Origin of the sequence: Providencia sp. PROV122 (assembly GCF_028482365.1) — a bacterium.
GTDB classification, from domain to species: Bacteria; Pseudomonadota; Gammaproteobacteria; order Enterobacterales; family Enterobacteriaceae; genus Providencia; species Providencia stuartii.
In genome coordinates this window covers 57,672-109,996 of sequence record NZ_JAMPQI010000015.1, presented here as the reverse complement: position 1 = coordinate 109,996, position 52,325 = coordinate 57,672, and the positions used below count along the sequence as shown (strand labels likewise).

83 protein-coding genes (1 of these 83 only partly in view) are annotated in these 52,325 nt (G+C 40.6%); 54 read left to right on the top strand and 29 right to left on the bottom strand.

From position 1 onward, the window contains the following. Window positions 1-338 precede the first annotated feature (338 nt). Window positions 339-1,430, top strand: a complete 1,092-nt coding sequence (mltA, locus tag PSE69_RS13005) for a murein transglycosylase A (protein ID WP_004924922.1) — start codon at window positions 339-341, stop codon at window positions 1,428-1,430. Window positions 1,431-1,451: 21 nt separating this feature from the next. Beyond that, window positions 1,452-2,270 carry a tRNA cyclic N6-threonylcarbamoyladenosine(37) synthase TcdA gene (gene tcdA / locus PSE69_RS13000; protein WP_014657670.1) on the top strand — a complete coding sequence of 273 codons (819 nt, stop codon included), beginning with the start codon at window positions 1,452-1,454 and terminating at the stop codon, window positions 2,268-2,270. 25 nt (window positions 2,271-2,295) lie between these two features. Here the strand turns inward: tcdA and csdE are convergent, their stop codons facing one another. Both csdE and csdA read right to left on the bottom strand, forming a co-directional pair. After that, window positions 2,296-2,757 carry a cysteine desulfurase sulfur acceptor subunit CsdE gene (gene csdE / locus PSE69_RS12995; RefSeq protein ID WP_004924917.1) on the bottom strand — a complete coding sequence of 154 codons (462 nt, stop codon included), beginning with the start codon at window positions 2,755-2,757 and terminating at the stop codon, window positions 2,296-2,298. A 9-nt stretch (window positions 2,758-2,766) separates the two neighbouring features. Further along, complete coding sequence (gene csdA, locus PSE69_RS12990; protein WP_121874939.1) at window positions 2,767-3,975, bottom strand: cysteine desulfurase CsdA; 1,209 nt, start codon at window positions 3,973-3,975, stop codon at window positions 2,767-2,769. A gap of 612 nt (window positions 3,976-4,587) precedes the next feature. On the opposite strand from csdA, the gene PSE69_RS12985 reads away from it, so the two are divergent. The 3 genes from PSE69_RS12985 to rlmM all read left to right on the top strand — a co-directional run bounded on the left by PSE69_RS12985 (window position 4,588) and on the right by rlmM (window position 7,160). Then, the gene (locus PSE69_RS12985) at window positions 4,588-5,529 is read left to right on the top strand and encodes a transcriptional regulator GcvA (protein ID WP_004916582.1); all 942 of its coding nucleotides are present in this window, start codon (window positions 4,588-4,590) and stop codon (window positions 5,527-5,529) included. Between the two features lie 145 nt (window positions 5,530-5,674). Then, window positions 5,675-6,070, top strand: a complete 396-nt coding sequence (locus tag PSE69_RS12980) for a DUF423 domain-containing protein (protein WP_014657673.1) — start codon at window positions 5,675-5,677, stop codon at window positions 6,068-6,070. Beyond that, the gene (gene rlmM, locus PSE69_RS12975) at window positions 6,063-7,160 is read left to right on the top strand and encodes a 23S rRNA (cytidine(2498)-2'-O)-methyltransferase RlmM (protein WP_004916579.1); all 1,098 of its coding nucleotides are present in this window, start codon (window positions 6,063-6,065) and stop codon (window positions 7,158-7,160) included. Before PSE69_RS12980 ends, rlmM begins: the two co-directional genes overlap by 8 nt. An 88-nt stretch (window positions 7,161-7,248) precedes the next feature. Here the strand turns inward: rlmM and xni are convergent, their stop codons facing one another. The 20 genes from xni to PSE69_RS12875 form a co-directional block, all read right to left on the bottom strand. After that, window positions 7,249-8,007: a flap endonuclease Xni gene (xni, locus tag PSE69_RS12970; RefSeq protein ID WP_121874707.1), complete on the bottom strand. Its 759-nt coding sequence runs from the start codon at window positions 8,005-8,007 to the stop codon at window positions 7,249-7,251. 30 nt (window positions 8,008-8,037) lie between these two features. Continuing rightward, on the bottom strand, window positions 8,038-9,405 hold the full coding sequence (gene ppnN / locus PSE69_RS12965; protein WP_014657675.1) for a nucleotide 5'-monophosphate nucleosidase PpnN: 1,368 nt from the start codon (window positions 9,403-9,405) through the stop codon (window positions 8,038-8,040). Between the two features lie 65 nt (window positions 9,406-9,470). After that, window positions 9,471-10,535, bottom strand: a complete 1,065-nt coding sequence (locus tag PSE69_RS12960) for a site-specific integrase (protein ID WP_004916569.1) — start codon at window positions 10,533-10,535, stop codon at window positions 9,471-9,473. Continuing rightward, window positions 10,492-10,749: an excisionase gene (locus PSE69_RS12955; RefSeq protein WP_113532824.1), complete on the bottom strand. Its 258-nt coding sequence runs from the start codon at window positions 10,747-10,749 to the stop codon at window positions 10,492-10,494. The genes PSE69_RS12960 and PSE69_RS12955 overlap by 44 nt, the downstream gene beginning before the upstream one ends. Next, window positions 10,750-10,950, bottom strand: coding sequence for a hypothetical protein (locus PSE69_RS12950; RefSeq protein ID WP_272675274.1), 201 nt, complete (start codon window positions 10,948-10,950; stop codon window positions 10,750-10,752). 70 nt (window positions 10,951-11,020) lie between these two features. Beyond that, window positions 11,021-11,719, bottom strand: coding sequence for an HNH endonuclease signature motif containing protein (locus tag PSE69_RS12945; RefSeq protein WP_231136160.1), 699 nt, complete (start codon window positions 11,717-11,719; stop codon window positions 11,021-11,023). A 196-nt stretch (window positions 11,720-11,915) separates the two neighbouring features. Continuing rightward, window positions 11,916-12,125, bottom strand: a complete 210-nt coding sequence (locus PSE69_RS12940) for a hypothetical protein (protein ID WP_196712878.1) — start codon at window positions 12,123-12,125, stop codon at window positions 11,916-11,918. Window positions 12,126-12,338: 213 nt separating this feature from the next. Next, complete coding sequence (locus PSE69_RS12935) at window positions 12,339-12,617, bottom strand: hypothetical protein (RefSeq protein WP_272675273.1); 279 nt, start codon at window positions 12,615-12,617, stop codon at window positions 12,339-12,341. A 61-nt stretch (window positions 12,618-12,678) separates the two neighbouring features. Then, the gene (locus PSE69_RS12930) at window positions 12,679-13,173 is read right to left on the bottom strand and encodes an ASCH domain-containing protein (protein WP_272675272.1); all 495 of its coding nucleotides are present in this window, start codon (window positions 13,171-13,173) and stop codon (window positions 12,679-12,681) included. Next, window positions 13,173-13,490, bottom strand: coding sequence for a hypothetical protein (locus tag PSE69_RS12925; protein ID WP_272675271.1), 318 nt, complete (start codon window positions 13,488-13,490; stop codon window positions 13,173-13,175). Before PSE69_RS12925 ends, PSE69_RS12930 begins: the two co-directional genes overlap by 1 nt. A gap of 169 nt (window positions 13,491-13,659) precedes the next feature. Next, window positions 13,660-14,355: a Rha family transcriptional regulator gene (locus PSE69_RS12920; protein ID WP_272675270.1), complete on the bottom strand. Its 696-nt coding sequence runs from the start codon at window positions 14,353-14,355 to the stop codon at window positions 13,660-13,662. Window positions 14,356-14,417: 62 nt separating this feature from the next. Then, window positions 14,418-15,002 carry a Rha family transcriptional regulator gene (locus PSE69_RS12915; protein WP_080997997.1) on the bottom strand — a complete coding sequence of 195 codons (585 nt, stop codon included), beginning with the start codon at window positions 15,000-15,002 and terminating at the stop codon, window positions 14,418-14,420. Between the two features lie 324 nt (window positions 15,003-15,326). Then, entirely contained in the window at window positions 15,327-16,133 is an 807-nt protein-coding gene (gene recT, locus PSE69_RS12910) for a recombination protein RecT (RefSeq protein WP_141173708.1), read from the bottom strand. After that, on the bottom strand, window positions 16,126-16,944 hold the full coding sequence (locus PSE69_RS12905) for a PD-(D/E)XK nuclease-like domain-containing protein (RefSeq protein ID WP_272675269.1): 819 nt from the start codon (window positions 16,942-16,944) through the stop codon (window positions 16,126-16,128). The genes recT and PSE69_RS12905 overlap by 8 nt, the downstream gene beginning before the upstream one ends. After that, a complete protein-coding gene (locus tag PSE69_RS12900) occupies window positions 16,941-17,162 on the bottom strand; it encodes a hypothetical protein (protein WP_151207198.1) in 222 nt (73 codons plus the stop codon). The genes PSE69_RS12905 and PSE69_RS12900 overlap by 4 nt, the downstream gene beginning before the upstream one ends. After that, a complete protein-coding gene (locus tag PSE69_RS12895) occupies window positions 17,159-17,431 on the bottom strand; it encodes a hypothetical protein (protein WP_272675268.1) in 273 nt (90 codons plus the stop codon). Before PSE69_RS12895 ends, PSE69_RS12900 begins: the two co-directional genes overlap by 4 nt. Before the next feature lie 229 nt (window positions 17,432-17,660). Next, window positions 17,661-17,852, bottom strand: coding sequence for a DUF551 domain-containing protein (locus tag PSE69_RS12890; RefSeq protein ID WP_196993092.1), 192 nt, complete (start codon window positions 17,850-17,852; stop codon window positions 17,661-17,663). Window positions 17,853-17,916: 64 nt separating this feature from the next. Next, window positions 17,917-18,069, bottom strand: a complete 153-nt coding sequence (locus PSE69_RS12885) for a hypothetical protein (RefSeq protein ID WP_272675267.1) — start codon at window positions 18,067-18,069, stop codon at window positions 17,917-17,919. Between the two features lie 3 nt (window positions 18,070-18,072). Beyond that, complete coding sequence (locus PSE69_RS12880) at window positions 18,073-18,306, bottom strand: hypothetical protein (RefSeq protein WP_272675266.1); 234 nt, start codon at window positions 18,304-18,306, stop codon at window positions 18,073-18,075. A gap of 29 nt (window positions 18,307-18,335) precedes the next feature. Further along, on the bottom strand, window positions 18,336-18,926 hold the full coding sequence (locus PSE69_RS12875; RefSeq protein ID WP_272577662.1) for a DUF5420 family protein: 591 nt from the start codon (window positions 18,924-18,926) through the stop codon (window positions 18,336-18,338). A 166-nt stretch (window positions 18,927-19,092) separates the two neighbouring features. On the opposite strand from PSE69_RS12875, the gene PSE69_RS12870 reads away from it, so the two are divergent. Beyond that, window positions 19,093-19,611, top strand: a complete 519-nt coding sequence (locus PSE69_RS12870) for a super-infection exclusion protein B (RefSeq protein WP_195848172.1) — start codon at window positions 19,093-19,095, stop codon at window positions 19,609-19,611. Window positions 19,612-19,626: 15 nt separating this feature from the next. On the opposite strand, the gene PSE69_RS12865 is transcribed toward PSE69_RS12870, so the two are convergent. From PSE69_RS12865 to PSE69_RS12840, 6 genes are all read right to left on the bottom strand, one after another. After that, window positions 19,627-19,899 carry a hypothetical protein gene (locus tag PSE69_RS12865; RefSeq protein ID WP_061064259.1) on the bottom strand — a complete coding sequence of 91 codons (273 nt, stop codon included), beginning with the start codon at window positions 19,897-19,899 and terminating at the stop codon, window positions 19,627-19,629. Between the two features lie 356 nt (window positions 19,900-20,255). After that, window positions 20,256-20,777, bottom strand: a complete 522-nt coding sequence (locus PSE69_RS12860; protein ID WP_163768527.1) for a DUF4411 family protein — start codon at window positions 20,775-20,777, stop codon at window positions 20,256-20,258. Continuing rightward, a complete protein-coding gene (locus PSE69_RS12855) occupies window positions 20,777-21,931 on the bottom strand; it encodes an XRE family transcriptional regulator (RefSeq protein WP_163768522.1) in 1,155 nt (384 codons plus the stop codon). The genes PSE69_RS12860 and PSE69_RS12855 overlap by 1 nt, the downstream gene beginning before the upstream one ends. A gap of 135 nt (window positions 21,932-22,066) precedes the next feature. Further along, window positions 22,067-22,408: a DUF3024 domain-containing protein gene (locus PSE69_RS12850; RefSeq protein ID WP_004916513.1), complete on the bottom strand. Its 342-nt coding sequence runs from the start codon at window positions 22,406-22,408 to the stop codon at window positions 22,067-22,069. A 21-nt stretch (window positions 22,409-22,429) separates the two neighbouring features. After that, complete coding sequence (locus tag PSE69_RS12845; RefSeq protein ID WP_255531743.1) at window positions 22,430-22,564, bottom strand: hypothetical protein; 135 nt, start codon at window positions 22,562-22,564, stop codon at window positions 22,430-22,432. 120 nt (window positions 22,565-22,684) lie between these two features. Beyond that, window positions 22,685-23,332, bottom strand: coding sequence for a LexA family protein (locus tag PSE69_RS12840; RefSeq protein WP_014657866.1), 648 nt, complete (start codon window positions 23,330-23,332; stop codon window positions 22,685-22,687). An 83-nt stretch (window positions 23,333-23,415) separates the two neighbouring features. Between PSE69_RS12840 and PSE69_RS12835 the strand changes: the two genes are divergently transcribed. The 40 genes from PSE69_RS12835 (at window position 23,416) to PSE69_RS12645 (ending at window position 46,041) form a co-directional block, all read left to right on the top strand. Beyond that, a complete protein-coding gene (locus PSE69_RS12835) occupies window positions 23,416-23,661 on the top strand; it encodes a helix-turn-helix transcriptional regulator (protein WP_404824022.1) in 246 nt (81 codons plus the stop codon). Window positions 23,662-23,773: 112 nt separating this feature from the next. Next, a complete protein-coding gene (locus PSE69_RS12830) occupies window positions 23,774-24,121 on the top strand; it encodes a hypothetical protein (protein WP_196993084.1) in 348 nt (115 codons plus the stop codon). A gap of 96 nt (window positions 24,122-24,217) precedes the next feature. Beyond that, window positions 24,218-24,397 carry a hypothetical protein gene (locus tag PSE69_RS12825; RefSeq protein WP_072502857.1) on the top strand — a complete coding sequence of 60 codons (180 nt, stop codon included), beginning with the start codon at window positions 24,218-24,220 and terminating at the stop codon, window positions 24,395-24,397. Next, on the top strand, window positions 24,390-25,472 hold the full coding sequence (locus PSE69_RS12820; protein ID WP_272675265.1) for a replication protein: 1,083 nt from the start codon (window positions 24,390-24,392) through the stop codon (window positions 25,470-25,472). The genes PSE69_RS12825 and PSE69_RS12820 overlap by 8 nt, the downstream gene beginning before the upstream one ends. A gap of 1 nt (window position 25,473) precedes the next feature. Continuing rightward, a complete protein-coding gene (locus tag PSE69_RS12815) occupies window positions 25,474-26,850 on the top strand; it encodes a replicative DNA helicase (RefSeq protein ID WP_196993082.1) in 1,377 nt (458 codons plus the stop codon). A gap of 18 nt (window positions 26,851-26,868) precedes the next feature. After that, a complete protein-coding gene (locus PSE69_RS12810; protein WP_196993081.1) occupies window positions 26,869-27,060 on the top strand; it encodes a hypothetical protein in 192 nt (63 codons plus the stop codon). A gap of 65 nt (window positions 27,061-27,125) precedes the next feature. Continuing rightward, entirely contained in the window at window positions 27,126-27,653 is a 528-nt protein-coding gene (locus PSE69_RS12805; RefSeq protein ID WP_272675264.1) for a DUF551 domain-containing protein, read from the top strand. Between the two features lie 93 nt (window positions 27,654-27,746). Beyond that, entirely contained in the window at window positions 27,747-28,070 is a 324-nt protein-coding gene (locus PSE69_RS12800) for a hypothetical protein (RefSeq protein ID WP_060556912.1), read from the top strand. After that, window positions 28,070-28,327: a Lar family restriction alleviation protein gene (locus tag PSE69_RS12795; protein ID WP_053110589.1), complete on the top strand. Its 258-nt coding sequence runs from the start codon at window positions 28,070-28,072 to the stop codon at window positions 28,325-28,327. The genes PSE69_RS12800 and PSE69_RS12795 overlap by 1 nt, the downstream gene beginning before the upstream one ends. Next, window positions 28,320-28,604 (top strand): hypothetical protein, encoded by a 285-nt coding sequence (locus PSE69_RS12790; protein ID WP_060556911.1) that lies wholly within the window; start codon window positions 28,320-28,322, stop codon window positions 28,602-28,604. The genes PSE69_RS12795 and PSE69_RS12790 overlap by 8 nt, the downstream gene beginning before the upstream one ends. A gap of 1 nt (window position 28,605) precedes the next feature. Continuing rightward, window positions 28,606-29,052: a recombination protein NinB gene (locus PSE69_RS12785; RefSeq protein WP_004916478.1), complete on the top strand. Its 447-nt coding sequence runs from the start codon at window positions 28,606-28,608 to the stop codon at window positions 29,050-29,052. Window positions 29,053-29,072: 20 nt separating this feature from the next. Continuing rightward, window positions 29,073-29,243 (top strand): hypothetical protein, encoded by a 171-nt coding sequence (locus tag PSE69_RS12780; RefSeq protein WP_272675263.1) that lies wholly within the window; start codon window positions 29,073-29,075, stop codon window positions 29,241-29,243. After that, window positions 29,243-29,386, top strand: a complete 144-nt coding sequence (locus tag PSE69_RS12775; RefSeq protein ID WP_164529017.1) for a hypothetical protein — start codon at window positions 29,243-29,245, stop codon at window positions 29,384-29,386. The genes PSE69_RS12780 and PSE69_RS12775 overlap by 1 nt, the downstream gene beginning before the upstream one ends. A 190-nt stretch (window positions 29,387-29,576) precedes the next feature. Further along, on the top strand, window positions 29,577-29,789 hold the full coding sequence (locus PSE69_RS12770) for a DUF7740 domain-containing protein (protein ID WP_053110585.1): 213 nt from the start codon (window positions 29,577-29,579) through the stop codon (window positions 29,787-29,789). Then, window positions 29,786-30,070, top strand: coding sequence for a hypothetical protein (locus PSE69_RS12765; protein ID WP_053110584.1), 285 nt, complete (start codon window positions 29,786-29,788; stop codon window positions 30,068-30,070). The genes PSE69_RS12770 and PSE69_RS12765 overlap by 4 nt, the downstream gene beginning before the upstream one ends. Further along, window positions 30,067-30,432: a RusA family crossover junction endodeoxyribonuclease gene (locus tag PSE69_RS12760; RefSeq protein ID WP_060561200.1), complete on the top strand. Its 366-nt coding sequence runs from the start codon at window positions 30,067-30,069 to the stop codon at window positions 30,430-30,432. The genes PSE69_RS12765 and PSE69_RS12760 overlap by 4 nt, the downstream gene beginning before the upstream one ends. Continuing rightward, on the top strand, window positions 30,422-30,649 hold the full coding sequence (locus tag PSE69_RS12755) for a protein ninH (RefSeq protein WP_272675262.1): 228 nt from the start codon (window positions 30,422-30,424) through the stop codon (window positions 30,647-30,649). Before PSE69_RS12760 ends, PSE69_RS12755 begins: the two co-directional genes overlap by 11 nt. Continuing rightward, window positions 30,646-31,233, top strand: coding sequence for a hypothetical protein (locus PSE69_RS12750; RefSeq protein WP_272675261.1), 588 nt, complete (start codon window positions 30,646-30,648; stop codon window positions 31,231-31,233). The genes PSE69_RS12755 and PSE69_RS12750 overlap by 4 nt, the downstream gene beginning before the upstream one ends. A gap of 564 nt (window positions 31,234-31,797) precedes the next feature. After that, a complete protein-coding gene (locus PSE69_RS12745; RefSeq protein ID WP_072502864.1) occupies window positions 31,798-32,040 on the top strand; it encodes a hypothetical protein in 243 nt (80 codons plus the stop codon). A gap of 151 nt (window positions 32,041-32,191) precedes the next feature. Further along, window positions 32,192-32,509 carry a phage holin, lambda family gene (locus tag PSE69_RS12740; protein ID WP_004916437.1) on the top strand — a complete coding sequence of 106 codons (318 nt, stop codon included), beginning with the start codon at window positions 32,192-32,194 and terminating at the stop codon, window positions 32,507-32,509. Then, window positions 32,502-32,918, top strand: a complete 417-nt coding sequence (locus tag PSE69_RS12735) for a structural protein (protein WP_060560976.1) — start codon at window positions 32,502-32,504, stop codon at window positions 32,916-32,918. Before PSE69_RS12740 ends, PSE69_RS12735 begins: the two co-directional genes overlap by 8 nt. A 222-nt stretch (window positions 32,919-33,140) precedes the next feature. Next, window positions 33,141-33,452, top strand: a complete 312-nt coding sequence (gene lysC / locus PSE69_RS12730) for an Rz1-like lysis system protein LysC (protein ID WP_191864205.1) — start codon at window positions 33,141-33,143, stop codon at window positions 33,450-33,452. Between the two features lie 993 nt (window positions 33,453-34,445). After that, on the top strand, window positions 34,446-35,132 hold the full coding sequence (locus PSE69_RS12725; protein WP_272657022.1) for a Rha family transcriptional regulator: 687 nt from the start codon (window positions 34,446-34,448) through the stop codon (window positions 35,130-35,132). A 96-nt stretch (window positions 35,133-35,228) separates the two neighbouring features. After that, window positions 35,229-35,831: a hypothetical protein gene (locus tag PSE69_RS12720; protein WP_004247495.1), complete on the top strand. Its 603-nt coding sequence runs from the start codon at window positions 35,229-35,231 to the stop codon at window positions 35,829-35,831. Window positions 35,832-35,833: 2 nt separating this feature from the next. Beyond that, on the top strand, window positions 35,834-37,321 hold the full coding sequence (locus PSE69_RS12715) for a terminase (protein ID WP_272675260.1): 1,488 nt from the start codon (window positions 35,834-35,836) through the stop codon (window positions 37,319-37,321). Further along, complete coding sequence (locus PSE69_RS12710; RefSeq protein ID WP_272675259.1) at window positions 37,321-38,691, top strand: DUF4055 domain-containing protein; 1,371 nt, start codon at window positions 37,321-37,323, stop codon at window positions 38,689-38,691. Before PSE69_RS12715 ends, PSE69_RS12710 begins: the two co-directional genes overlap by 1 nt. Further along, a complete protein-coding gene (locus PSE69_RS12705) occupies window positions 38,688-39,809 on the top strand; it encodes a phage minor head protein (protein ID WP_272675258.1) in 1,122 nt (373 codons plus the stop codon). Before PSE69_RS12710 ends, PSE69_RS12705 begins: the two co-directional genes overlap by 4 nt. 111 nt (window positions 39,810-39,920) lie before the next feature. Then, window positions 39,921-40,682 (top strand): hypothetical protein, encoded by a 762-nt coding sequence (locus tag PSE69_RS12700; RefSeq protein WP_105874191.1) that lies wholly within the window; start codon window positions 39,921-39,923, stop codon window positions 40,680-40,682. A 13-nt stretch (window positions 40,683-40,695) separates the two neighbouring features. Next, entirely contained in the window at window positions 40,696-41,649 is a 954-nt protein-coding gene (locus tag PSE69_RS12695) for a major capsid protein (RefSeq protein WP_060561423.1), read from the top strand. Between the two features lie 2 nt (window positions 41,650-41,651). Next, window positions 41,652-41,936: an Ig-like domain-containing protein gene (locus tag PSE69_RS19905; RefSeq protein WP_368919665.1), complete on the top strand. Its 285-nt coding sequence runs from the start codon at window positions 41,652-41,654 to the stop codon at window positions 41,934-41,936. A 39-nt stretch (window positions 41,937-41,975) separates the two neighbouring features. Further along, window positions 41,976-42,455: a DnaT-like ssDNA-binding protein gene (locus tag PSE69_RS12685; RefSeq protein WP_272675256.1), complete on the top strand. Its 480-nt coding sequence runs from the start codon at window positions 41,976-41,978 to the stop codon at window positions 42,453-42,455. A 2-nt stretch (window positions 42,456-42,457) separates the two neighbouring features. Then, window positions 42,458-42,808, top strand: coding sequence for a hypothetical protein (locus PSE69_RS12680; RefSeq protein WP_272675255.1), 351 nt, complete (start codon window positions 42,458-42,460; stop codon window positions 42,806-42,808). Between the two features lies 1 nt (window position 42,809). Beyond that, complete coding sequence (locus PSE69_RS12675) at window positions 42,810-43,391, top strand: hypothetical protein (RefSeq protein WP_060561426.1); 582 nt, start codon at window positions 42,810-42,812, stop codon at window positions 43,389-43,391. After that, on the top strand, window positions 43,388-43,789 hold the full coding sequence (locus tag PSE69_RS12670) for a phage tail terminator-like protein (protein WP_072502335.1): 402 nt from the start codon (window positions 43,388-43,390) through the stop codon (window positions 43,787-43,789). The genes PSE69_RS12675 and PSE69_RS12670 overlap by 4 nt, the downstream gene beginning before the upstream one ends. Window positions 43,790-43,940: 151 nt before the next feature. Then, window positions 43,941-44,489, top strand: a complete 549-nt coding sequence (locus PSE69_RS12665; protein WP_272675254.1) for a phage tail protein — start codon at window positions 43,941-43,943, stop codon at window positions 44,487-44,489. A gap of 41 nt (window positions 44,490-44,530) precedes the next feature. Next, a complete protein-coding gene (locus tag PSE69_RS12660) occupies window positions 44,531-44,836 on the top strand; it encodes a phage tail assembly chaperone (protein ID WP_060561429.1) in 306 nt (101 codons plus the stop codon). 26 nt (window positions 44,837-44,862) lie between these two features. Beyond that, entirely contained in the window at window positions 44,863-45,135 is a 273-nt protein-coding gene (locus tag PSE69_RS12655) for a DUF1799 domain-containing protein (protein ID WP_163748649.1), read from the top strand. Between the two features lie 24 nt (window positions 45,136-45,159). Next, window positions 45,160-45,252 (top strand): SEC-C metal-binding domain-containing protein, encoded by a 93-nt coding sequence (locus PSE69_RS19900; RefSeq protein ID WP_071599634.1) that lies wholly within the window; start codon window positions 45,160-45,162, stop codon window positions 45,250-45,252. 7 nt (window positions 45,253-45,259) lie between these two features. After that, window positions 45,260-45,541, top strand: coding sequence for a hypothetical protein (locus tag PSE69_RS12650; protein WP_004916404.1), 282 nt, complete (start codon window positions 45,260-45,262; stop codon window positions 45,539-45,541). Between the two features lie 128 nt (window positions 45,542-45,669). Then, window positions 45,670-46,041, top strand: coding sequence for a hypothetical protein (locus PSE69_RS12645; RefSeq protein WP_171831144.1), 372 nt, complete (start codon window positions 45,670-45,672; stop codon window positions 46,039-46,041). 13 nt (window positions 46,042-46,054) lie between these two features. On the opposite strand, the gene PSE69_RS12640 is transcribed toward PSE69_RS12645, so the two are convergent. After that, window positions 46,055-46,237 carry a hypothetical protein gene (locus PSE69_RS12640; RefSeq protein ID WP_004247510.1) on the bottom strand — a complete coding sequence of 61 codons (183 nt, stop codon included), beginning with the start codon at window positions 46,235-46,237 and terminating at the stop codon, window positions 46,055-46,057. Window positions 46,238-46,514: 277 nt separating this feature from the next. Here PSE69_RS12640 and PSE69_RS12635 point away from each other — a divergent pair, with 277 nt between their 5' ends. The 8 genes from PSE69_RS12635 to PSE69_RS12600 all read left to right on the top strand — a co-directional run. Continuing rightward, complete coding sequence (locus tag PSE69_RS12635; RefSeq protein WP_072502331.1) at window positions 46,515-47,363, top strand: hypothetical protein; 849 nt, start codon at window positions 46,515-46,517, stop codon at window positions 47,361-47,363. A gap of 37 nt (window positions 47,364-47,400) precedes the next feature. Further along, on the top strand, window positions 47,401-47,904 hold the full coding sequence (locus PSE69_RS12630; protein ID WP_072502330.1) for a hypothetical protein: 504 nt from the start codon (window positions 47,401-47,403) through the stop codon (window positions 47,902-47,904). Between the two features lie 125 nt (window positions 47,905-48,029). Beyond that, window positions 48,030-48,626: a hypothetical protein gene (locus PSE69_RS12625; RefSeq protein WP_272675253.1), complete on the top strand. Its 597-nt coding sequence runs from the start codon at window positions 48,030-48,032 to the stop codon at window positions 48,624-48,626. Next, on the top strand, window positions 48,617-49,027 hold the full coding sequence (locus tag PSE69_RS12620; protein ID WP_272675252.1) for a type II toxin-antitoxin system YafO family toxin: 411 nt from the start codon (window positions 48,617-48,619) through the stop codon (window positions 49,025-49,027). Before PSE69_RS12625 ends, PSE69_RS12620 begins: the two co-directional genes overlap by 10 nt. Window positions 49,028-49,152: 125 nt before the next feature. After that, entirely contained in the window at window positions 49,153-49,464 is a 312-nt protein-coding gene (locus PSE69_RS12615) for a hypothetical protein (protein ID WP_105874198.1), read from the top strand. A gap of 11 nt (window positions 49,465-49,475) precedes the next feature. Next, window positions 49,476-50,123 (top strand): hypothetical protein, encoded by a 648-nt coding sequence (locus PSE69_RS12610; protein WP_272675251.1) that lies wholly within the window; start codon window positions 49,476-49,478, stop codon window positions 50,121-50,123. A 115-nt stretch (window positions 50,124-50,238) separates the two neighbouring features. Next, on the top strand, window positions 50,239-50,817 hold the full coding sequence (locus tag PSE69_RS12605; protein WP_105874200.1) for a zinc ribbon domain-containing protein: 579 nt from the start codon (window positions 50,239-50,241) through the stop codon (window positions 50,815-50,817). A 62-nt stretch (window positions 50,818-50,879) separates the two neighbouring features. Further along, on the top strand, window positions 50,880-52,325 hold the 5' portion of the coding sequence (locus PSE69_RS12600; protein ID WP_272675250.1) for a phage tail tape measure protein. Its footprint extends 1,389 nt past the window's final position; only the first 1,446 of its 2,835 coding nucleotides appear in the window; the start codon lies at window positions 50,880-50,882; its stop codon lies beyond the right edge, outside the window.

Here is a 52,325-nt window from a genome sequence, read left to right as displayed (position 1 = left end):
TCCGATAGCGGGCACTATACTCGGGATGAGATCTGATGCAAGTTTTTTTGTGTATTTTTTTCAAATTTCCGCATAGATAGAACAAAATATACACTTAGTGGTCAAATATTAATCATTTTAATGGGGCGGTGAGATTGATTAACAGGCAATAGGCTAAATCTTTTTTTAGAGTCGATGATAAAAAATAAATGTGAATTATCCATTGCGGGGAAAAATAATAACCAGTAATAAGTCCACAATTTGTACGGCGATAGGAGAGTAAGTATTTTTAGCCGTTTCATTCTTTATGTGGGTTTGCTATTGTGCGCTTCATATTGGATTGGAGTGGGCGATATAACATGAAATTATGGCAAAAATGGTGTGTAGCAGGTGCGTTTGTATCTTTACTTGTTGGCTGTCAATCTCACCCGACAGATCAAGGGCAGCAGTATAAAGATGGACGTTTAAAGCAAGATCTTCAGCAAGTAAGCCAAGTAAATGTTCAAGGGCGCCCAATCAATTCACAAGATTTTTATCGGCAAGTTAATGAAATCAAGAATGCGTCACCGCGTTTGTTTCAAGGTAACAATGATACCTATCATGCGATTGAAAACTGGCTAGTTGCAGGGGGAGATCCTAAAAAACTGGCGAGTTTCAACTTAACCGCCTTTCAAATGGAAGGGGTGGATAATTATGGTAACGTACAATTTACTGGGTATTACACGCCGGTTATCCAAGCTCGCCGTACCAAACAGGGGGAATTTCAGCACCCACTTTATGCAATGCCACCTAAAGGGAAAAAACGCCTCCCCAGCCGAGCCGCGATATACAATGGTGCTTTAAGCGATAAACTCATTCTAGCCTACAGTAACTCCGCCATGGATAACTTTATGATGGAAGTTCAAGGTAGCGGCTATGTGGATTTTGGTGATGGTAGCCCGCTGAATTTCTTTGGTTATGCGGGGAAAAATGGGCATGCTTATAAGAGCATAGGTAAAGTGCTTGTCGATCGTGGTGAAGTGCCGTTAGAGAAAATGTCACTGCAAGCGATCCACGATTGGGCGAATAGCCATAGCGAACAAGAAGTGCGCGAATTACTCGAACAAAATGCTTCCTTTGTTTTCTTCAAACCACAATCATTTGTTCCTGTCAGAGGCGCTAGTGCAGTACCGTTAATTGCTAAAGCATCAGTCGCATCGGATAAAACACTTATTCCGCCAGGCACAGCGCTATTAGCAGAAATACCTGTACTTGATAATGCAGGGAAATTTACGGGACGCTATGAAATGCGTATGATGATTGCCCTAGATGTTGGTGGTGCAATTAAAGGACATCATTTCGATATCTATCATGGAACAGGTCATGAAGCAGGTAGAATGGCCGGTTTTTATAATCATTACGGAAGAGTGTGGGTGTTGAAAAAGAGCCAGCCACTTTTCGGTCATATGTAGTTATTAAGGTTACTATTTACTATGCAAACTAAGCTTTCAGATGCTTGGATGCAGCGTTTTGCTGGGATCGGACGTCTTTATGGACAGCAAGCGCTATCACTTTTTGCTCGTTCTCATATTTGTGTTATTGGGATTGGGGGTGTCGGCGTTTGGGCTGCGGAAGCACTCGCACGGACGGGAATAGGGCAGATTACCCTGATTGATATGGATGATATCTGTATCACTAATACCAATCGTCAGTTACATGCACTTAAATCCACAGTGGGTCAGCCAAAAGTTGAAGTCATGAAAGCACGGATTTTAGAAATAAATCCTGAATGCGTTGTGAATATCGTGGATGATTTTGTGAGCGTAGATAATGTGGCTGAGTTGCTCTCTACGGGGTTTGATTATGTTATTGATGCCATCGATAGTGTCAGGCCGAAGGCGGCTCTGTTGGCCTACTGTCGGCGTTATAAAATCCCCGTTGTAACGACAGGGGGCGCAGGAGGGCAAATCGACCCAACTCAGATCCAAGTAACAGACTTAGCGAAAACGATCCAAGATCCCCTTGCCGCAAAATTACGTGAGCGCCTGAAATCCGATTTTAATGTTGTTAAAAATAGCAAAGGTAAATTAGGCATAGACTGCGTATTTTCAACAGAGCAATTAGTTTATCCGCAAAGTGATGGCTCCGTCTGTGCGGCTAAAAGTACCGCTGACGGCTCTAAAAGAATGGATTGCGCTTCAGGCTTTGGGGCGGCAACGATGGTGACAGCAAGTTTTGGTTTTATTGCAGTATCACATGCTCTGAAGAAGATGGTCGCAAAATTAGAGCGGGAAAATTCGCTCAAAAGCTGAGGCTATTTTCATAGCCTCTAGTACATTATTCGGCAGGTGTCATTTCGCTGGCAAAGTTGCGAATAGTCGTTATTAATGCGGCTATTCCATTTTGTCGTGATTCACTGAGTTGGCCAGATAACCCAGTTCTATTCAAAATATCCTCAAAATCGACAGCGAGGATCGCTTGGCTATTTTTTTGTTCCACTGCGGCTAATAAAATCGCAAATAGCCCTTTAACAACGCGTCCTTCACTATCGCCATAAAAATGAAATGTTTGGTCATCGTTGAGTCTTGCACCAATCCACACTCTGTTTTCGCAACCTTTCACTTCCTGAGTCTGTTGCTTTTGTTCATCAGTCAGAGTCGGTAGTTGACGAGCGAGTTGGATAAGCAAGCGATATTTATCTTCCCACGCTTTTTGTGCTGAAAATTGTTCAATAATCTCTTCAATTTTCAGCGTCGTACCGAAAGGGTGTGGAACAAATGTCGATATTATTGAAGTCATTCGGCTTCCTTATTCATCATTCAGTATTGAGAGTGCAAATTTTACTGCGTTAATAAATTTATCAATATCTTGCTGATCATTGTAAGGCATGACAGAGATGCGTAAGCAGCCTGTAATAGCAATTGCATCCATTAATGGTTGCGTACAATGTTGCCCATAGCGTAATGCAATTTTTTGTTCAGTCAACAATAGGCCCAAATCGCTATGATGTATGCCAGCGAAATTAAAGGAAAGTAGCGGAGTATTAGGCTGGCTATAGCAGATAAACCCCTCTAATTTGCTGAGTTCTTCGTATGCGTAGTGGATGAGTGAACAACAATAGGCCTCAGATTGGTGTAAATCGATGTGAGATAACCAGTCAAGAGTGGCCGAAAAGGCAATGACGCCAGCAATATTTGGTGTGCCAGCTTCAAAACAATAAGGAACAGGAGCGGGAGTAAAGCCCTCAAAATTAACTTCTGATAACATTTTACCGCCACCATGCCATGGTGACATCGCAGCCAACAATCGTGGTTTGCCATAGCAAACGCCAAGCCCAGTTGGGCCATATAATTTATGGGCGGAGAAAGCATAAAAATCGATATTCAAAGCGGTGACATCAATTGGGGCATGTACCACACCTTGTGCGCCATCAACGACAACGAGCGCCCCAGCCGCATGAGCTAGTGACGTTACTGCTGCTAAATTTGGTTGATAGCCTGTTACGTTTGACATCTGGGTGATAGCGATCACTTTGCTACGTGGATTAAGTAGCGGCTTAAGGCTTTCAATATCGAGGGTGTAGTGTTGAGTGACAGGCCATTTGACAATTTTTGCACCAGTTTGCTGTGCAAGAATCAGCCAAGGTAATAAATTAGAGTGGTGTTCTAATTCGCTAACAATAATTTCATCATTTGCTGTTAAATGATTTCTAAAATAACTTTGGGCAATAAGGTTAATGGACTCGGTGGTTCCTCGGGTCCAAATAATGGTATTTTCACTCTCTGCATTAATCAATTTCGCGACATGTTTCCTGCCTTGTTCATAATTTTCAGTAATTCGTAACGACTCTGGAGATTGACCTCGATAAACTGAACTGCCAGAGTGACGGTAATAGTTATCTGCGGCTTCAATCATTGAGTTTGGTTTTAAGGCTGTTGCTGCACTATCAAGATGAATCGTTTGAGAATTGATAGCTGGAAATTGTTTTCGAAATTGTGTTGCAGAAAAATGGTACATTATATGTGTTCTTTATCTAAATATTTGGTGTTTGGTTTGTAATCATAATTATTGATGATATTCTCGATTTATTCATCGAAATCTTTTGTTACATTTAATTTTACCGCTGGTTTTTATTAGAGCTTTAGAAAAAATTAGGGAAATGATTATGCCTTTTACTGCATATTGCAATCATTTTTCTTTTGTCTTTTCGGTGATCTCATCTTTGGATGGGGAAAATTCAAGAATTATCTTAAATATTTAACTGATAATATTTTTTGTAAACTGGTTAAAACCTGTCTTGAAAATGTTATTTGCAATTGTTAGGCAAAAAAAAGCACCGCAATTAAAGCGGTGCATCATAAAATCACTATGGACAGACAGGGTAAATGTACAGGAAGTGAAAAAAAACAGTAGCTAAAGCTACAAAGTCTGGCATTCCCAGACAACTTGCAAACACAACATCACAACCACAAAGCCAAAAGTTTCAAAGTAACTAAACTCTGTAACTTTTCGTTCCGGCTTAGGAAGTGTGCATACTATAGGTATTTACTGGCGTATCCTCAATGGACAATTTATAATGCTTCGGATGAGAAAAACTAATGCGTATAACCCTATCAAGTAGAAGTGATTATGTCTAAAAGATTACCGCCACTTAATGCGTTAAGAGTGTTTGATGCCGCCGCTCGTCATTTAAGTTTTACTAAAGCGGCGGAAGAGTTGTTTGTGACCCAAGCCGCTGTGAGTCACCAAATGAAAAGTTTGGAAGATTTCCTCGGGTTAAAGTTATTTCGCCGGCGCAATCGTTCTTTGCTGTTAACAGAAGAAGGTCAAAGTTATTATCTTGATATTAAAGAGATATTTTCTTCTATTAATGAGGCGACAAGGAAATTACAGGCGCGAAGTGCTAAGGGAGCATTAACGGTTAGTTTATCCCCTAGTTTTGCAATACAGTGGCTTGTCCCGCGTCTTTCTAGCTTTAACCAAGCTTATCCGGGGATTGATGTTCGTATTCAGGCCGTTGATAGGGAAGAAGATAAATTAGCGGATGATGTTGATGTGGCTATTTTCTATGGGCGAGGAAATTGGTCTGGTCTAAGGACGGATAGGCTGTATGCTGAATATTTAATGCCAGTTTGTTCTCCGTTATTATTAACGGGGGCGCATCAATTAAAGCAGCCTGAAGACTTAGTCAATCATACGTTATTACATGATTCTTCTCGTCGGGATTGGCAAGCTTATATTCGCCAATTAGAATTGCACAATATTATCAATGTACAACAAGGCCCTATTTTTAGTCATAGTGCTATGGTCATTCAAGCCGCAGTACATGGTCAGGGTGTCGCTTTAACAAATAATGTTATGGCAAAAAATGAAATTGATGCAGGTCGTTTGGTTTGCCCATTCAACGAGGTATTGGTGAGTAAAAACGCGTTTTACCTTGTTTGTCAGGAAAACCAAGCTGATTTGGGAAAAATAGCTGCATTTCGTCAATGGATCTTGACTCAAGCAGCAAGCGAGCAAGAAAAACTGGGGTTTATTACGGGTGACCAAGATATGGCGCTTATTCAGTAATCATATATACCCGTTATTTTTCAAGTTGCAGTTGGTTGCATAGATAGGTAAAACGGCACTCAGTTTATCGTGTTTATCGGGATTTTAAATTAACCCCTTGATGCAACTGGGATTATTTAGGGTATGGTTAATAAAAGGTGTTACTGTGAATAGTCGTTTGATGTTAATTTTTGCTGGGATTAGTGGCTTTTTTACTGTGGCTTTTGGTGCCATTGGCTCTCATGCGCTTTCGTCGATTATGAGTGCTCATCAGATGGAATGGATTGAAATCGGTTTGCGGTATCAGATGCTACATACAGTAGCTTTAATGGTGCTAGGGGCGATTTTATTGCGTAAAGTGGTTCTATGGTTTTACTGGTGTGGCGTTTTTTTCGCCGTAGGCATACTTCTTTTCAGTGGTAGCCTTTATTGTATGGCCTTGTTACAGGTAAAATACTTTTCCTATTTTACGCCAATAGGGGGAGTTTGTTTTCTTATTGGCTGGCTGTTGGTCGTTATCGGCGCTATGCGTCTAAGGAAACCGGCGTTACGCCATGAGTAATAAAATTGCATTATATTGCCGTCCAGGCTTTGAAAAAGAGTGTGCGGCCGAAATTACAGATAAAGCTGGGCAAAAAGAGGTTTATGGTTTTGCGCGCGTCAAAGAAAATAGCGGTTATGTTATTTTTGAATGCTATCAAGCTGAAGATGCAGATAAACTTGCCCGCGAGCTACCTTTTCGTGAGCTGATTTTTGCTCGTCAAATGTTTGTGGTTGGGGAACTGCTTAAAGATTTACCTCCAGAAGATCGTGTTACCCCCATTGTGAATGCGCTGAGCCAGCAGGTTGAACGAGCAGGCGATCTTCGCGTTGAAGTTGCTGATACTAATGAAAGCAAAGAGTTGATGAAATTTTGCCGTAAATTTACGGTGCCTTTGCGTAATGCTTTACGACAAGAAAAAGTTTTACTGGCTAAAGAGAATTTCAAACGTCCGGTTATCCATGTTTTCTTTATTGCTTCAGGCTGTTGTTATACCGGATATTCTTACAGTTCGAATAGCTCGCCATTTTATATGGGGATCCCTCGGCTTAAGTTTCCATCGGATGCACCTAGTCGCTCAACATTGAAATTAGAAGAGGCATTTCACATATTTATCCCTTACGATGAATGGGATGAGCGGCTAGCAAGCGGTATGAATGCGGTGGATCTTGGTGCATGTCCGGGGGGATGGACCTACCAATTAGTTAAGCGCAGTATGATGGTTCATGCCGTGGATAATGGTCCGATGGCGCAAAGCTTGATGGACACGGGGCAAGTTAGGCACCATCAAGTCGATGGTTTTAAATTCGAGCCAAATACGAAAAATATTACTTGGTTAGTGTGTGATATGGTTGAAAAACCGGCGAAAGTCGCTGCGTTAATCACGGAGTGGCTATTGCATGGGTGGTGCCGTGAAACCATTTTCAACTTAAAGCTACCGATGAAAAAGCGCTATGAGGAAGTGTCTCATATCCTTGAAAAGATGCGTACACAATTGGCAGAAAATGGCATCAATGTGCGGATCCAAGCGAAACAGCTGTACCATGACCGCGAAGAAATTACCGTTCATGTACAACGTATTTGGTCTGCTTATGCACCAATACGCGACTAAATCTGATATTTAGTAAGAACATATCATATAGCAAAAACTGCTTCCTAAACGCTGGTTAACAGTGAATGAAGAGGCAGTTTTTTATTGCTTATGGTTTGGGGTGATAGCGCAATTGGTTCAGGTTCCCTTGCAACTGAATATCTGTTCTTAAGGTTGCAATATCGCGGCAAACTTTTGCTATATCAAACTGACCAATAAGCTTTTTTCTCCATTTTTCATCAACGCTATCTAAATGAGCAAATAAGTTCTCAATGGAGTGGTATTGTTGTAGCAGTTGTGTGGCACTTTTAGCACCAATTCCCGCGACACCAGGCACTTTACTGCTGCTGATCCCCGCTAACCCCCAGTAATCAGGTAATTGGCAAGGTTTTACGCCAAATTCTTTTTCGATAAAAGGCACATCTAACCAGCGTTTTTGAAAATAGTCGCGAATACGAATTGAAGGCGACAGTAGTTGGCAATAGCCTTTATCAGTAGAAACGATAGTGACAGTTTGCCCTGCATCGGCGATTTTCTTGGCTAAAGTTGCCGCTAAATCATCCGCTTCGTCACCACTTGATTGCCAGCAGTGGACGCCTTTTGCTTCGAATTGTTTGACTAATGAAGGTAGCTCAGCATATAAATTTTCAGGCATGGGCTGACGGCCTGCTTTATAGTCAGGCAGTTTTTCATGCCGCCAGCTATTGTGCCTACCTTCCTCATCGAATACTGCAACAATATGGGGCGGTGAGGTGTGAGAGATAAGCTGTGCTACCGCAGATAAGCAGGCATCGCCGCAAGGACTGCCTTGTACGGCATGTATGCGGCGAATTAAATTAAGTGCATCAATTATCAGTAAGTGGATCATAAAATTTACGCCATCCTTGGCCTCATTATATTATTTCACTATTTCGTAGCAAGGCTCATAGGCTGTTCCACCCGGCAGTTTCATTCGATGTTGGTCGACAAAACCGCGCAGTAGAATATCCATGCGTTGCATAATTTCTTTATCACCATGAATTTTAAACGGGCCATACTGTTCAATAGCCTTCATACCGACTTCTTTCACGTTACCCGCAACGATACCAGAGAAGGCTCTTCTAAGATCAGAGGCCAGTTTTTCTGGTGATTGACCTGGATACAGATTCAGTGACGCCATATTTTCATGAGTCGGCTCGAAAGGATGCTGTAATTCAGGGTTGATCTTAATTGACCAGTTAAAGCTATAAGCATCGCCTGTGCTACGACGGTTGTCTTTCACCAATGGCATGTGTTTTTTCATTACACGAGCGACTTCTTGGGGATCATCAATGATGATTTGATAGTGTTTGCTGGCTTCTTCACCAAGTGTATGACGAATAAAATCATCTAACACAGAGAAGTACTCGGCACTTTCTTTTGGCCCCGTTAAAACCAATGGCAATACTTGTTCGCTATTTTCAGGATCCATCAAAATGCCTAGCAAATAGAGAAGCTCTTCTGCTGTACCGACGCCCCCAGGGAAAATAATGATCCCATGCGCTAAGCGAACGAACGCTTCAAGGCGCTTTTCGATATCAGGCATGATGATAAGCTCATTGACTAAAGGGTTAGGTGGCTCAGCAGCAATGATAGATGGCTCTGTTAGGCCGATAAAACGGCTATTTTTATAGCGTTGTTGAGCATGGCCAACAGCCGCCCCTTTCATTGGGGCTTCCATGGCTCCGGGGCCACAACCTGTGCAGATATTTAGCTCTCTTAAACCAAGCTCATTACCGACTTTACGGCCATATAGGTACTCGGTTTCGTTGATAGAGTGACCACCCCAGCAAACAATCATGCTTGGATCTTCATCAAGATGCAGTGTACGCGCGTTACGTAATATAGAGAAAATGACGTTAGTTAGGTGAGTGCCATTTCCCAGATCTAAATGCATTTTTTGCTCTGCATTGATGATTTGAGCATGAACAAAGAGGATATCACGCAGTACCGCAAACAGGTTTGCTTGTATAGAACGGATGATTTTACCATCGACAAAAGCATCTTGAGGTGGGTTAATTAGCTCAAGTTTGACACCGCGCTCACGTCGTAATACGTTGATATCGAAGTCAGTATGCTTATCCAATAAATCTTTACTGTTGTCTGTTAAGCTCCCTGAATTTAAAACCGCTAATGAGCAGTTTCTGAACAAGCGATACAAATGACTGCTTGCGGTACGCTTTAACATATCAACTTCAAGTTGAGATAAGAGATCCATGGATCCTAATGGACTGATATGAGTAATCATTTTTTTCCCTTTTAAATCATTTTATTACGGATTGCTCTCCGAAATAATTCGAAATAAATCCAATATCAAATTTCGATTTTTTTCCAACTAAGACCCCTATCATCCTGATACATTCTGGTCATATCCATTGATTTGTGTCCTAAAAGCTGGTTAGCGAACTCATTTGATTTTTCATTCCCATACACTCTGGATGCTAGGCTTCGGATTTCGTGGAACGTCGGCGGAGAACCCTCCCATGACAAACCACTTTTGCTTCTGGCTAGTGAAAAAGCCTTACCAATTGTTTTATCTGCTAGCATATCACCCTTCTGTGAAACCAGCACGAATTCCTTTCCGTTCAATTCATGCTTGCATCTATCTAGCACTGATTGCAAAGTTTTATTAGCTATATTATTTGAAATGGTAAGCGGTATTGCTATTTTAGTTCCTGTTTTCTCTTGCTCTATCCACAAGAAACCATCATGAACATCATCCCATTTTAATTTCCTTATATCACCAGAACGCTGTCCTGTTAATATAGCCAAATCCATGCTCATACTAACCCAAGGCTGACAGTGCTCTACTGCTGTGTTGTATATTTGAATGTAATCACTTTCTGACATCCTAGTTCTAGCTATTTTATTCCTTGGAACTCTGGTTGCTATTACGGGATTAAAATCAACAACACCATCCGACATCGCTTCGTTAAACATATCTTTGAGAATACTACGCATCAATCTTGCGGTAGTTATATTCCCATCCGAAACAATATTATTTATATAATCAGCAATATCTTTAGTTTTTATTTCACTTAAAGGAACATTGTTGAAGCTATTTTTTATCCTTTTTAACCGTCCTTGGTAGTCATCTAGGGTCTTTTTCTTTAAATCACGGAGGAGTATAATCTCACCAAATCTGTCTATCCAATCATGAAATTTTATTGCATCGTTACTTGCCATTCTGTTTATTAATGATTCTTTTTTTCCATAAATAAACAAGTTAGCCGAGATGGCTTCATTTACCGCCTCGGCTTTATTTCTTCCTATGCCGTATTCAATGCCGGTTTCGGGGTTTCTGTAACTATAATAACCTTTCCGGCAATATAAGTTAGGTGGTAGGTGTGCGTTTTTGGGGCTTCTGTTTCTTGCCATCTGTCTCAATCCTTTTTAACAGTTTGCAGTTTTTATTTAATAGAATGCTTGGGTTAAGATTTTCGTAGTTTGTTATTTTTTGTGCGGATGGGTGTATTAAATATTGATACCCATCAAATGTTGGTGCTGGATATATTTTCCCAGCGCTTATCCACCGCCTTATCGTTTCATCACTTCTTCTGTGCTTTTTTGCGAATTCTCTGACTGTTTGCATTTATGCACCTCCATTCTTCCTTCTATATTTCTCATAATCATCCCCGCAATCTTTACTGCAATATGCGCTATTTGGTGCTGCTGGCATTTCTTCGCACCAGATGCACATTCCGTTTATTGATTTAGTTACTGGCTGGCGATTTGATAATGCTGCTTGAATGTGTAATTCATTGAGTTCGTTTGCTGAGTCGATAATATCCATAATTCACCTATGCTATTTTCGATATATTATTAAATTGTAGGTCATACTTTTTCATTCTCCGCATCCTTCATTAGTAGAAATAATCACTATCAGTGCAATTTTTTTCATAATTTCTTCTCGCAGTAATCGCCATTTCTTTATTTTTAAACGAACCTAAATATTTAATTTTTCCATTATCTCGTATTGATGCAACCCACGTTCTTTTGTCTTTTTTATAATAAACACCTGAGCATCCACTGGTGTTATTTTTGTTTAATCCTTTATTTTTGGAATTTTGTGACTGCGTTACATCTCTTAGGTTGTGTATTCTGTTATCTCCTTTGCTTCTATTTATGTGGTCTATTTGACCTTTAGGCCACCTTTCATGCATATATAGCCACGCCAGCCTATGAGCCATGTAGCTGACATTATCTATGCTTATTTTTATGTACCCATGTGATGAAACAGTTCCAGCAATATCACCAACTGACACATTCGGCGACAAAGGAGTCAACCATGTGAACACTCCTGTTTTATCATTGTATGATAATACCTCCTTTAATCTGCCAACTGACATTTCAGGTAGAGGTACCTTTCTCCTTCTTCCCTCTATCCTTACGCACCCACAAGATGTACTGTTTCCATTTAATAAATGACCACTTGAAACTGTTCTTATATTTCCGCATTCACATAAGCAATCCCAAGCAGCGCATTTACTTTTAATTCCATTTCTTTTTAATACAGTCCACAATCCAAACTTTCTATTTGTTAAATCAATTAATTTCCCCATTACGTAAATCCTTATTAATCTCGAAGTCAGATAGTTTGGTGTATTTATTCATTGATTAACTCCAAATTATAAACACTAGATACAATCACTAATCCATCATCAAATATTATGCAAAGTCTTTTATGTTCATGGTTAGAGTCTGAAACGCGACCACTGCCAAAATATACATGAGATACCCTATCGCCGACTTTAAATTTCATTCTATTTTCTCCATCTTATCCCAACCTAATAAATCAGCGGCGGCATTAAAGTTATCAACGTAATCGTTGTAATCTCTATTCCAACGTGTGCCCACTGTGTCGTAATAGCCTTTATACCCCTGCATGTATTCTAATATTTTAGATTGATATTCGGATGCTAACTCCTCTAGCAAATCTTTTGGAACTTGAATTAGTTCACTTTCCACGAATCACCTCGCCACAAACTATCTCAACATCCCGCACCTGCATTATTTGCATTGCACGGCTCTCGCATTCTTGCTGTGTGTACAATGTATCGGTTACAGGCACAGCAGAACCCTGTATTACAAGCAGCAATACATATCCGATTATTTGCATTAATTGTTACTCTGAATTTTAGATATAAAAAACCCTGCTAGTGCAGGGTGAGATATTTATCATTAAAGATGTGGTATCTGATGTTTAGTTATAAGATTTAAAATATCTTCATCACAAGGGCGAGTCATTCCGCGCTCATAAGCAATAGCGTAAAATTTGTTATCTTTACTTCTTATTTTCTCTGTTAGGAAGAACTTCGCACATTCATTATTCACGACGCGGGTTGTGGCAGTGGAGGATATTTTATTTTTTGGCGGCATTAAAAAACCGCTTTCCTCAAATGTATCTTTCTTGTGCTGAGTGGTATAACCATCTGCGTAGATCATTAAATAATAGACCATTTTACTCTCCTTATAATTGAGAGTTTACTATACCATCTAAAATTTAGTTAAGTAGTGATAATCAATCAATTTTTCGAAACTCAATCACCCAAACCCATTCGTTATTCATCCAGCTATCAATTCCGTATATATCCATCCATACTTGAGCGAACCACGAACGAGAAAAGTCAGGGAAACCATATTCACGCGACACAATATCAATAGACAGGTGGCTTGGTGGCGAACCTTCTTTCATAGCGTCTTGCTGCGATATTTCCTGAACTTGCTGCAACCAAACATCAGTAATTTCAATTTTCCCTTTGATATTACCGTCCTTGTCTGCAACGTTAATGATGTCGCCAATCTCACCATACGGGCAGTCAGGGGCAATAAATCCATGTCGCCATGCGGCACATACTTGCTCTGACAGTGTGTAACCTTCTTGCCATGCACCAAGTTTGCGTAGCTCTTCTTCGGTTACTTTTGGTTGTGGCTCAATCGGTATGCGAGTCTGCGTTTTTCTGCCATCCATAACAGCCGCTAACATTGCATCGTTAAACTTGATTCTGTCTTTCATCACTCCACCTTTCTATATCCAGCTTTATATAAGCGTTCGGCATACGGATAAGCTTTAGCCATGCCCATATCAATTTCATCATCGGAAATAATAGCTGCTATGCGTTTTATTTCTCTTTTCGATAATCTTTCGCGCTCCTTGTCTGCGATTTCCTTTGCTAAATCCGAACAATCGAAGCAGATATTTGCATTTTTACCGGTAATTAAATTGTCTTTACCAACCTCTTTATCGCATAAGTTACAAACGTCTTCCGGGTCAGGCGTTCTATGTGAAAACATAACTTTATTAGCTGCCTGTATAAAAATATCGTCACTCATATTCATCCCTCTTATTGCATCTATTTAATCGATATGATTAAAACGTTTCATGGCAAATATTTAATCATCACCTACACTTAAGCCCGAAAGGTTAATGACAAGCTGTGCAACTTTCGCCGATGCTCCCTGTGTCGGCTTTTTTTTATTCATTGCATCCCTGCGAGTTAAATTAAGCTGCGTTTTCCCAGCCAGAAATAGTAAACCGACCCATTTTTGGGTGATACCACTGTGTGCCGCGCTGTTCTGCCTCGTTCATCATTTGATAAAGTGACTGTTTGAATGCATCTTCATGTACTACCGACATCTGTGTTACTTGACCACCAGGTGCTACATGAGGCACCTTTTTGTTAGGTACAGCCCAAGCCATAACAAGTTGACGGCTTTTGGCATCGCTTAAGCCATAAGTGGCTTTAAGATAACTGTAGCCTTGATAACCAACGGGGATTGTGCCCTGTTCCATTTGCTCAATCTTTTGCTCAACACAATTAAGGCGTTTTTCCTGTTCAACATTGATTTGTGCCATCGCTGCAATTAATTCAGCCTGTGACATTTGCGGTAAGTAATGTTTTCTGTTTTCTAACTCCTGCCATCTATCAACCAGCCTTGCAGTAAACTCCGGCGATAATTGAGCCACCACAATGATACTGTCGCGCTTACCTTTTTCACCTGAAAAGATATACACTTCGCTATATTTATTGGGGCTATTTGATTGTTTATTCTCAACTTTCCCCATTGGGGGATGTTGAATTACAGAGCGTTCAGATAGTCGCTGAATTGACTGTTTAACTTTGTCGTGACGACTACCAACTAACTCAGCAATTTCTAAAGATGTCATAGATAATTCAGTATTAATTAAATTTTGCATATAAAAATCCCTCGCTGGTTAAAACGATACTAAAAGCCCTGAATTAACAGGGCTGAGATTGATTAGTGGTGACGCGGCAGTTGACGGTTCGTCAGCTTAGAGTTTAAATCTTGCTGTAGGTATTTAACGAATACATAGCCGTCTTGGAATCTGTCATACAGGCGACCATAAATAGGTGAGTTGAGCGTTTTTAATGCAGGGCGTAATTCTTCTTTCCAAATCTGATAAATGGCTTCGTAGTGTTTGGCAAGTGCGTTAATGTTGTAGGCGTCTCGCTCTTCCTGTGAGACTGTAGGTGCTATTTTGTTGCCGTACAGCTCCGCTTCCATACGGTTAAATTCGGCAATGTAGGCTTCTTTGAATTGAGCCGCTTTCTTGCCTGTGAATCCCATAACCAAAAAGACAAATCCGTCTTTAGTCATTTCGTACATTGGGCGAGGTTTACCCTGTTCGTCGATATATTCAGCCTCCGCAAAATTGCGGGCGCTAAATTCTTGTGAGCAATCAAGGTTGCGAATCTTCTTTAAAACGTCATCGTGTCGCTTAGTGAAAAACGATGATACGTTTTGCGAAGTGGTGATCGCTTTGTGATCTTTGATGGTGACATGCGGAGTAGCTGTATTTACAACTGTTACAGAAGTGTTCATTTTTAAGTCCTCGTAGATTGTTTAGCCCTTGTTGAGAGGGCGGTCGGGTACTTCAACACCGCTACGAGACGGCCTGCAATTTTCCCTTTCGGTATTGTATATATTGCACGCTACCCGACCATAATCTATGGACGTAAAAAAACCGCAATACTTTCGGGTGCGGATATCCGCTCGTAGATGGTGTGTTGAGCACCTACGCGCAATCTACCGCACATCGTTGAGTTCGTCAAGTTTCTATCTCCTGTTTGCATCCTTGCAAATATATCCTTTGGATTTCAGGATCATTACCTAAGTGATCCGATGAGAATTGCCTTGTTTACACCTTTACTTGCCATCAGTGCCTACCTCCTCATACTCTCCCTCAAAAATAGTAGCGTTTTCCTGATCGATATTGGCCTCTGCTTTTTCATCAAGAATGACGGCTTTCTGCATTTCGATAGAGACGGGTAGATACTTAAACAAGCGGCGGATAACGGTTTTCTTCGCCATTTCTTCCCAGTGAGAAACCCAAGGGCCATTTTGTCCTGCTTTACTTGATGCTCTGACTTTTTCTATTTGGTTGTATGTCATGACCTCAAACTGAACGCCACCATCTTTAAGCCTTGCGACAGCGTAAACGTGAGTAATAGGCGAGTCCTCATTTTCACCCGGTACGTGTGTTAGGTTTTCATTCAGTCCATACTCAAAGTGGAAATTATCACCTTGCCTTACCGTTCTTGCTGATATGCTTACTATTTGCCCTGAGCGACGAGCCAAATCAATCATTCCACGGTAGCCAATGATTAACTGCACATTTGATTGCCCCGACTTTGATTTTCCATTTCCAAACGGGAGCAGGTATGCATGGCCCAGAGCATTGCCAGGTTCTAATCCTAATTGTGAGCACTGAACAACAGCACCAACAAAGCTTTGCATATCACAAGTGGCTAATGCAGGCGTTTTACGAATCTCTGTTGTCACAATGCGGATCATGCGGTCAGGCGTCATATGGCGAGGCAGGGCGGCAGCTAGCTGAGCTTTCATGCTTGGTTTATTGATAAGCTCAACCAACATCTGATCTTTGGTTTTTTCTTTTACCTCTGTACCTTGTGTTTTTTGTAAGTCAGCTTGAGCTAATGGTGGGTTACTCATTCCTTAATTCCTTAGCCCAATAGGGCAGTGATAGTGTGCGTATGCCTGCCCATTCATCCGTTTTTAGGCATTCTGCATACGTTCTTAAATTTTGTTTGTAGGTTGTTCGACCAACTGATTTTGCGTGTTCATCCAAAACAAATACCCTGACTGGGTAACGCCCACAATTCACAGTTGTGCTTACAGCTAGGAAAACAAAAACAGGCATTTCTCCGACTAGTGATTTATACCCGTCTGAATAAAAAGGGTCCTGTACGTGGTATCTATATTCGTACATAGAACGTTCAAATTTATGAATATCTGCGGTGCTTTTTACATCAACAATCCAGTGGTGCTCTTGAATGAGTTTATCTGGCCTGCAACGACAAAGAATATCCGTATCTTCATCAGTCCAATAAATGCTACTTTCAGCTACTCCGTTAGCTTCTAAGCACCATCTTGCGATAGGGTGCGCCATTGCACTGTCTCTCATGAGCATTAACTTCCTGTTATCGTCATGAGTAATAGGTGTGATGTCTTCCTTTTCACACATTTCGAGAAATTCCTTTTCCTCTTGCTTCCCTGCGGTTGTTCTACGATTTACTTCTGGTCCAACTTTGAACCTTTTCTGAAATTCATCAGGTTCCAGTAGTAGGCAATGCAATGCAGTGCCAATGTCTAGTGCTTTTGTTTTTTCTTCATCAACTGGCGCATTCCTTTGCCATATAAAGTCCGCTGGAGATTCATTTATAAGGTCCAACTGTGATTTACTGATACCTAATCCATTATGGTAGTCCTCATTTGATATGTTGTAATAAATTCCCTCTTTCACATCATTCGAGCCTCTTTCATTAGTGATTTAATAAACTCACTTGCCCGATCCTGAGCTTCATCATATTCACTGTCAGTCCATTTATCAGTGAGTGTGCTTCCTAGCATTTCCATAAGTTCGTGAGCTTGTTCTGCTATGTATGCGCTTTGTGCATCCTGCCATGCTGCATTTTCTAATCGACGCTCTTCCTGAGCATCTCTCATTGCATATGCATTCACGCCGCCTCCTTGCTATTAGCCTTGATGTGTTCGACAATCCATTGCCCATCACCAGCCGCGATTGCTTCATCAATAAACCCAGCAAGCTGCCCATTTTCCTTAATGTTTTCGTAGCGTTCTTTTTCCGTGAACTGTAGCTTGCTTATAATTGTTCCGTAATCACCGTCTATGCGCTTGATGTCATTTCCGTTGACACAAGTAACAATTGTTCCTGATGAGGAGTGGTCGCATCCAAAAGTTGACAATAAAAGCTGTATGCATTTATTCATAAGTCACCTCACCAAAGCAGGAAGTAATAGGAATGCGAATATTGCTATAACTGCCAGACAAAACCCTGATGTTGGCTTATTTCTAACTGCTTGAGGTTTAACTGGTTTAACCATGCAAACGTCTCGCATTGCACGGCTGTATTTGTTTTTTGATTGCATGATTAATCCTCACGTATCTTACGATAGCGATTGTTATTAGTTGAAAGTGTTCTGGTGTTGGTGCGGTGGGTTACTGCCTTGCTGGTGCTGGTAAGTCTTGCCAGTGAGTTGCTGTCACCTCCTGACCATATCGATTAAATCTATTTCCTTTTAATCTGCTCGCTTCAACAACATGTCCATATATTGTTGTGATAAGAACTCGCCTATTAGCTAAGGGCAATTGCTCATCACAGCGAATCCAGCCGTTATTATCATTTGCCATTTCCTATGTTCCTTATGTGCGTATTCCTCACTATTAATAGCGATATGAATGATTAAGTGGTGGGTTACTGCTGACCGAAAGAGAGTATTGATTTAACGGATTCTAGGGCTTGTAACTTTTCCTTATCATTTAGCTGGCTTTTATCAAGTGTGGATGCGATTTTCTTCGCTTCATGCATTATCTGCTCTAGTGTTGATGATTGTTTCAATGCTGCCATATATCACCCCCTAGCCTTTAACATTGCATCTGCCATGCGGTAGCAGAACTCAGCTCTTTTGATCAGAAACTCATCAGGAGTCTCATTTGTGTAATATCCCATTTCTTCATCCTGAGCTGCGAAATCACCCTGCATGCATTTAGCAGCGAAATAGTCTCGCAACGTCATGCCTGTGGTAGTGCCATGTAATTCTGTTGCTGGAACTGGAAAAGCCGCTCCACCTGTTTTATCTGTCATGCTCCCTCCGTTATTAACTAAACACGATGCTATTTACTGTTTGATAAATCGTAAAATACGCCGTAGGTTATCTCTTCAAAGCAATCTGGAATGTTTGGTTGCTTATCCATACCTCTCTCATGATTTGGTATGGCACAAATAAGAAAGCTTTTATCAGTTTGTGGATATCCGACAATCGTTTCCAGCATTCGCATTCCAGCACCGCTACCGTGCTGGCTAATAGAGCAGCATTGAATATCGAACTTATTGATGATGTAATCTTTAAAACATGGTAAGTCTTTTAGCTTCTTATTGAGTTCATCTTTCGCCGCGTCTAGTGTGGCGTTAAACTCTTTACCTTTCTTCGAATTAGCCTTGGCTCGAATAACCCTTAATTCACTGGTTCGATGAATCTCTTTAACTGCAAAATCAAATTCTTTATCTACAGCAAAAGCAAATGCGCGAATTGTCGTACCATTTTCACCCCATGAATTGCTAAAGCTAACGCCTTCAGCTCCAACGCTTTCAATGGCTTCGTTGAGGAGTCTCTGCCGTTTAGCTTGGATTTCGTCGGTTTCTTTTTTGATTTGCTCGGTAGCTTCTTTGCTAATTTTATAAAATCGATAATCCCTTGGTTCCATCTCTATCTCCTATCTATTAATCATCTCACCACAGCCCACAGAATGGACTGTAATTAGTTAACTGTGCCCATTTATTTATCCACTTAGGGCGTCAGTGGTTTCATTGTGCCCCCACATATGAAATCGGTTATAATTAGCTTACCCCCACAATATGAGAGTTAATTACATGGAGCTATTGACCATTATTGAGCGAGTATTAAAAAACGAGCCTTTGGAGCGTGTTATGTGGTTTATTATTATTTGGGGAGCATTACTAATATTCAGCCCTAATTCATGGTCTGAATATGTCAATTCAAAAGTTGGAATAGCTCATTTTTGGCAGGTGTTTGTTTTTGCTATTTCTTTTGTTACTGCCGCAAATACACAAAGATTTGTAACGATGGCAACTAAAGTGCTTTTATCTTCTATTCATAATAGAAGGGCAAAACAAAAAGAAGTCAAAATATCACAGAAAATATCAAGCCTTTCAAAGGATGAAAAAGACTGCTTGGCTATATTTATTGATATCGGAGACGATTTTCTTGCCTTCGATAAGGATGACGCAATTGTTTCATCTTTAATCGACAAAAATATTATTCATGATTTCTCTAAACACCTTAACATTAAACATGCAGGTAAGTGCACAATCAATCCTGATTATTATTTAGAGTGCGTTAAGCAGTTTACTGGATACCTTGATGACTAAGCCCATCCGTGGGCTTTATCTCGCCGTCACCCCGAACTCACTGCTCGGCTGTTTTGTTTTAACTCCTGAAAATATTGCTACATTAGGTAAGCAACAGTTATCTCCACTTGGATAATGCTTTGTTGGTTTGAGAGAGAGAACAGGGCGTTCTTTCTTCTCAACGCCAAATATCGAATCCCAAATTTCTTCCACTGAGCGACTTCTCATAGCTATCTTTCGAGCCAAAAACTCACCTTGCTTTCTGCGTCTGCGAATTTTTGAGTTCTCTTTGAAAATTATTGTTGCCATATTTGCCTCCTAAGTGATCTTTGGTGATTGGTGGTGGTCGCCTAGTACCACACGTGCCGCCGTAGCGTTCACCAATCCCAAAAACCACTCAGTGGTTGCTCTGAAAATTTATTCTGAGCGTTCCTAATTGTTAAAGAACTAAATCCGTTTACCTTTGGCTCCTTGCCTTTGATGAGTTAAATGTATACGAATCGTAGATGGTTGTAAATACAAAATGTAGACTTTATTTGTGCTATGGTGTCAACTATTTGTATTTTCAGGCAATTTATTTTCAAAAAAATCTCAGATTGGAATGCAGATCACTTCTTTGGAGGGGATAGGACACAAAAAAGCCCTCGCGGGGAGGGCTTGGTGGGTTACAGGCTGCTTTTCCAATTTGTTCGAAAGTCTAACTCTCTTATCATCGTATAAACATTACAGCACCTAATCCCCATTTGCTTACAAACATCTGGAACTTTTCTATTTGCTCTTAATTTACTTGGGCTGGATGTTTCGTTGCTGACGATCACTCGGTTTTCTGGTGATGACAGGGCATAAGAGATTAAAAATGGGTCTTCACCTATTTTTTCCAATTCCACATCGGATAGATCATCAGCATAGCCTTCACTAAGAACCTTGTTTAAATTTCCTATATGCAAATTTTCATCAAGGAGGAGGATCGATTTGTTGTTTTTTTCATGAACCCACTTTGCATGTTCATCTTTATCACCTCCCTTTACTTCGTTAAGTATTTCTATCGGCAATTTTATGTTGTTATTTTTGGCGTGAAATAACAACCACTCCCAAAATTCAGGTACTCGATTGAGAGGGTAATAGAATGAATGTGCGTGTATAATTATATTGGCATCAATGAGGTATAAACATCCATTTGTATTCATTATAATCCTACCAATTCAATTACATTTCCGGGGCTAACTCCAAGGACTTTGCCCGCTTTTGTTTCCGTTAACACGCCGTCTATAATGGATTTTTTCACTAAATTAGACAAAGCATTACCAACCTTGTGTTTTTTAGTTATGTAGTATGTCCCGCCTGAGGACTTGCTTTTTTGTTTTTTTTCTTCTTTGGCGGATAGCCATTTTTTAAAGAATACATCTGATATGTACTCCCAATTGTCCCTGCTTATTTTCCCCGATACATATAGCCTGTACGCAATCATTGTTGAACTAACATTAAAGACAGAACTGAACTCGCTTATTTTTTCAATAACTTCCTCAGTGGTAAATCCACTTACGTTATTTATTGGAATAAAGTCATTATCGGGGAGCAATATCTGGCTCGCAACATCATTGCAATATTTTTCAGTGATGTTATCAATGTTATTATTACTAACACCTGTACTACCTATCAGTATATGCACCAACTCATGTAGTAGTGTAAATGACCAAGCATATTTTGAGTCGTTATCATTGATTACAATAAATGGGGCTATATCATCTGACAGGGCGAACCCTCTGAAATAACTTACGGGAATATCGCTATGGTGACTGCCAAGGTTGCCTAGTAGCAGAACAAATATTCCTTTATCTTCTATAGTTTTTCTCAGAAAATTAAATGCGGAGTGGGCGTCCTTTTGCTTTCTATATATGTCGATATCTATATTAAAACACTCAATGACATAAGATGCCGCTTCTTTAATTGGCATGTTATTTTTCATAGACCCCACGTATGACAAAGCAATAGCTGAGTCACTATCTATCATTGCCTCTCTGACTATGCTCTGCCTTACATGAACATTTCTTATTAGAGTGTTTACCGCTGCATCTTCCATGGGGTCTGGGGCATTATAGATTGTGCGAAAATCCTCCCCCTTGCTTGCAACAATAGGTGGTTTTTCCAAGTAAAACGAAATAAGAGGTCTGTGATATATTTTTGCAATGTTATTCAACTGGTTAGATGTCGGTACTTTCTCACCAGACTCAAAATCTGACAGGCGAGAGACTTTCAGGCCAAGTTTTTTTGCAGCATCCTGCAAACTTAGCCCTGCTTGCTCTCTCGCCCATATCAACATTTTTGGGTTAGGTGATGACATAATAATCCTTGAATAACAATATATTAACTCAAAATCTATAGGTGAAATCATATAAATAAACTAAAGTCAATATAGCAGTAGTTTATAAAAATATCTATATGGTTATGTAACACCGCCACACCCTAAAACGTGTCGTCACCCAAAGAAGCAGCCACGGGCATCATCTTCAACGAGCCTAATGGCGTCAGAAAAACTGCCTAGCATTATTTCATCGTAGTTGTGCCAGTTGCTGTCTTTATCCATCCAAAACAGAGACCAAGAGCTGTTAGATTTGTCATGTGTAATTTTGGCTATCGGCTCTTGAGCTTGCCCGTCACTCCAAGTAAGGCGTCTTACTTCAAATATGACAACGGAGTCATCTTCAATGCTATAGCTTAAATCCAGCTCATCCCTTAGGTGTTCAGCAGGTCGGCGCTTTTCCATGAAAAACTCCATACACCGCTTAATGTTAGCTATCTCAATGTCGTTAAATGCCATGCATTCTCCTAAAACGTGTTGTCACTCTGCATTGAAAACCGAAATCCAAGCAAAAGATTCTTCTGCAAACTGTAATACTGCTCCAACTGCTAGCGCTATTATTAACATAACAATCAGCAGCTTATTTTTACTGATGAGTTCTAATAATCTTTTCATATCGAACCCTCACTAATTATCAAATGTAATCAGCAACAATAGAATGATATCCAGCACCGCTATAATAACTAGCAGTATCATTATGTTAGCGTTGGATATCAGCTCTAGCAGTCTTTTCATTTAAAACGTGTCGTCAGGCCATTGTGACTTGATTACCTTACCTATGATTGTGCAGCTCCCGTTAATAGGGATCAGGTCATAGCGTGGGTTTAATGGCTCTAGATACTCAACTCCACCTTCTCTAATCAATCGTTTGAATGTGAACTCATCGTTCATCATGCGAGCTATACAGAAGTCACCAAAGTTAACATCCTGCTCAGGGTCAACAAGTATCAGCATCCCTTCTGGGAAGCTAGGACGACCACCTTGAGGGGCTGTCATTGAGTGACCTTCAACTTCTAGCCAAAATGCGCTATCGCTTGCTTTCTTGGCTGTTGGTATCCATGCAATAGCATCTTTCTCTGTATATGAATTGCTGTTTTCGGTAAATGATCCAGCCTGTACTTTAGAAAGTAATGGGTATTCATAGGTTGGTTCAACCCTACTAATCGACTCTTCATCAATGCTAATAGTGCCATCTTGATTTATGGTCGGGTTATTGACTCCAACATATGCAAGTATCCCGGCTATTTCACTAAATGCTGGCTCTCTCTTTCCTGTCATCCAATGCCCAACGGCACCTTTCGATACCGAAAAATGCTCAGCCAGATGATCGTATGTAATGCCCTTATCTTTCATAAGGGACTTGGCTAGTTCATACCATTTCATTTTCATAACCCAATAATACGATATGTATACATAAATGTAGACAGACAATGTGTATACTTTTATATTGAAATTGCGAATACTTTATGTATACTCTCGTAATGAACAATAAGGAGGTTCAGATGAATTACATAAGCCGATATAGAAAAAAGCTTGGGCTTACACAGACAGATTTAGCTAAAGAGCTAGGCTGCACAAAAGGAAACATTAGCCATTATGAAAATGGCAGACGTAAAGCAGACCTTGAAGTATGCAGACAGCTAGTTAGATTTTTTAACAACAACGGGATTAACGTCACTATCGATGACATTTTCCCACCAAAAGCAGCATAAGCACCACCTCGCTCTTTAACATCGCTAGACCGCTCAGAGTAAATTCTCAGAGCAAGCTCAACTCACTGGATCGTGAGTCACGGACTAACTGTATCTAAAAGGACTATAGACTATGGAAAATGCAAAAAATATCAAAGTAGAGTGCTCATCAAACGAATTGATGACGTTTTACATTCAACAAATGTATTCAGTCGGTAATAACGGACTCGCTAAGGCGCTAGGAATACACCCATCAAAATCCAGTCGAGATAAAGCCAGAATATTCGATTTAGCTTGCCAGTTGGTGAGTAAGTTCGGATTACCCCCTGACTCTGTAAATATCAGCGATAAGCCAACGAAAGTTGTTATCGAAGGTGATTATGCAGAAAGGCTCATTCGGGCAATCGAAGGGAAGGGAGGACTTAAAAAAAAGGCCTCAACCACGGCAGGGAGTGAGGCACAAATCAATCTAGATATTTAAGTGTCTATGAAATTGTATCAACAACCAGTGTTAGTGGCAAGGTGGGGAGCTTAGCTTCCCTTTTTTGATACAACAACCGAATAAGGGAATTATACCATGAAAAATAAACGAAATCATGACTTTAATTATCATGCAGTGCATAAAAACATCATGCGAGATAGGGAACTCAGGAAAGTAACCCCTCTAGGCATAAAGCGTCTTAGGGAAGCTTTTGAAGATGCAAAACTAAGGAATGCTCACAGGAAAGAACTATTGGGAGGGGAGCCGCATGAGTAACGTTGCATATGCAGATTTTGGTAATCAACGACGGCAAGAGAGGCCTAACGTGGCAGATCTTGATAATGGGTACACCAGGATAGCAAACGAGCTCTTAGATGCGATTATGCTTGCTGGGTTGACCAAGCACCAATTATTAATGGTTATAGCTGTGTGGAGAAAAACATACGGCTTTAATAAAAAAATGGATTGGGTTGGCAATGAACAACTTGAAAGCATGACAAAGATTGATAGCACTAAATGCTCCACCGCTAAAAATCAATTAGTTCGGATGAAAATCTTTATTCAGGAAGGTCGAAAAATTGGAATGAATAAGAATATTTCTGAATGGGAAACCGACATTGACCGAAACAGTAAAAGTTTTACCGAAACGGTAAAGAATAGCTTTACTAAAACGGTAAAAACCACTTTACCGAAACAGTCAAACACAAAAGACAATAATACAAAAGACAATAAAGACAAGATCCCCCTTACCCCCGTTGGGGAAGATATCGCTCTAGAAATTCTCGATTATTTTAATCAGCTAACCAATTCTAAATTTCAATCTACGGAACCCATCCTAAAAGCGCTTAATACCATCAAAGCTAAAGGCGAATGCTACACAGCTGATGAAATTAAACTTGTGATGGAGTGGGCTGTTAAGACTTGGACTAAAGGGAAGGACTTGAAACCTCAGAACTTGTGTCGAATGACTCGCTTCGATGGCTACCTTTCAGATGCGCTCAAGTGGAAAAACCGTGACGGTATCAATCCTGTCGATTGCCCTCATGAAGAATTAATTAAAATCTGGAATAAATACGTTCCTGAGAGATCCATTGATTTTCATGAGTGGACATCACGCAGACCTGCTTACAAAGATTTGGAAGCTGTCTGGAATGGCAAAACCAACAAGGGGCAGTGGCGTGAAGTTCAGCACATGGACACTTGTTTCAGACTCATATCTCAATCAAGTTTATTTTCTGGTTTGAGCGAAAAAGGTTGGTTAACCCTGGATTGGATCTTAACTCCTGCTAGATGGTCGCAAACCTACGAACAAGCAAAACGCGAATACTCAGAGCGTAAAAAAGGAATTTAACATGAACAGCAAGTTTTGTGATTTATACGCTGAGAAGTCAGTAATTGGCGGGATTTTAAATGCCACTGGAGAATACACAGACCTGGCATCAAGTGCCATAGAGACTTTATCCGAGGATGATTTTACTGCTGTTAGCAATAAATTAATTCTCCGGGCTTTGAAACGAATGAACCAGGCAGGTGCGAAGATTGACCTGATTATGGTTAACAGTGAGCTTGAGCAATGCGGTGATAGCAAAAATAGCGGCGGTTTCCCATATCTTGCTGAATGCGCCAAAGACTTGCCTAGTATCCATATGCTGCCAGGGTATGTTGAGAAAGTTAAACAGCTATCTTTAGCTAGGAGAACAATATCAATTCTTCAAGATGGGATATCCAGGATAAATGAGTCAGGGGTAAATCATGTTCACGATATTGCTGGGCAAATTCAGGAAGAAATATCCAACGTTAGCAATAACCAGGTTACTGAGACTCAACACATCATGTCAGGCGTTGAAGAGTCGCTATCGATTATTGAGTCGATGATCAGCGGTGATATTTGGAAGTATAAAACCGAGTTCGGCTTGCCAGACATTGACCAGGCTTTCGGTGGTTTCAACAACACTGATTTTATTGTTATCGGGGGGCGCCCTGGTATGGGTAAAACAATGCTAAGCACCACGATCACAAAGTCGGTTGGCTTAGCAAAATCTAAACCTGTTTTGTTCTACAGCTTGGAAATGCCATCCTGGCAAATATCTGAACGTGTCGCATTTCATCATGCCAGGGTGGATAAGGAATCAATTCTCGGCAAAGAGAAATCTAAAATGAACATGGATGAAGCCTGGGCTCGGTTATCTAGTTCATTGGCTGAAATCAAAGACTCACCAATTTACATCAACGACAAGCCATCAATGAGTATTCATGAAATCCGGGCTGATGCCAGGAGAATGAATAAACAAACTGGCGGGTTAGGGGTGATCATCGTTGACTACCTTCAAAAGATGAAAATGACTAACCCGGAGAACATGAATCAGTCGGTAGGTGAAATCGCTACCGGGCTTAAGAACCTGGCTAAAGAGCTTAAATGCCCGGTAATCGCCCTGGCGCAATTAAACCGCAACCTAGAGCAGCGAACTAATAAACGCCCTGGGAATGCTGACTTAAGAGAGTCGGGAGTTATTGAGCAGGAAGCTGATGTTATTTTCATGATTTACCGGGATGAGAAATATAACCCTAATACCGAACTAAAAGGAATTACTGAGGTTATATGTACCAAATCCAGGCATGCACCCGGAGCTGAAAAGACGTATTATTTCACTAATACAAGCGGAGGGTTAGATCAGGCTGACTTAACTAGATTAAGATTAGAGTCTCATCAAGATGAAATCGAATGCTAGCTAATAAGAGAGGAAATTATGATTGTTAAAACTGAAAAAATGACGGACGCACAGCTTATTGAATACTTAAAAGATAAGTTGCTATTAATTACAAATGAATTGGCTATTGTAAAAACTGAGTACCCTGATGCGCAGGAGAGAATTGACAAAGCTGTTCGAACATCCGTAAACGCAACGGATGTAATAACGGAACACCAGCGTGAATTCTAAAAACTCAGCCTGCAATATGCGGGCTTTTTTGTGGCCGTAACACACCAAATCATAAGGACTTCTAGATGAGCAAACAAAAGGAAATACCATTCGGAACTATTGTCGTAATTCATCAAGCTATTGATGACGAAAACGAGGTCTATTTGAAGGGGGTTCATGGTGATTTTGACGCAACTGATATTCAAGATTTTCAAGATGAAATATCAACTGTTTTAACGGGCGAAGATTACTTTCAAGGCGAAGGTATTTATACATTAAAACCAACTATTGATTATTATGATTACCATCATGAAATTACATTTGAGTTGGTTTCATTTGAGCCACTGATAAGTGAGGAGGTTCTAATGCAGGGAACTAATTGGGTTAAGGTGAGTGAGAGATTACCCGGTGAATGTCGGCAAGTTTTATTAAAAGTTAAGAACGATTACGAATTAGCTCTCGGTTTTGTAATTAACGGTTATTTTTACGAGCAAGTAACATTTTCTAAAATCGCAAACAATACAGTCACGAACACTAAAATACCAGCTGAGAGGGTAACTCACTGGATGTACTTAGACAGCATCCCACTCCCACCAATGCAAGAGGGTGAATGATGACAGAGCGGGAATTAAAACTAGAAGCCGTAGCAATTTGGCAAAAGCTAATTTTGCAAGCTAAGCGAAAATACCAATGGTGGGAGTTGTAGCATGAACGAACTCAAGAAATGCCCGTTTTGCGGTGCTGACAGCATTAATCTGCGCAATGAAAAATTCATAACTACCAATGACTTCAAAAAATATTTGGAGGCAAATGGATGGTATGAAAAATCTACCATCTCTGGCTTAGCAGTTGTTTGGCGCTCAAATACATTTACTCGTGATGAAATATTGCAACCCATTGATACGGAACTTTCAGATTACAGTAATCGGGTCGATGACATAATCCGTGTATTGTCAAAAACACAAAGGAAATCATTGGGAGAAATCATATCTGATATTAACGCTATTAGCAGCATGGAACAGGAGAGCTAATGATGAATGAGTTAAAAAAGTGCCCGTTTTGCGGCAGCAAAGTTAAATGGTGCGGCGAGAATGAGCCAGACCCAGAAGATAACCACCTTTGTGATCACATCCAATGTACTAATGCTGATTGTGGCGCTAATTTCTCTTTTATCCGCAATAACGACATTTACCCAGATAATTCTGATGACATGACAGCAGAAGAATTAATGCAAATTGACCGTGATTATTCAGCGCAAAGGTTTAACAGGAGAGCTAACAGTGAGTGATAAGCTGCCAGATGAAATTTTAAAAACGCTAGCCACTGAGCCAATGTTTATCGAAGTGGTAGAACGCTGTTTAGATAAAAGTGAGTTAGTTAGTAATTTTAGCCGTATCTATGGCGTTGATTTGCCAAGAAAGCCAACCTCACCACTAATTGCAATGGTCGACGAAGCGACAGGATTTAGAGAGCATCAATTTAATGAGTTCTTTACAGCTTTTATCCCGTTTGTTTATCGGTATGTTTGGTTGCCACTTTACAGCAAAGGAAAACTAGGAGGCTAACTTGGAGAAAGCCACAAAGTTTCTTCTAAGAAATAAACGAATACGTGAAAACCTAATAGCCACAATAAATGCTCTACCCCTCAACGAAGAATTCCCCCTAGAAGTAAAAATCTCAGAATCCAGCCGAACACTACCGCAGAACGACATGTTCCATGCGCTATGTGGTGATGTGTCAAAGCAAATGACACTCAACAATGAGCCACTGAAATTATGGCAGTGGAAGAATGTCTTTGTGTCTGGCCACTGGATGGTTACTACAGGAGCGAAAGAGTCACCGTTAATTAGGGGAATTGAAGGTGAGCTATTAAACATACGAGAGAGTACGTCTCAAATGGGCAAGAAGCGCATGAGTAGCTTAATTGAATACTCGACAGCTTGGGCGGTAGAAAGCGGCGTGAAGCTGCGTACAACTCGTTATGAATATAACTACTACGGGCACAGGGAATAACTCAAGGAGCAGCAAGAGAGATGAACATCATATCAAAAATGGCAATCGCTATGGCGTCATTAGCATCACAGAGCGCCTTATGGGCTATCAATCGTAATAGCTATTGGTACAGCTACCCAACATCAACTAAGCGCATCACAGGTCACGCAAAAATAAACCGAGCAGCCAAGAAGCGGAGGAATAAAAAATAATGGCAAAGCGAACTAACGCACTTGAGCAAATGAAAAAATGGATGGAAGTAATCCCACAGTGTTTGCAGCCACAGAATAAGCAAGCTGACAGCGAAGAACCCAAAGAGAAGCCAGTAGCCAAGAAGCGGAGGGCGAGAAAATGAAAGAACCCCACATATACAGGCTTCTCACTTACGAAGAAGCAGAAAGACTTTGTGAGCATTACAAGCGACAAGGTTATTCCCCAGTCAAAATGCTCAATATTAACCCGAAATATTTCGATGTATCAGTCAATCTACCAACCCAAAAATGGCTCAAGCCAACACCGCGAACAATGATTAATAGGATGTGGAGATGAAAAACGAAGCAGAAGCGTTTATGAGCGCATTAACAACACTCAAGCTATGTTGGGCTATCCATAAGTCCAATGAAGCCGTCAGGAAGTGTGCAGGGCTATTAAAGCGCAAATTTAAAGAGCACTTAGCGTATGAAGCAATGCGGAAGATTGAAGGTAGTAGTAACCCGATGTTGGTTATCACACTTGCAGAGTGGGAGCTAGAGAAATGACAAGTATCTACCGCTCAAAAAAATGGCTCAAAGCCGTAGCTCAAATCGAATGTTGTGTCTTGTGTGGTCGCTATGGCACTCAGGTAGCACATAGAAACGAAGATAAGGGGATGGGGCTTAAGGTTGACGATAGCCTCACAGCAGCATTATGTCAGCACTGCCATCATGAGATTGATAACGGCAGCAAGTTGAGTCGAATTGAAAGACGTCAACTGATGGATAGGGCGATTGTTTTAACACTTAGGGAGCTAACCAGAGGGGGATTGATAGAACCATCATGAAGCAATATCACCTCAAGTTGCCGTGGCCGCCTTCAGTAAATACGTACTGGCGACACTGCAAAGGCAGGCACTATATATCATCAAAGGGTACAGGCTACCGAAAGCAAGTAACAGATTACATCAAGCAACATAACCTAGATATCAAAACCACCTCTCGCATCAAGATAATCATCACTGCAAACCCTCCAGACAAACGCAAAAGAGACCTCGATAACTTGCCTAAAGCTGTTTTCGATTCGCTTACTCACGCCAACTTTTGGGATGACGACGAGCAGATAGATGATTTTCGAATTAAACGCGGCGAGAGGGTTAAAGGCGGCTCACTGGATATCATGATATGGGAGATAGATGATGCAGGCTGAGATAACAACCATTCCAGAATTACTCATCAAAGCCAGAGGAAATCAAACTCGAGTGGCTGGCTGGATAAGCGCATCGCGAAATACAGTAAAGAAGTACGCATTCGATACGCGAGCAGAAAAGCACATCATTGTAAACAACCAGTTAATGGTTATACATCGTGGTGGAATCGGTGGGGCGACAAAAGGAAAGAGTGAAGTATTGGCGGGGGCGAGATGAGAAAGGCTTCATTTGAACAAATAGTTTACTTCAGAACTGAAAAGGAAATGAGGAAAAAGCTTTTTGGAACACTTCCAAAGCTAAGCCCATCAGAAAGACCATGGACTAGATATATGCTCACCATATGGGGAAGGAACTACCGAGGAGATGATTCTCCAGATGGCCTAAATATAAATGTTATTGGTCGGCTAATGACGAGGGATGAATGGGATGATGGCTCTGCTACTTTGATTCGTGCCACTTTCGATAACTGTAGAAAGATGGGATACACAGGCAATGAGCTAATCGAAAAGGTAAAGGAAATTATTGCACCAAACAAATCAACACTCGGCGCACTTCGCCTCGCCAAAGAAAAAGATGACGCCGAATTTGTTGAAAAGTGTATTAACGAAATTTTACCAACGAGCAACCCGCTTCGTGATGTAGTTATTAAACGCTATAAGCAATGCAAAAGCCCGCAAAACATTTCAGAGGAGCTATCGAGGAAAACCGGTATAGACCTAGACTCTGCCAAACGCCGCGTTAGGTGGGCTTGCGTGATGATTGAAGATGCCATTCATCCTATGATTAGTGATATTAAATAGCATTATTTTCTATATAATTTATTAATAGGAGAAATCTATTGCATTCTGCGCCTAAATAGTATACTGTTTATGTTATGCTCGCTCGTAAAAGCAAAGAGCAGACAGATAGATTAAAGAGGGTAAGAGATTACCTACTAATTACGGGCTGAAAAGTTCCGATTCTAGAGCCTCACTTCGGTGGGGCTTTTTGCATTGCAAGGGTTTATATGCTTGATGAATTCGAGTGAGCATAAAAAAAGCCACCAACTTTTTAGGATGGTGGCAAAGGATCGTTGAGAGCAACGCCTGATGAGTAAAAACTGGAAAAATAAGTACAGAGTTATTCTAACCATCTAATTTAAAAAAAGAAACAAACTTTATCTGACAGTCTATTTATAACGTTTAATATTGTTCCGATGCCGGAATTCCGATATCGCCAATTAAAGCTGTAAGGATTGCTTACAAGTTCACATTCAAGAGGTCGCCTAGTGCGGCCTTTTTCGTATACAGCCGCCACAGACTCAGCTGCTAATCTTTACCCTCACTAATGAACTGTGCGCGGCTTTCTATTTAAGAGAGGTAGTTATGAGCAATCAACATTTAGAACAGACAGTTGCTGCATTATCAGCGCAGGTAACACATCAATATGCCCAGATTGCGGAATTACAAAAACAGCTCACTGACATGCAAGCGGCAATGAGCTGTGAATTAGAGGCGTCAAAATCAACAATTTTTAGCATCCAAGCAACAATTAATGCTAATGAAAAAGCCTTCGCTGATACAGTTAGTCAACTTGAATCAAGGTTTACTTCATCTCTTAAAAAATGAATCTAAATACTCTAACTCAGCCATCCCTTCGGTAAGTTACATAGGGATGAACATTTAACTTATCTCAAATGCTGATTAAATTCATTAATCTAAATCCGGCTACCTGCTGGTGGCTTTCTATTAACTAATTCCTCCAGTAAAGGGGGTGAGTATGGATCATATGAAAGAAAACCCCGAGTTCTGGGATAACGTATTTCAAATTATTGCTGCTCATAAGGAGCAAGGTATTAGCGCATCACTAGCAACAGGCATGGCGATTCTACGCGGCAAGTACAACGGCGGCGGTTGGAAGAAGACGCTATTTGATGGTGCCATGTGTGCGTTGTTTGCATGGTTTGTAAAAGACCTTCTAACACTGCTTGGACTTAATCATGAATTGGCATATCTGGCCAGTGTATTCATTGGGTATGTCGGCGTGGATGGTCTGAGTAAAATTATTAAAGGCAGGGCGGGGGTGAACAATGACTAAGCAAGCGCGAGGCATTCGCAATAACAACCCTGGTAACATTGATTACAACAAAGCCAATAATTGGAAAGGGCAATTGCCGCATGACCCAAGTATTGAACCTCGCTTCTGTCGATTTGAAAGCCCTGTTTATGGTATTCGTGCATTGATGGCACTACTTCGTACCTACCAGCGTAAGTACGGGTTAAAAACTGTATCAGGCCTGATTGACCGCTGGGCTCCGACGAATGAAAACAACACCCGAGCATATATTAACGGTGTAGCTAAAGAGTTGGGTGTATCGCCTACTGATGTTATCAGTCTTTATGATAAGGCAACCACAATTAAACTGGCCAAGGCAATCATTCGTCATGAAAATGGCACGCAACCCTACGATGAGGCTATGTTCGAAAAAGCGTGGAGTTTGCTGTGAAAAGGCTTATAGCTTTAGCACCGTTTATTTGCTGGCTGTTGCTATTCATATTTGGCTTAATACTGACATATCAGATGGTCAAAGTGAGTAAAGAGAATGGAAAGCTCATTGAGCAATTATCAACAAGCCAGCTACTAAACCAAGTAACCCAATCAGCAATAACTCTTCACTATCAAGCATCACTCGACAACATCAAAGCAAAGCAATTAGAGGACTCAGAACATGTCAAAGTTAAGACTGTTATCAAAACAGTACTCAAAGACAATGAGTGCGCTAATACTGCTGTGCCTGACGATGTTGTTAGTGAGTTGCACAAGTACAAAAGAGGTATTGATTCCCGTTCAGTCTCCACCAATACCAGCACAGTTAACCGCTGATTGTCCTCAGCCTGATATTCCTGAAAAAGTGGACTGGGGCGACATGCCACAACTGCTAGTTGATGCGATGAATTCAATAGCAAAGTGCAATTTAGATAAGAAAGCCATTCGAGAGATTGAAGCAAATAGGTTAGGTGTTAAGAATGGCGACAGATAAAGCTATGGCGTGTTCTGGATTTGCCTCCTGTAGGAATAAATAAACTCCAGCAGCAGTAACAATCTTAAATAGTAGTTCAGTAATTCGTACCATGTAAATCTCCTTAGTTAAAGTAGCGATAGGGCGTGATTCCCTATATGGGCACCTATTTTTAACTTGTTGATTTAATTTGGTATGTGTTTTGCTTTAGCAATGCGTGAAATTTGACAACAAAGAAATGCCCCAGATATCGAGGCAAAGTAGAGAATAATAGTTCATGAATGTAACGTCACTATACGTTAATCGTGAATAACCACAACATTAAAAAGGTAGTAATCTCAAGCAGATATTACAAATCTGAGCCTCGCAAAATAGCGGGGCTTTTTAATGGAGAAATATCATGGCAACGCAGGGTTTTGATAAGCCAGATCAATTCCTGGAAGAACTGGATAAAAGCATTCCGAAAGAATAAAAAAAGCCCACACACCGCGGGCTAAGTACATCTGTTGAACTAATGAATATCACATTAAATGTAGTTGACGCATTCAAAATATGCAAGCGAATAATGAGCCTCTGAGAAATCAGGGGTTTTTAATGGCAAAAAAAAGCCCCTGGTGTTGAGGCTTGAAAAGGAAATAATCTTTGCTGTGTACATCTTAAGGACGGCACTAATTCTATACAGAGTTTATTCAATTAGTTACATGGTAGTTAAAAATAAGTTTAATTATGTAAATTTATTTATCTTCCAATGAATCAGAGGCTTTTTAATAGGTGTAATTATCCCACCATTTAAGGGGGTGATCGCTATCTTGACTGCTAGGAACAGACTAGAAGTGGCTTAGCAGTGTATCGCTAGGCTGCGAACTCTACGCATTTCACCCTGTGCCTCGCTCGGCACGAACACACCAAAGAACCTTTCAGGATAAGCCTTGAGGATAACCAGTAGTGGTTTGGTTAACCCTCTTTGGGCTGGTTACTCCTGAGCGCAAGGTTTATCTCTAAAAGGAACTAACTATGTCTTTAGTGGAAATTAAAAAATTTGATTTATTGACTAGCTCTTCTGCAATCGCCGATGGAGTTAAAAAGAAACACAAAACAGTAATTCAACTTGTTCGTCATTATGTCGATGATTTAAATGAATTCGGAAGGGTGGCATTTGAAATGCGATCCTTTGATACAGACGGTGGACGACAAAAGCAGCAAGTAGCACTACTTAATGAACAGCAGGCAACATTGTTAATTACATACATGCGTAACAATGATGTAGTCAGGGCATTCAAGAAAAGGCTTGTTTCTGAGTTCTTTAAAATGCGATCGGCTTTGGCTGCTAAGAAATTAGATAGAAACACATCAAGATTGGAATATAAGCCAATGACTGATGCAGTTAAAAAGTCGAGAGAAGAGCAAGGCAAAACTATTTCACCTCATCACTTCAGTAACGAGGCGGACTTAATTAATCGCATTGTACTTGGTATGACATCTGCTAAGTTTCGTGTTCATAACGAAATAGGAAAGAAAGAGCCTATTCGTGATTACCTAACTCCAGAGCAAATACATTGCGTAACCGAATTGCAAAGAGCTAACACAGTGTTTATCTCAATGGGATGGAGCTTTGAGCAACGAAAGGATGAATTAACTAAGTTGTTTAATAAAAACCATAAGCAGTCATTACTCGATGAGATGCATAGATTGGCGGCGTAAAAATGCGCTTTGCTTGTAAATCAATAAATTACCGATGCACTAAAAGTTGCATCTACTGAATAGGCCCTAGCGGCCTTTTTTATTTAAGGAATGGATATGGCTAAAAGACCAGATTGGGAGGCCATTGAGTCGGCTTACCGAGCTGGCGTGATGTCCATAAGGGAAATAGCCTCTCAATACGAGATAACCCATCAGGCGATAAGTAAGCGCGCCAAGAAAGAAGGATGGGAGCGAGATTTAAAGGCAAAGGTTAAGGCTAGGGCTGAAAACTTGGTTGCCAAAAGGGAGGTTGCCAGTCTGGTTGCCACCGAAAAGGCTATTTCAGAACGGCAACTTATTGAGGCTAATGCCGAGGTTATCGCTAATGTCCGCATGGAGCATAGAGGCGATATTCGAAGGGCTAGAGAATTAACTAACAACTTATTTGATGAACTATCTGCTGAATGTGCTGATGTGCCAGCTTTAAGAAAACTTGGCGAGTTAATGTTTAGTCCTGATGACAACGGACGCGACAAACTCAATGAAATTTATCACTCAATTATCTCCCTGCCTGAGCGCGTTAAGTCAGCCAAGGCATTAAGTGAAACACTCAAAAACTTGGTTGGGCTTGAGCGTCAAGCATACGGGCTTGATGACGTACAACCGAATAAGACAGCTAGTCAGCTATCAGAACTAATGGACGACTTATCTAAGGAATAATCATGAAGCCAGAACATCTTGCATTATTAAGAGATAAGCTCTGGCGATTAAATCACCTCTACTGGATCACCAACAAAGAAGGTAAGCCAGTTCGATTTAAAATGACGCCTGAGCAGCTTGAATACTTTGAAGGGATGCACACGCGAAACATTATCCTTAAAGCCCGACAGCTTGGCTTCACGACTGAGGTTTGCATTATCCAGCTAGACGCAGCGCTATTTGAGGCGGCGAAATGTGCATTGATAGCCCACACACTTAACGATGCTAAGCGACTATTCAGGGAAAAGATAAAGTATGCCTACGACAAGCTACCCGATGAAATCAAAGCGGCTAACCCAGCGAGTAATGATGCGGCTGGTGAGTTGGTGTTTAGCAAAGGCGGGTCACTTTATATCAGCACGTCATTTCGTGGCGGTACACTCCGTTATTTGCACGTTTCTGAGTTCGGTAAGATATGTGCTAAGTATCCAGAGAAAGCCCGTGAGATTGTTACTGGTGCGTTTGAGGCAGTATCAAGCGATTGTTTCACGACGATTGAAAGCACAGCGGAGGGTCGAGCTGGTTATTTCTTCGATTATTGCCAGTCTGCTGAGAAAGCGCAAATTCAGAATAAGACTCTCTCTAACCTAGACTGGAAGTTCTTTTTCTTCTCATGGTGGAAGAATCCCGAATATGCCATCAACCCTGTTGAGCCATTACCGCAACGGTTAGTTGATTATTTCGATGAGATAGCCAGCAAACATGGTGTTCAATTAAACGAGCGTCAAAAAGCTTGGTATTACGCCAAAGAGAAAACGCTTGGCGACGATATGAAGCGAGAATACCCGTCAATACCGTCTGAGGCATTCCAGCAATCGGTTGAAGGCGCTTACTACGCTAAGCAGTTCCGCTTCCTGTACGAAAATAAACGCATTGGCACACTTCCTGATAACTCGCATTTACCGGTTCACACGTACTGGGATATTGGTGTGGGTGATTCAACATCAATTTGGTTTATTCGTGAAGTGGGCGAGGAGTTCCACGTCATTGATCACTACTCAAACAGTGGTGAAGGTCTACGGCACTACATGAAAGTGCTGAAAGACAAAGGCTATACATATGCAAGTCACAATGGCCCTCATGATATCGATAACCGCGAGTTTGGTTCTGATGCGAAATCTCGACGTGAGTTAGCGCGTGAAGGGTACGAAATCGACGGGCAAATTTACTCAATACGATTTGAAGTGGTGCCGAAACTTTCAGTTGATGAAGGTATCGAAGCGGTGCGTGAAATTCTGCCTCTCTGCGCTTTTGATGAGCATAAATGTAGTGAAGGCATCGCACACCTTGAAGCTTACCGCAAAGAGTGGGATGACAAACGGGGCTGCTGGAAAGATAAACCGCTTCACGATTACACATCGCATGATGCTGATGGGTTTAGGTATTTTGCGGTGAGTAGAAGAAATACTAAGCGCCCAGCATTCGAAATTAACCTAGGAACAACCTTCTGATGAGTACAACAAATGTAGATTTCACTCGACCGGAGTATAAAGCGGCTGCTCCTCAGTGGGAGTTAGTTCGTGCTGTTTGCCGAGGCGGTGAAGACATAAAAAGCTATCTTCCTGAACTTGAAGAACAAGATGGCAAACGCAAAAAGAAGCGCAATAAAGATTATCAAGACCGTGCGGTGTTCTATCCAATAACGGGCAATACTCGCAACGGCATGATAGGGATGGCATTTAAAAAAGATCCCTTGGTTGCTATTGTCGAAAAGCTTTCGTGTTTAAAAGATGATGCTGATGGTGCGGGCTCAAGTATTTATCAACTCGCTCAGTCCTCGCTTGAGTCGGTATTAGAGGTAGGGCGGCATGGTCTGTATGTTGATTACAACAGTGATTCGAAACTCCCGTACATATTCCAATATCGTGCTGAAGACATCATTAACTGGCGCACAGCTCGTATTAATGGTCGCACTATGTTAACGCTGGTGGTATTGCGCGAGACAGTAGAAGAAGAGGACGGGTTTGGTTTTAAGGATGAGGTTCAATACCGAGTATTGTCGATAGAAGAAGGTAAGTTTGTCTGTCGTGTCTATCGCAAGCCCAGTGGAAGTAGCGTTTTTGAAATTTCTTCTGAGTATATACCTGCGCGTGCTGGTAACGGTGTGTGGAATGAAATTCCATTTACATTTATTGGTGCACAGAATAATGATCACACTATTGATGAAGCCCCACTTCTAGGATTGGCAAAAATCAACCTAGGGCATTATCGAAACTCTGCTGATTATGAAGATTCTGTTTTCTTCTGTGGGCAAATACAACCTTATCTAGGTGGGCTAGGAACAGAATGGCGTGACTATCTAGAAAAGAAAGGCGTTATGGTTGGTTCTCGCTCGCCAATTATGTTGCCAGAAAAAGGTTTCTTTGGTTACGCTCAGGCTCAACCTAACATGCTGGCAAAGGAGGCGATGGACAGTAAGCGCGATTATATGGTGGCGCTTGGTGCTCAGTTAGTTTCTGCTGATAGCAAGGTTAAAACGGTTATTCAATCTGTCGGTGAGCAGAACGCACAAACCTCTATCCTGAGTATCTGTTGCTCTAACGTTTCCGATGCATGCAGTAAATCGCTAATATGGTGTGCTGAATACTTAGGTTTAGACACGAAAGATATTTCTTTTGAAATTAACAAAGACCTCGTTAATCATATTGCCGATAGTTCGATGATCCGTGAAATCGTCGCAGCATGGCAATCTGGCGCAACGCGTAAATCTGATTTGGTTCGTAGTTTGCAAAAATATGATGTTATCGACCCCGCTGATGATGTGGATGTGGTGGTGGATGAGCTTAATAATCAAGAGCCGACAATGGTAGGTGAAACATGAGATCAGTGAATGAGCTGTTAATGGATGAATTGATTGCTCACTCCCTGTTTTCTGGTCGCTATTCTACAGGGGTGGCGAGACGCATGATAAAAGCTCTTAATGAGTTTGATGCTGAATTAACTGCTTCACTTATTGTTGCCTTAGATGATGCCTCTATCGATGTTAATAGCTTCACTGCAAGGCGATTGGAGTCGTTGCTATCCAGCGTTAGAAGTATTAATAAGCGAGCTGTTGATAGCGCTTTTTCGCTACTGACGGAAGAAATGAGAGCACATGCATTATATGAGGCTGGTTATTACCCATCTCTTTTTGATTCTCTACTACCTGATGTTGTTCTACGCAAATATCCACTAATGAGCATTACAGAGGAAATGCTATTTTCCTCAGTCATGTCTCGCCCTTTTCAAGGGAAATTACTTTCTGAATGGGCTGATGGATTAGAGTCAGATCGCATGACACGCATAAATAACGCTGTTCGTAATGGTTATTTAAATGGTGATAGTGCGGTAGAAATCGGACGTAAAATCAGAGGACATGCAAACCAAGGTTATAAGGATGGTGCTCTACAGCTCAGTAGGGCTAACGCAACAACAATAGCAAAGACGGCAATTAATCACTTACAAGCGACAGCAAGAGATCAATTTGCTGATGCCAATAAAGACATTCTTGATTGTAAGCAATGGTTATCTACCCTCGATAATAAAACATCTCACGATTGCATTATTCGAGACAGGTTGAAATACACGCTGGAAGGTAAGCCTATTGGTCATAAAGTTCCTTATCTACAAGGCCCCGGAAAAATCCACTTCAATTGCCGTTCAACAGAAACGCTGGTTACCAAATCATGGCGTGAATTAGGCATTGATTTAGATGAGATGGATGTAGGAACGAGAGCATCAATGGACGGGCAAGTGCCAGCGGATACTAATTTTCTTGATTGGATACAGCGACAACCTGAGTGGCGACAGCGACAGGTATTTGGAGAGACGCGATTTAGGTTGATGAAAGAAGGTGGTATGCATCCATCCGAATTTTACACGGACAAAGGTGAGTTTATTTCTCTCGAACAACTCAGGGAGATAGACAAGCAGGCATTTAGAGAGGCTGGATATAGCTAATCAATAAACCATTTAACAAGGTCACCTCGGTGGCCTTTTTTATTAACCGAATTCAGCTCAGGGCTGATTTATCACAACGCGCTAGGCGCATTCAATCCCAAGGGGAATCACATGTTATTTATGAATATCGAACGCAAATATTATTCACATACTGATGATGGTTCGCAAGGTGGAGGTGGTGGAACACCGGAAATCACTCCAGAAATTCAAGCTATTATCGACCAGCAGGTTTCAGGGCTAAAGGCTAAAAACAGTGAGTTGCTAGGCAAGCTCAAAGAGCAAAACGATAATCTCAAGCGTTTTGATGGTATTGATCCCGATGCTGTACGTGGAATTCTCAAACGTTTTGAAAATGATGAAGAAGCCAAGTTAATCGCTGACGGCAAAATTGATGAAGTCATTAATAAACGTACTGAGCGCTTACGCAATGACGTTGATAAACAACTGAAAGAAGCCAATAGCCGAGTGGAAAGGGCTGAGGCGTTTGCAAATAAATTCCGTGCTCGTGTATTAGGCGATGAAATTCGTTCCGCAGCAGGGAAAGCGGGTGCATTAACCAGCGCTCAAGAAGATTTAATTTTACGTGCCAAAGGCATTTTTCAGATCAACGATGAAGGTCAGGCCGTAGCCGTTGATGAAGATGGCAATCCAATCATGGGCAAAGATGGTCGCACGCCATTATCACCTATTGAATGGATTGAATCCCTAAAAGAAAGTGCTCCTCACTTATTCCCCGCAGCCTCTGGTACAGATGCAGGGAAACATAAACAAGGTGGTGCACATTTTAAACGTTCTCAAATGTCCGCCAGTGACAAGGCTGATTATATTCGCCGATACGGGCGTGACGCATATTTAAAACTTCCAAAAGAGTAAGGAAATATAAGTAATGGCTACGACAACTAATAGCGATTTAGTGATTTATAACGATTTGGCACAAACGGCGTTCTTAGAGCGTCGCCAAGATAATTTAGCCGTCTTTAATCAGGCATCAAATGGCGCTATCGTGCTAGATAATCTGTTTATTGAAGGTGACTTCCGTAAACGTGCTTTCTACCAAATTGGCGGTTCTATTGAACACCGTGATGTAAATTCTACGGACACCGTAGAGAACAAAAAAATCGGCGCGGGCGAATCTGTTGATGTAAAAGCACCTTGGAAATATGGTCCTTATGCAACGACAGAAGAAGCATTTAAACGCCGTGGCCGTGATGTATCGGAGTTCTCTGAGCTGGTGGGTACCGATGCGGCAGATGCTTCATTAGAGGGTTATATCAAATACTCTTTGGCTGCTTTAGGTGCTGCGATTGGTAATAACAAAGAAATGGTGGTGACTGCGGATATTGCGACAGATGGCAAGAAAACGCTGACCAAAGGTTTACGCAAATACGGCGATAAATTCAACCGCGTAAATCTGTTTGTTATGCACTCCACAACCTACTTCGATATTGTTGATCAGGCAATTGACAACAAAGTGTATGAAGAGGCAGGTGTAGTTATCTACGGTGGTCAGCCTGGCACGCTAGGCAAGCCTGTGCTGGTAACAGATACGGCGCCAGTAGATGCTATCTTTGGTTTAGTGCCGGGAGCCGTGACCATCACTGAATCCCAAGAGCCAACTTTCCGATCTTATGAAATCAATGATAAGGAGAACTTGGAAATTGGTTATCGTGGTGAAGGTGTGGTTAACGTTGGTGTTCTGGGCTATAGCTGGGATGAATCAAAAGGCAAAAACCCTGATTTAACTCAGTTAGGCACCGCAGGTAACTGGAAGAAGCATTTCACTAGCGACAAATTAACTGCTGGCGTCATGATTAAACTGACAGCAGAAGAGGGAAAGTAACCCTGTCAGCGGATAAAACGTCCGCTATCGCTGACAGTACAGATACAGTAACGATCACTCTCAGTTACACCAAAGGTAGCTCTCCGGTCGAAGGAGCTACCATCAATTGGTCTACAACTGGTGGTAAATTAAGCGTTACTTCATCTAAGACGGGCAAGGCTGGCGGTGCGACAGTGAAATTAACTTCTGATGTACAGGGTGAATTTATTGTCACGGCCACTGTTGATGGCATTGCACAACATACTGATGCAATTACATTCACAGAAAAAACTTCTCCAGATGAGTAATTTAAGGGGCTTTGTGCCCCTCTTTTTTTTGAGGTGAGCATGATTGATCCTGATAAGAACTCTCCAGCATTTAATAGTTACGCCAGTGTTGATGATTTGAAGAAATACGCTGAGGATAGAAATATCACTTTGGCAGATAGTGGATTAGAGGCATTACTAATTACGGCAATGGATTATCTTGAGTCGCAGAAATGGTTAGGCAAACGAACCAATCCAAACCAGCCTTTATCTTTCCCACGTTCAGGGTTATCTCGTGATGGCGTGACTATCCCAAGCGATCAGATACCAAAGCAATTAATTCAAGCTCAATGCCGTTTAGCGATTGAATCAGTAGAAAATGACCTACAGCCCACGTTAGGTGCTGAAATCACCTCTGAGCGAATTGAGGGGGCTATTACTGTGCAATATGCCGAAGGGACTAACACAGGTGCGCCAAACTTTCTTTGGTTAAAAGGTTTGTTATCGGGCTTGATTGATGTCTCAGATGGATTTTCCATTAATACATTTGCCATGAGGTAGCCATGAACATTTATCAGCGCGGGCAGAGCACAGCATTGCGAATGTTGAAAAAATATGGCGTCTCCTATCAGGCTAAGCGTGATGGTAAGCATTGGGTTGATGATGAGGGGAAGGAGCGATTTGAGCCAGAAACGTTATTTTCTGTTGTCGGGGTAAAAACGCAATATAAACCTTACGAAATCGACGGCACGCTTATTCTCTCTACGGATATTAAAATGATACTTCCTCCAGATATTGATATTCAGAAAGGGGATAAGGTGCTTGTTGATGGCGTTTGGTTGCGAGTTCACGAACCCAATCCTGTAAAACCTGCTGATATTGTTATTTGCTATCAGTCTCAATTGAGGGCGTGATATGTCAGATCAGTTCATGAAGTCGATTAACTTATTTATCGATAAATCCAATGCAAATATTGAAACGGTTGTCAAAAATACAGGTTTTAAAATATTAGCGAAGCTTGTTGATATGTCACCTGTTGGAAATCCTGAATTATGGGAAGTTAATAGGGTTGCCTCAAACTACAATAAAGCAGTTTTTGAACATAATGAATATCTAAAACAAGATCCTAATAATTTAACACCAAAGCGACGTCAATTAAAAAAGCGTGTTCGTGTTAATGACTCTATGGATATTTATGTTCCTCCTGGTTATACAGGGGGGCGGTTTAGAGGTAATTGGCAGGTGTCATTTGATGCCCCAGCGGAAGGCGAGACGGGGCGCATAGATAAGTCAGGCAATATGACAAAGGCGTTAGGCAACGTTGTTATTGAACAATTTAAGGTAGGAATGAAAGCTATCTATTTCACAAACAATGTACCTTATGCTTACCGCCTTGAAATGGGGCATTCGAAACAAGCACCTAACGGCATGGTTGCTGTGACTGCTGAGGAATTTAGTCAGTTTTTCAACTCTGCCGTATCGGAAACTAAATCATGAATCAGTCGACAATTAATGCTGAAATACGAAAGCTGGTTGCGAGTATTGGTAAGGATTTAAACCTTAAAATCGCATGGCCTAATCTTTATTTTGATGATATCAACGATCCCTATCTCCAGCTTCATATCATGCCAGCAGAAACGGATAACATCGGGTTATCTCTGGATATGCCTGTTTATCGTGGTGTTATCCAAATTAACGTTGTTGGCAAAGTAGGGGATGGAGACACTAAGATATCAACTATTGCTGATGACGTTAAAAACAGATTAGAAAATGGATTAACATTAGGGGAGGGAGTCTACATTAACGGAGAGCCTAATCAGCTCCCTCCAATTTCAGATGAAGCAAATTACACCATTCCTATTCGTGCATCCTATCGATGTAACGCAATCCGATAACGCCGCTTAATTGCGGTTTTTTTATACCTAAAAATAGAGGTTAACAATGGCCTATAACATTCCTAATGGCTCACGAGTCTACGTGGCAAGTAAATATGGTAAAGAAGTAGAATTTACTACAGCAAGCAACGCCGCAGAGGCAGTTCTTACCGTGGCTGCATCTAGCGGCGTGAAAGCTGGCGATATTGTTCAAGTAATATCTGGCTGGAAAAGAATGTCTGGCGTGTATCGAGTGAAGGCTGCGGCAGATACTAGTGTCACTCTCGAGGGGGTCGATACCACGGACATAGAAAGATTCCCAGCAGGCGGAGGGAAGGGAACATTAAAAACCATCCAAGAGTGGGAGGTCATGCCGCAGGTAATGACGCTATCCACCGAAGGCGGTGAGCAGCAAGCACAAGAAATTCAATTTCTTGAAGATGAGCAAGCGGAAACTATTGATACATATAAATCGGGTATCGTTCAGGTCTATACTTTTGCTCATGACGCTCAATTACCAATTCGTAAGTTACTGATGAAGCTGGATGATACAAAACAGTTAACAGCCATACGATTTTATAACAAACGAGCAGGTGAAGATCGCTATTACTCTGCAAGTGTTTCATTTCAGCGCGTGCCGAACACAGCCATCAATGAGGTTGAGAATGTATCAGCCCGCTTTTCTCTCAAGTCAGATATGCAAATCTACGCGACAGCATAATAACACCCCCTCTTATGAGGGGTATTTTTTAAGGGGTAACAATGCCTAAGTTTACTTTGATTCCTGAACCAAGATTTAAAGCAGATGTAAAAATTCCTGTCGCTGGTAAAGAAAAGCCAGAGATAGTGACGTTTACATTTAATCACATGCCAATGAGCAAGTTGGAAGAGTTGAAAGATGAAAAGGTTGATGACTTCTTCAAGAAAATTATAGCTGATTGGGCTATCGAAGAGCCATATAACGAAGATAATCTCAATTTATTGTTCGATAATTACCCAGCAGCGGCAGGCGCTATAACGACAGCTTATTATCATGAGCTTTTGGGTAATCGCGAAAAAAACTCTTAACGGTCGCCGAGGCGATGTATGGCGGAATGAGTTCAAAAGAATCAGCTGAGTTCGAGCGTGCTTTTGGCTTTCCGCCTGACATTGATGATGTTGAGGTGTGGCCTGACGTTTGGGAATCGTATCAAGTATTTTCAGCCATGAAGACACAATGGCGCGTAGGCATGAGTGGCATCACTGGCTTGGATTACAACCCGTTAAACCAAGTGATGGACTTGCTCAACATCAAAGATAGGGCGACCGTATTTAGCGATCTGCGCATTATGGAAGCTAAGGCGTTAGAGGTAATGCATAAAAAGTAGGGCAGCAATGCCCTAGGAGGATACATGAACATAATCAAAATCAAACCAACTCGTAACCAGCATTGCCCATGTGGTAGCGGAATTCGCTATAAGTGGTGTTGTGGGAAGTTGAAATAGGAGGGGTATGGCTAGCAAGAGGGAAATTCTATATGACTTAATTGAGTATAGGAAATCGGCGGATGCTTTGTATTATGATTTATATGAAGTTTCGACACTGGCATTAAAATTACTTGCTCCATTAGAACAAAAAGCACATAAATCGAGAACGGACGAAGATATGCAGTTTCTTGAGAAAATACATCAACTTACTCATAAGATAACAGATTGTATAAAACATTCGAATGAGTATGCGGAAGAGGGGCTTAAATCATATTCTCGCGCGCTTAGAAGCATTGGTGATTATTGATCATAAAACGAGTAGATGTCATTGTGTGTATACAGTGGTTTGTGATTTCAAGTGCAAGCACGGTTGGTGAGTAGGAAGAGAAAGTAGCCAATTATCAGGCTTGAGATATTTTATGTAAAGGTAGGAATATGAACAAAATCCTAAGGCAGCATCGACATATGAAGGTGCCTTTATTTGAGTCTGGATATATTATCTATTGTGGCTCTTGGGATGATTGGCGCTCTCTACATGAAAAACTAGGCATTGATGGTGGGGATAGTTTTGTTAACGGTGCAAGTCATACAGTTACTAACACTCAGTGTGTACTCCATATTATTGGTGTGTTTAACGGTAAATTATCTACTCTAGCTCACGAATGTGCACATATAGCTTTCGACATTTGTCACCGCGTCGGTGTGAGCGTTGAAACAGGAGCCGCGAATGAAACATTTTGTCATCTTATTAGTAGGATGGTGGATTTCTGTGTTAAACCCAAAAAAGCCGACGTAGGCCGGCTTTAATTATTGCAACAGGTTAAGGACGCTTACTGTTTGGTGTTCTTTTTTCAAGAACCCATGTGTTACCTGATTGCGTTGTTGGTGGTAGCTTTTCGTTGTCTCTCACTGTGGCATAATTGTTTTTTAAACCGCCACGAGGTCCAACTTCTCGATAGATACCGCCATCTTTACCTGTGTTTTCACCGGGTTTTTTACCCATAATAAAAACTCCTTGTAATGCTCGTTATTGAGCAGAACAAATATTAGACGTGAATTTAATTAAGTCAAATATCCGTACAAAGGAAATGGGGCTGCTACTAACCTGATGACGTTTGGTCCTTTATTCGTTTTCTGAAAGCGCCAAGTTTTCCTTTTAACACTCATCACTGATCAAATTACCAGATAACCATCCTTAAGTAATATTGATATTATCTATGAATTATTTTCAGTTTTATAAAAAATAAATCACTTATCGATATATAGCGTAGGGATGAGTTATGGCTTTTGCTTATGAAAAAAATACTAAAAAAGGGTTAACTAAAAAGGCAACCAGCTATTTGTTGGGGTTTTCCTATAAGGGAAGTATTGTTGACGCTCTGAAAAAAAATGAAAGGTTCAAAGAGAATGCAGATTTTGAAGTAGATAAAAGTACGAAGATAAGAATAAGAAAGCTTGAGTATATGGATGAAAGTAAATCTTTTTTTGCTCATTTTACATTTTATGATCCAGATGCTTCTGTTTCAGTTACCCCTTCTATCAATAACAATAAGGAAAAGAGCAATAAAGAAAACGATGATTTGATGCGCATTGAGAATTATGACAAAAGACATATTTTTGCGATTATTGATGATAGTGATATATACGCCATAAGCCAGATAGTAAACTCACATCACTCATCTAGTCTGAATGCAATTTTTAAAGCTTTAGGCTTGGAGCTTAATGTTAGGGATAAGATTGATAAAAGTACGATACAAAAAATAAGAGCAGAGAAAATAAGAAATATTGGAATCGCAGTTCAGACAACCGCAAAAGATATCGATGATATAAAGGTAAAGTCTAAACTAAGTATTTTTTCCAAAGAAGAAGATGACGAGCCTTTTTATGGCACATTGACTTTAGGGTATAAGGAGAACTTAGGGTTAATAAACGAAGCTACTGACAACATTGAAAAATATATAGACGAATTATCAGAGGACTTCTTTATTGTTACAAGAAAGGGGAGCATGATCAAGAGCTCTGAAATTAAGACTAAAAGAGATTATTTCACCACTCCATACGGAACAAAAACAATAAAAGACACAAATGCGAAAGAAATTCTAGAGGATTTCATCGAGTATACACTATAGTATTCTATAACAACTTAACTATCGTAGAGGCGTAAATATGATATTTAGAGGCAGAGATATCAAATACATAGCAGCGTTTCTTGCGATACCATTGCTTGCTGGCGTATTGACGTTTTTGTTTTATGAAAAAATAAGGTACAACAAAGATTTACTTAACTTCATAGCTAATATTTTCTCTATATTAACTGGTTTTTTACTGCTAGTTATATCTACATCAGGCGAAGTAGCTGCGTCAACAATGAATGGGGCAAGCGAAGAAGATTCATACAGAGGTAAGAGAAAATTTAACATTAGGTTTCAGAGGTATTTGTTTTTATTTTTTCTTTATTTGATAGTTTTGTGTTTGATTTTTACATACTATCTAGTAATACCCCAGCAACAAAATACTGCAAGTAATACTGTCACAAGTAATATCACTTGGCTACTAACCTCATTAGAGGTATTGATTTGCTTTTTTAGTATTGTGGCTTTTTTATGTTCGTTTTTTATCCCATTAAAAATAAAGCAATTATTTGAAGAGAAGATTAATAAAAGCAACTAACCCACTCCGGTGGGTTTTTTGTTGCCTGAATCTAGCCCGTCCATGGGCTTGTGATGAATGTATGTGCTTTAGTTTGAAATGATGTATAATTTGTATGCACATTTGTATCTATGAGGCAACAAACCATGATTTCAGAGGCTATTATGATGGCAATGCTATCAAGTCCAACAGATAAAAAAGATGTGGATTCAGGCTTGGCTAATTTAGCTATGTCTATAGCTACTATTGTCGATAAAAAGGCAAAAGGTGATGTATCGCCAGATGAAATTATGGATTTAATTGTTGATGGCAAGACCGTGCTAACAACCCTTGTAGCTTCAATCGATGAAGTAATAGCTTTACTTGATGACCCAACAAAAGACGACATAAAAAAACATGCAGGTAATAACCCAGAAGATGTAATGCATGAGTTGGAGCGGGTGATTAAGCATGGTAATAATGCAGTTATGATGATTGAGGCAATGTATAGCATTGCTAAAACTACCAAGGCTTTTCATCCATTTGAAAGCATAGCTGATGGTTACTTCAAAGAAGTTATTCTTAAAATGTCTGCATTAAGAAACCATATGCAAGCACTTTATAGACAATTTAATCAGCATATTAACCAGTTGCCTGCAATGGTAGAGGAAGATGGGTTTAGCGACGAGGATATAGCCTTATTTAATTCCTCAATTGCTGAATTTAATCGAGATCTGCTTGCTGGTAACTTGCAATGCCAATAGTAACAATCACACCAAAATATAAAGATAACAGTGTTTATCGGAAGTATGCGGCTAAGCTATCAGCGGCTCTTAATGGCTCATCCCTCTCTGGGTATGTAGGTAAATTTGCTGATTTTAGGAATAGCGCCATAGCGCGTCAGTCATTTATTGAAAAGGTTCATGTAAGAACGCCAAATGAAAAACCTTGGGGTAGCGAAACTCGACAGGCTGTTAGAGTGAGCGATAACTTTTTAGTATTTTGTAAGCACTGCATGTACGATGACTATTACCAAATTCTGGCAATCATAACTCCTGATGCACATGCCCGTTCGGATGCGTTGCTTCCAATATTGGCAGATATGGCAGAAGCTCATTTTCATTCTTTATCACTTAAAGAGTTAGCTGGATTAGAGCAATTCTAGTTAGCCCGTCCATGGGCTTGTAATCCAGATCACATATCACGCCTCTTGATTGAGGCTTTTTGCTTTGTTTTGCGTCACCCTCGGGATATCATAAGATAAATTAATAAAAATTGAGTGAGGGTTGGATGAAGAAATTATTCGTTGGATTGTTATTGACGTTAGGGGTTAATTTCGTCGTAGTATCTTCTGCAATAGCTAGTGAGGATAAGAAGTTCTTTATAGAGATGGTGGAAGAAACATGCAAAGAACATACAGACCCTACCTTTTGTAAATGGCAAGTAGAAAATCTAAGTGCGATATCCAGCATCAATACACTGACATATTATGGTTGCAAGCTACGCGATAAAAAAGGAAAAGAGTGCTTAGAGTCAGTCGAAATGTTTGATTATATTCAGGGGCAATATGATAAAAATATGAGAGATATGACAAACAAATAGTTGGGGATGAAATGAAAAAACTATTACTTGGTGCGGCTTTGTTGATTGGTAGTTTATTTTTTAGCGCAATAGCGTTATCAGCAGAGAAAACAATATCAGCTCCATTTGGTTTGAAATGGGGAATGACACATGATGATTTACTCAGCAAAACTGGGAATATAAAGCTAATTGGTAATGAAAAAAATAGAGTGAAAAAATATCTCGTCAAAAGTAATTCTTCATTAATTGACGGTATGGATATGTACAGTGTAAGTATTGACGATAAATATGGGTTAGTTGATGTGAGCACATTGATCTACGTGGATGATGACGATGGCGGCAATAAAGTTATTGAGAAATATAATGTCTTGAAGCAAGCATTATCTTCCAAGTACGGTGAGCAATATTCTGAAGAATATTTATGGAAGAATGGAACAAGGGGAATGCTTACTTTACCAGAGTGCTTAAATAATGAGGTTTGTGGTAAATACTTATCCCTGTTTCAGGGCGATGACTCAAGTAGTGTTATGGTTATGTTGAGTGGCACTGCTGATAAGAGGTCAGTTATTATATCTTTGTTTTACAAGTCAGGGTTTATTAAAAAAATAAAAGAAGAAGAAAAAAAACAGGATGAAACAATAATTAAAGAAAAATCAAAGGCTCTGGCAGGGGCTCTGTAATACATTATTATAAAAAATAACCACTTCTGGTGGTTTTTTGTGCCTAGTGTTTGCTTTGTTTTGTACCGCCTTCGGGTTATCATAAATGAAAAAGTGAAAATTTAGTGAGGGCTACATGAAAGGTTTTGGATGGGTATTGCTTGTTATAGGTATTTTGGCTGCATTTGCCGCTTTTAACATGGATGTCAGCGTGGCAACTAGCTATGGAAATCGCGTTAACAATATCGGGCTAATGGCGCAAAGACAAAATTTTGTATTGATAAGCTGCTTTATCATGCTTTGCGGTTTGCTAATGGTAATCTTCGGGGGCAGAAAGTCTAGTAATTCTAATTCTGTAAAATGCCCATACTGTGCTGAATTTATTAGCAATGAAGCCATCAAGTGTAAACATTGCGGAAGTGACTTGTTGGAATATAAAGCCAATAAAGCTGTTAGAGATGCAAATGCAAAAAATAAATTTAGTGCTATTAACTACGATCAAAGAGAATTATTTGTAATATGTAATGGTAAGGCATCAATATGTGATGATAAATTACTTAAACTTATTAATAGGATTAAGGATGAGAATCCTGAAGTAACAGGAGATGCCTTATTAAAAATGCAGAAATTCAACATATCAACTATCGAATCGTTTTTACCGAAAGAAATTAAAAAAGAATTTAAAGATAAGGTTGAGAAGTTGATTTTAAGCTAATCATGTTTTTATTAAAAAATAGACCACCTTCGGGTGGTTTTTTTATATCTGGAGGAAACTAAATGGCAGATATAGCAACAATCTCATTAAAAGCTGATACGTCAGATCTAGAACGTGGAACTCAAAAGTTAAAGGAGTTCGGCGATACAGCAGAGAAGGCAAGCAGTGCATCTCAGGGCTTGAATGACCAATTCAACAGGGGTATCGATCATCAAAAAAAAGCAGCGGATGCGTTAAAAAGACAAAAGAAAGAACTTGATGACTTACTCAGCTCAATAAATCCAACAAACAAAGCATTTCAAAAGTTAGATGAGTGGCAGCGAAAGTTGTCTGATGCAAGCAAAAAAGGACTTTTGCCAAGGGATGTGTTTTTAGATTACAACAAGATACTTGATCAAACTAGAGATAAGCTAACAAGAGTTCAAATGTCTCTTACCGCAGAAGGGCAAGCGCTACTAGCTCAGGAAGCGGCAACAAATAAAGCCAAAAGGGCAGCAGAGCAATTCTTATCCTCTTTAAAATCGCAAGCTGAATCCATCGGTAAGACGAAGACTGAAATTCTTGAGATGAAGGCCGCGCAGCTAGGCGTCAGTGAATCAGCTAAACAATATATTGACAAAATCAAAGAAAGCAACAAGCAAACGCATGAGCTTGCAAAAACCAGTGGCGGGCTAAAAGGAACGCTAAACGACCTACTTTCCACAACCCGCTTAGGCGGCATTGCTAGAGGCGGAATAATCGGCGTTGTGAGTGCGTCGGTTGTTGGTTTAATGAAGGTTTTGTTTGATGCGGAGTCAGAGTTCACCAAGTTCAACAAGCAACTTATTTTGACGGGGAATTACGCTAATAAGTCCGCGTCACAACTAAACGAAATGGCTAGAGTTATGTCTGGCGCGGGAATTACACGCTCTGAAATGGCTAACGTTATAAGTAGCGTTGTTGGAACTGGTGTTTTTTCAAACAATGAAATAGCCCGAGTTTCAAAAGCTGCTGCTCAAATGAATTATATTACAGGGCAGGCGATAGATACCACTATTGATCAGTTTAAGCGGTTACAAGATGAGCCTCTTAAAATGTCATTGGAATTAGAAAAAGCGAATCACCACCTCACAGCAGCTCAGTTAGAGCAAATACGAACTTTGGAATTACAGGGGAATAAAACCGAAGCCGCTCGATTAGCTATTGATGCGTACGCTCAGTCAATTAATGATGGTGCTAATGATATTGTTGAAAATCTTGGGTTCTTAGAGTCCGCATGGAAGGGGGTTCAGGAGGCGGCCAAAAACGCTTGGGATGAGATGCTTAATATTGGCCGAAAAAAAGACTTAAGGCAACAAGTTAACGAATATGAGCGAATGTTAGTAGAGTTCCAAATAAATCCTGCATCAAAAGGCATTTTCTTTGCTAAGACCAATATGCTACCAGATGAGTTAAAAGCCAAGGTGGCTGAGCTCAGAAAACAATTGGCAGACGTTGAACTTAAAGAGGCGCAAGAACAAGCAGAAAAA

Bases quoted from the DNA above. Each gene is read 5' to 3' on its own strand.
- mltA (WP_004924922.1), top strand. From the start codon at position 339: ATGAAATTATGGCAAAAATGGTGTGTAGCAGGTGCGTTTGTATCTTTA.
- tcdA (WP_014657670.1), top strand. From the start codon at position 1,452: ATGCAAACTAAGCTTTCAGATGCTTGGATGCAGCGTTTTGCTGGGATC.
- csdE (WP_004924917.1), bottom strand. From the start codon at position 2,757: ATGACTTCAATAATATCGACATTTGTTCCACACCCTTTCGGTACGACG.
- csdA (WP_121874939.1), bottom strand. From the start codon at position 3,975: ATGTACCATTTTTCTGCAACACAATTTCGAAAACAATTTCCAGCTATC.
- PSE69_RS12985 (WP_004916582.1), top strand. From the start codon at position 4,588: ATGTCTAAAAGATTACCGCCACTTAATGCGTTAAGAGTGTTTGATGCC.
- rlmM (WP_004916579.1), top strand. From the start codon at position 6,063: ATGAGTAATAAAATTGCATTATATTGCCGTCCAGGCTTTGAAAAAGAG.
- xni (WP_121874707.1), bottom strand. From the start codon at position 8,007: ATGATCCACTTACTGATAATTGATGCACTTAATTTAATTCGCCGCATA.
- ppnN (WP_014657675.1), bottom strand. From the start codon at position 9,405: ATGATTACTCATATCAGTCCATTAGGATCCATGGATCTCTTATCTCAA.
- PSE69_RS12960 (WP_004916569.1), bottom strand. From the start codon at position 10,535: ATGGCAAGAAACAGAAGCCCCAAAAACGCACACCTACCACCTAACTTA.
- PSE69_RS12955 (WP_113532824.1), bottom strand. From the start codon at position 10,749: ATGCAAACAGTCAGAGAATTCGCAAAAAAGCACAGAAGAAGTGATGAA.
- PSE69_RS12950 (WP_272675274.1), bottom strand. From the start codon at position 10,950: ATGGATATTATCGACTCAGCAAACGAACTCAATGAATTACACATTCAA.
- PSE69_RS12945 (WP_231136160.1), bottom strand. From the start codon at position 11,719: ATGGGGAAATTAATTGATTTAACAAATAGAAAGTTTGGATTGTGGACT.
- PSE69_RS12935 (WP_272675273.1), bottom strand. From the start codon at position 12,617: ATGGTCTATTATTTAATGATCTACGCAGATGGTTATACCACTCAGCAC.
- PSE69_RS12930 (WP_272675272.1), bottom strand. From the start codon at position 13,173: ATGAAAGACAGAATCAAGTTTAACGATGCAATGTTAGCGGCTGTTATG.
- PSE69_RS12925 (WP_272675271.1), bottom strand. From the start codon at position 13,490: ATGAGTGACGATATTTTTATACAGGCAGCTAATAAAGTTATGTTTTCA.
- PSE69_RS12920 (WP_272675270.1), bottom strand. From the start codon at position 14,355: ATGCAAAATTTAATTAATACTGAATTATCTATGACATCTTTAGAAATT.
- PSE69_RS12915 (WP_080997997.1), bottom strand. From the start codon at position 15,002: ATGAACACTTCTGTAACAGTTGTAAATACAGCTACTCCGCATGTCACC.
- recT (WP_141173708.1), bottom strand. From the start codon at position 16,133: ATGAGTAACCCACCATTAGCTCAAGCTGACTTACAAAAAACACAAGGT.
- PSE69_RS12895 (WP_272675268.1), bottom strand. From the start codon at position 17,431: ATGAATAAATGCATACAGCTTTTATTGTCAACTTTTGGATGCGACCAC.
- PSE69_RS12890 (WP_196993092.1), bottom strand. From the start codon at position 17,852: ATGGCAAATGATAATAACGGCTGGATTCGCTGTGATGAGCAATTGCCC.
- PSE69_RS12885 (WP_272675267.1), bottom strand. From the start codon at position 18,069: ATGGCAGCATTGAAACAATCATCAACACTAGAGCAGATAATGCATGAA.
- PSE69_RS12880 (WP_272675266.1), bottom strand. From the start codon at position 18,306: ATGACAGATAAAACAGGTGGAGCGGCTTTTCCAGTTCCAGCAACAGAA.
- PSE69_RS12875 (WP_272577662.1), bottom strand. From the start codon at position 18,926: ATGGAACCAAGGGATTATCGATTTTATAAAATTAGCAAAGAAGCTACC.
- PSE69_RS12870 (WP_195848172.1), top strand. From the start codon at position 19,093: ATGGAGCTATTGACCATTATTGAGCGAGTATTAAAAAACGAGCCTTTG.
- PSE69_RS12865 (WP_061064259.1), bottom strand. From the start codon at position 19,899: ATGGCAACAATAATTTTCAAAGAGAACTCAAAAATTCGCAGACGCAGA.
- PSE69_RS12860 (WP_163768527.1), bottom strand. From the start codon at position 20,777: ATGAATACAAATGGATGTTTATACCTCATTGATGCCAATATAATTATA.
- PSE69_RS12855 (WP_163768522.1), bottom strand. From the start codon at position 21,931: ATGTCATCACCTAACCCAAAAATGTTGATATGGGCGAGAGAGCAAGCA.
- PSE69_RS12850 (WP_004916513.1), bottom strand. From the start codon at position 22,408: ATGGCATTTAACGACATTGAGATAGCTAACATTAAGCGGTGTATGGAG.
- PSE69_RS12845 (WP_255531743.1), bottom strand. From the start codon at position 22,564: ATGAAAAGATTATTAGAACTCATCAGTAAAAATAAGCTGCTGATTGTT.
- PSE69_RS12840 (WP_014657866.1), bottom strand. From the start codon at position 23,332: ATGAAATGGTATGAACTAGCCAAGTCCCTTATGAAAGATAAGGGCATT.
- PSE69_RS12835 (WP_404824022.1), top strand. From the start codon at position 23,416: ATGTATACTCTCGTAATGAACAATAAGGAGGTTCAGATGAATTACATA.
- PSE69_RS12830 (WP_196993084.1), top strand. From the start codon at position 23,774: ATGGAAAATGCAAAAAATATCAAAGTAGAGTGCTCATCAAACGAATTG.
- PSE69_RS12825 (WP_072502857.1), top strand. From the start codon at position 24,218: ATGAAAAATAAACGAAATCATGACTTTAATTATCATGCAGTGCATAAA.
- PSE69_RS12820 (WP_272675265.1), top strand. From the start codon at position 24,390: ATGAGTAACGTTGCATATGCAGATTTTGGTAATCAACGACGGCAAGAG.
- PSE69_RS12815 (WP_196993082.1), top strand. From the start codon at position 25,474: ATGAACAGCAAGTTTTGTGATTTATACGCTGAGAAGTCAGTAATTGGC.
- PSE69_RS12810 (WP_196993081.1), top strand. From the start codon at position 26,869: ATGATTGTTAAAACTGAAAAAATGACGGACGCACAGCTTATTGAATAC.
- PSE69_RS12805 (WP_272675264.1), top strand. From the start codon at position 27,126: ATGAGCAAACAAAAGGAAATACCATTCGGAACTATTGTCGTAATTCAT.
- PSE69_RS12800 (WP_060556912.1), top strand. From the start codon at position 27,747: ATGAACGAACTCAAGAAATGCCCGTTTTGCGGTGCTGACAGCATTAAT.
- PSE69_RS12795 (WP_053110589.1), top strand. From the start codon at position 28,070: ATGATGAATGAGTTAAAAAAGTGCCCGTTTTGCGGCAGCAAAGTTAAA.
- PSE69_RS12780 (WP_272675263.1), top strand. From the start codon at position 29,073: ATGAACATCATATCAAAAATGGCAATCGCTATGGCGTCATTAGCATCA.
- PSE69_RS12775 (WP_164529017.1), top strand. From the start codon at position 29,243: ATGGCAAAGCGAACTAACGCACTTGAGCAAATGAAAAAATGGATGGAA.
- PSE69_RS12770 (WP_053110585.1), top strand. From the start codon at position 29,577: ATGAAAAACGAAGCAGAAGCGTTTATGAGCGCATTAACAACACTCAAG.
- PSE69_RS12765 (WP_053110584.1), top strand. From the start codon at position 29,786: ATGACAAGTATCTACCGCTCAAAAAAATGGCTCAAAGCCGTAGCTCAA.
- PSE69_RS12760 (WP_060561200.1), top strand. From the start codon at position 30,067: ATGAAGCAATATCACCTCAAGTTGCCGTGGCCGCCTTCAGTAAATACG.
- PSE69_RS12755 (WP_272675262.1), top strand. From the start codon at position 30,422: ATGCAGGCTGAGATAACAACCATTCCAGAATTACTCATCAAAGCCAGA.
- PSE69_RS12750 (WP_272675261.1), top strand. From the start codon at position 30,646: ATGAGAAAGGCTTCATTTGAACAAATAGTTTACTTCAGAACTGAAAAG.
- PSE69_RS12745 (WP_072502864.1), top strand. From the start codon at position 31,798: ATGAGCAATCAACATTTAGAACAGACAGTTGCTGCATTATCAGCGCAG.
- PSE69_RS12740 (WP_004916437.1), top strand. From the start codon at position 32,192: ATGGATCATATGAAAGAAAACCCCGAGTTCTGGGATAACGTATTTCAA.
- PSE69_RS12735 (WP_060560976.1), top strand. From the start codon at position 32,502: ATGACTAAGCAAGCGCGAGGCATTCGCAATAACAACCCTGGTAACATT.
- lysC (WP_191864205.1), top strand. From the start codon at position 33,141: ATGTCAAAGTTAAGACTGTTATCAAAACAGTACTCAAAGACAATGAGT.
- PSE69_RS12725 (WP_272657022.1), top strand. From the start codon at position 34,446: ATGTCTTTAGTGGAAATTAAAAAATTTGATTTATTGACTAGCTCTTCT.
- PSE69_RS12720 (WP_004247495.1), top strand. From the start codon at position 35,229: ATGGCTAAAAGACCAGATTGGGAGGCCATTGAGTCGGCTTACCGAGCT.
- PSE69_RS12715 (WP_272675260.1), top strand. From the start codon at position 35,834: ATGAAGCCAGAACATCTTGCATTATTAAGAGATAAGCTCTGGCGATTA.
- PSE69_RS12710 (WP_272675259.1), top strand. From the start codon at position 37,321: ATGAGTACAACAAATGTAGATTTCACTCGACCGGAGTATAAAGCGGCT.
- PSE69_RS12705 (WP_272675258.1), top strand. From the start codon at position 38,688: ATGAGATCAGTGAATGAGCTGTTAATGGATGAATTGATTGCTCACTCC.
- PSE69_RS12700 (WP_105874191.1), top strand. From the start codon at position 39,921: ATGTTATTTATGAATATCGAACGCAAATATTATTCACATACTGATGAT.
- PSE69_RS12695 (WP_060561423.1), top strand. From the start codon at position 40,696: ATGGCTACGACAACTAATAGCGATTTAGTGATTTATAACGATTTGGCA.
- PSE69_RS12685 (WP_272675256.1), top strand. From the start codon at position 41,976: ATGATTGATCCTGATAAGAACTCTCCAGCATTTAATAGTTACGCCAGT.
- PSE69_RS12680 (WP_272675255.1), top strand. From the start codon at position 42,458: ATGAACATTTATCAGCGCGGGCAGAGCACAGCATTGCGAATGTTGAAA.
- PSE69_RS12675 (WP_060561426.1), top strand. From the start codon at position 42,810: ATGTCAGATCAGTTCATGAAGTCGATTAACTTATTTATCGATAAATCC.
- PSE69_RS12670 (WP_072502335.1), top strand. From the start codon at position 43,388: ATGAATCAGTCGACAATTAATGCTGAAATACGAAAGCTGGTTGCGAGT.
- PSE69_RS12660 (WP_060561429.1), top strand. From the start codon at position 44,531: ATGCCTAAGTTTACTTTGATTCCTGAACCAAGATTTAAAGCAGATGTA.
- PSE69_RS12655 (WP_163748649.1), top strand. From the start codon at position 44,863: ATGAGTTCAAAAGAATCAGCTGAGTTCGAGCGTGCTTTTGGCTTTCCG.
- PSE69_RS19900 (WP_071599634.1), top strand. From the start codon at position 45,160: ATGAACATAATCAAAATCAAACCAACTCGTAACCAGCATTGCCCATGT.
- PSE69_RS12650 (WP_004916404.1), top strand. From the start codon at position 45,260: ATGGCTAGCAAGAGGGAAATTCTATATGACTTAATTGAGTATAGGAAA.
- PSE69_RS12645 (WP_171831144.1), top strand. From the start codon at position 45,670: ATGAACAAAATCCTAAGGCAGCATCGACATATGAAGGTGCCTTTATTT.
- PSE69_RS12640 (WP_004247510.1), bottom strand. From the start codon at position 46,237: ATGGGTAAAAAACCCGGTGAAAACACAGGTAAAGATGGCGGTATCTAT.
- PSE69_RS12635 (WP_072502331.1), top strand. From the start codon at position 46,515: ATGGCTTTTGCTTATGAAAAAAATACTAAAAAAGGGTTAACTAAAAAG.
- PSE69_RS12630 (WP_072502330.1), top strand. From the start codon at position 47,401: ATGATATTTAGAGGCAGAGATATCAAATACATAGCAGCGTTTCTTGCG.
- PSE69_RS12625 (WP_272675253.1), top strand. From the start codon at position 48,030: ATGATTTCAGAGGCTATTATGATGGCAATGCTATCAAGTCCAACAGAT.
- PSE69_RS12620 (WP_272675252.1), top strand. From the start codon at position 48,617: ATGCCAATAGTAACAATCACACCAAAATATAAAGATAACAGTGTTTAT.
- PSE69_RS12615 (WP_105874198.1), top strand. From the start codon at position 49,153: ATGAAGAAATTATTCGTTGGATTGTTATTGACGTTAGGGGTTAATTTC.
- PSE69_RS12610 (WP_272675251.1), top strand. From the start codon at position 49,476: ATGAAAAAACTATTACTTGGTGCGGCTTTGTTGATTGGTAGTTTATTT.
- PSE69_RS12605 (WP_105874200.1), top strand. From the start codon at position 50,239: ATGAAAGGTTTTGGATGGGTATTGCTTGTTATAGGTATTTTGGCTGCA.